The sequence below is a fragment of the Sutcliffiella horikoshii genome, from assembly GCF_002157855.1.
GTDB classification, from domain to species: Bacteria; Bacillota; Bacilli; order Bacillales; family Bacillaceae_I; genus Sutcliffiella_A; species Sutcliffiella_A horikoshii_C.
The window spans coordinates 403,699-461,369 of record NZ_CP020880.1; the positions used below are offsets into that span (position 1 = coordinate 403,699).

Here is a 57,671-nt window from a genome sequence, read left to right on the forward strand (position 1 = left end):
CTTCCCTTTTGAAATTATCCAAAATTGATGCCGGGACTGTCAGTTTTAAAAAAGACAATGTTTCAGTCAAGGGCCTTATTGAAAGGGCTGTGCAGTCTGTGTTAATTCCAATGGACATTAAGGAACAGACCTTATTAGTGGAAGGGGACAACACTGTCACGTTTACAGGAGATAATCATTGGACGGCAGAGGCGATGATAAATATTTTAAAAAATTGTGTGGAACATACTTCGGTTGGCGGCCAGGTATCCATTTCGTTTTCAGAAAACCCCCTCTACACAGAGATAAAGGTAAAGGATAATGGGCATGGCATCCCAAAGGAAGATCTCCCCTATATCTTCAGGCGTTTTTATAAAGGGAAAAATGCAGGAGAAGACAGTGTGGGAATCGGGCTTGCTATGGCGTATAGCATTATCACCAGCCAACAGGGGGATATCGAGGTCAGAAGTGAACAAGGCAAGGGGACCGAGTTTCATATAAAGTTTTATAACAAGGCTAGCACCTGATAAGTAGGGGATAGGTTCGTCCAGTGGGACATGAATCTGTCCCCTTAAGTGACTAAACTGTCACAATGGAAGTCACCTTATAGTCATCTTAGGCAGATATACTGAGGATACATTTAACATATGGAGGCGAATGCGATGAGCATTTTACAAATAGAAAATCTGTCTAAGGTTTATGGTAAGGGAGATACAGCGGTAAAGGCATTGGATGATGTATCATTTTCAGTAAAAAAAGGGGAGTTTGTTGCAATTATCGGTCCATCTGGATCCGGTAAATCAACGCTTCTTCATTTACTTGGTGGAGTGGATAGACCTTCAAGTGGTAAGGTGCTTGTTGATAACACCGATATCTATCAATTGAATGAAACGCAGCTGGCGATTTTTAGACGCAGGCAGATCGGGTTGATCTACCAGTTTTATAATCTGATCCCGATTTTGACAGTGGAAGAAAATATGACACTGCCATTATTGTTGGATGAACACAAAGTGGACCAGAAGCAATTTAGTGATATAGCGTCCACACTTGGATTGGACCATCGTCTGAATCACTTGCCAAATCAACTTTCCGGCGGACAGCAGCAGCGAGTATCTATCGGAAGGGCACTAATCAGCAATCCGGCAATTATTCTTGCGGATGAGCCAACAGGAAATCTCGACAGCAAAAATAGCGGCGAGATCATGGAGCTTTTGAAAATGTTCAATAAAACTTTCAATCAGACGCTTATCGTCATTACCCATGATGAAAGGATTGCCCTGCAGGCTGACCGTGTCATTGAAATCAATGATGGAAAAGTTGCCAAGGACGAGGTGATCCGTCCATGAACATCATCAATAAGCTGACACTAAGGCATCTGAAGAAAAATAAGAGAAGGACAATGGTGACCATCATTGGTGTCATCATCTCGGTTGCGATGGTGATGGCTGTCGCGACGCTAGGAGTCTCCTTTCTAGACCTTTTGAAAAGGCAAACTATTGCAGACAATGGAGAGTGGCATGTTCAATATAAAAATGTCACCAGTGAGCAAATAATAGCAATTGAAGAAGATGGGGATACGAAAGACCTGATTCTTTCCAGCGATATGGGTTATGCAATGTTGGAAGGTGATGAGGTGACGGATAAGCCCTATCTCTTTTTTAAAGGATACAATGAAAAGGGATTTGAACAATTTCCAATTGAGTTAAGCGGTGGACGCCTGCCTAAAGCGGCAAACGAAGTAGTTGTGTCAGATCATCTTGTGAAAGACACCGGCATTAACTATGAAATCGGCACTGAAATAACCGTTGCAATCGGGAATCGCATGATGGAAGGTGAACCCGACCCATTATTGCAGAACTATTCGGTTCAAAGGGATGAAGAGAGACTTCTTGAAAACTTAGAGGTCCATTCAACAGAAACTTTCACGGTGGTAGGAACAATGGAAAGACCATCATGGGAGGATCCGTGGGCACCCGGATATACGGTGATCAACTATATCGATCAGGAAAATCTGAATCAAAAGGTGAATGTTGATGCCGTTGTGGTGGTTAAGGATCTAAACCGTTCCATTTTCAAACAAGCGGAACAACTAGCACAACAAAACGATATAGTAGGGGTAGGTTTCAATGATGAACTGCTCCGATATTATGGTATCACTGATAACGATAATCTCCATACGACTATGTATTCATTAGCGGGAATCATTATTGCTGTCATCGTGATTGGTTCGGTATCTCTGATATATAATGCTTTTGCCATCAGCGTTTCCGAACGGGCAAGGCATTTGGGTATGCTTTCAAGTGTTGGGGCAACCAAGAAGCAAAAACGTAATTCGGTCTTCTTTGAAGGGGCAGTCGTTGGGTTGATCAGTATCCCGATCGGTGTCTTAGCCGGTCTTGTTGGGATAGCGATTACCTTTATGTTCATTAACACCTTTATTTCGGGTGCATTGGGGGCAACTGAAGAGCTTAAAGTGGTGATCACGCCGGCTTCCGTCCTGATTGCCTGCTTGATTTCGAGTGCCACCATTTTTGTTTCCACTTACATGCCTGCCCGTAAAGCATCCAAAGTCTCAGCCATTGATGCAATCCGCCAGACACAGGATATTAAGCTGACTGGTAAAGTTGTTAAGACCTCCAAACTGGTCAGAAAAATATTCGGCCTGGAAGCGGAAATCGGACTGAAAAATGTAAAAAGGAACAAGAAAAGGTATTATGCCACATTGTTCTCACTCGTTATCAGCATCGTTCTTTTTCTATCCGTTTCGTTCTTTACGCAGAATTTGAGCAAATCGGTGGAAATGTCACAGGATGGCATCGACTTTGATATTGCAGTTTCAGAAGGAAGCGGGGACATTTCCACTTTGGAATCGTTGGTACAACTAGAAGGCATAACGGAACATAGCCTTCACAAGTCCATCCAGTTAACGTCCTTAATAGATGAAGAGATGTTTCCTCCATTATTACTCGAATATATAGAGAAGGAAGGTGGGGCACTCCAAGATGGAAAATACCCATTTTACATTAATTTTTATGGCTTAAGTGAAAGCAGTTTTCAGGAGTATGCAGATAAAGTCGGCACAGACCCTGCGATTTATCAGGACCCTAATAACCCGAAGGCTATCATTATCGATACGATCTCCTATCAAGATTACGAAGCATCTAAGTTTGTTGAAACGGAATCGATCCAAACAAAGCCAGGTGATAGGATAGAGCTGCTATTTACCGACTATGATACAAACGAAACCACTACTCTTTCGGATTTGGAAATCGGCGCACTTACAGACGAACTTCTAATGGGTACCAGAACGGCAAGTCTTGGTGGGTTGGATGTCATAGTCCCCATGGAAACGTTCAATAGTATTCTAAATGAGGGGGCGGCAAGCCAAGTTCAATCCTCTTTGTATTTGAATACTAGTGATCCAACGGAGATGCAAGAAACGTTAGAGGAAGTCGTCCCTTCCTCGATGTATATTTATAACGCGGTAGAAAGCAGAGAGCGTGACCAACAAATGATCATGTTCCTGTCGGTATTCACCTATGGATTCATCGCCTTGATTTCCTTGATTTCCATTGCCAATATCTTTAATACCATTTCTACCGGTATCTCTTTGCGGAAAAGGGAATTTGCGATGCTAAAGTCTGTCGGAATGACCCCAAAAGGTTTTAACAAAATGATCAACTACGAAAGCATTTTTTATGGAGTCAATTCCCTCCTAATTGGTTTGCCAATCAGTATAGGTGTTATGTATTTATTATATCGCTCAGTAAACGCAACCTTTGAATATGGTTTTAGCTTGCCGTGGCTCGAAATCCTGTTTGTGATAGCTGCCATTTTCGTTATCGTCAGCTCGGCCATGCTATATTCTATATCAAAAATAAAGAAAGAAAATATCATTGATGGTTTGAAACAAGAGAATATATAAGGAAAGCTTATAGCTATTCATAAAATAACCGTCATTTCTATTATCACCCTCCATGAGTAAGATGGAAGTAGAATCTACCATCTTACAAAAGGAGGGTTTTTTTATGTCATTTACTATCAACAAAATCGACCATGTACAGCTTGCTATGCCGAAGGGGCAGGAGGATGAAGCACGAAGATTTTATGGTGAGATTTTAGTATTGGAAGAAGTGGAAAAGCCGGAGACACTTAGAAAAAGAGGCGGGGTTTGGTTTGCTAGAGGGGCTGTTCATCTTCATTTAGGGGTGGAGGAGCCTTTTGTTCCTGCCAAAAAGGCACATCCGGCATTTGAGGTACATCAAATAGAAGAATTTAAAAGCTACTTGAGCTCGCGGGCGGTGGAGTACACGGTGGACGACAATCTTCCTGGGGCAAATAGAATTTATGTAAGTGATCCTTTTGGAAACAGGCTTGAGTTTTTGGAGTGGGTGTGAGTTCGAAGTGAATTTTAAGGAAGGCAGTTGGGTAAAAATGTGGGGAAAAACAAGAATTATTCAATAAATCATGTTAAATCGACGACAATCCATTTATTTCCACATCGATACGTGAGATTTGTAGGTTAGTAGAAGGGTGGTGGGTCGAGGAACCTGTCCCCACAGCCCGCTACCCCCTCAACCATTTGACCACTTCAATTCTGGTACCCTTCTCCATCGCGGAGTCTATCATAAATTCATCCATCATTCTTTTTACTCCGGGTAGTCCTGCTCCGAGGCTATCGGAGGTGGAGTAGCCGTCTTCCAATGCTTTGCCGATGCTGGTTATTCCGGGTCCGTTATCGACTACTATTACACTTAATCCTGGTGCGTATTTATGTATCACTTCAATGCATACAGTTCCGGATCCGGCATATTTAATCGCGTTTCGTGCCAGTTCTGAAATGGCGGTAGTAATGCGGACTTGATCGATATAGCTAAAACCCATACTGGTGGCTATTTCTCTTCCAAGTCTTCTGGCCATGATGATATCTTTGTCGTCTTTGATGGTGAGTTGGTGTTTAATATCCATTCAATCATACCTCCTAGGGTAAAGCAGTTTGCCATAAGCGGAGAGGTAAACGATTAACGAAAAAAGCCAAAGAGAGGGCGGATGGGGTACCGCCTTCTCTTTGGCTTATGTCCAGTTCCATGCCTAGATCATTACTGCCCGTTATTTTTTTGTGGCGCCAATATAAATACGATGACGCTTTTGTCTAGGGTGAAGTCCCAGTTTACAAATATTTCTTGGATTTCTTTTTGTAACAGTTGTTGAAAAGATGGTTTCGCTTGGAATAGGAGATTTTTCTCCAGTTTCCTTTTTGCGAGAGTCAGCGCTTCTTCGAATCCAAGTTCAATAAGTTGCTCCTCTATTCGAACGAGGATGCCTTCCCTAATTATGATCAACGTACGGTCGTTTAACATATGAGAATATGTAATGTCCGGATGTTTCTCTGCCTCGGCGCTGATTTTGGCGATGATAGTCTCAATTTCTCGTCGATTAGGATAATTGTATTCAAAGAATCTCTCAGTTTTTTCCTCTACTCCGACCAAGAGGCCAGATCCGTTCTGGAAAGTCCAGTCATAATAGAACTCTTTTATCGGTAATCCTGTGACGGAATGAATCATTTCTTTTATTTTGTCGTTCAATTTACGCATCATTTTATCTCGTATCTCTTCGACCGTCATCGTATGATTGTCTTCGAGAAGCATATTTTCTATGGGAGATAGGAAGTGGCGTAAGTAGATGATGACATATGGTGATGCGATAGTTACAAAGACAGCCTCGGGTCCTTTTCCAAAGTGCTTTCTTAGTAATCTTCCAATTTCGCTCGATAACTCGGACTGCTGCAGTTTTACTTCCATTGTCTCATCCCTTTAAGAACAAGAGGTTTGCCCTATGCTCTGTGAAGATTTTAAGGGATGCACGGGTTAAAAGTTTAACCCTTTTGATATAGGGGTAAATGTTTAAGTTGGTCACACCCTCTTATATGTAGAAAATTCTACACAGAATACGAAATTCCTTCTTTATTATTTGATATTGTTTGCTATTTTTTCCCTGAGAGCGATTAGTACCATTCTTTCTCCTTTTTTTGTTATTCTATATATAGGGAAAATTGAAACTATTTGCATAGGTAATAAAGGGTTTTATTGCCAGAAAAGCGAATATAGTGTAGGTTAGGTATCATTTTGCTGTCGATTTATAGATAAATATAGATTCTAGGGGGTACGGATTTTGGAAACTTCACCATTACAAGTAAAACGAATATTAGATAATATTGGCAATGTTATGATTGGGAAAGAACATGTGGCGGAATTGAGTATTGTCGCCTTGCTTGCTGGAGGGCATGTACTGCTAGAGGATGTACCAGGAGTAGGGAAGACATTGATGGTGCGTTCCCTTGCCAAGTCTGTCGGGGCGAATTTTAAACGCATTCAGTTCACTCCTGACCTTTTGCCTTCAGATGTAACAGGTAGCTCCATTTACAATCCAAAAGAATTAAAGTTCGAATTCAGGCCTGGCCCAATTATGGGGAATATAGTCCTTGCGGATGAAATTAACCGTACATCACCGAAAACACAGGCCGCTTTATTAGAGGGAATGGAAGAGGGCAGTGTAACAGTGGATGGCAACACGCTTTCACTCGGCAGTCCGTTCTTTGTTATGGCCACTCAGAACCCGATTGAATATGAGGGAACATATCCACTGCCAGAGGCGCAGCTTGACCGCTTTTTATTCAAAATGAACATGGGTTACCCAACGCCTCAAGAAGAAGTGAATATTTTACATACAACCGAAAAAAAACAGCCGATCAATGAATTGCAATCGGTTATTACATTGGAAGAGCTTCAAGAAATGCAAAAGCAGGTAAAAGAAGTGCATGTGGATGTGACGGTAAAAGAGTACATCGTGGACTTGGTTAATCGAACGCGTACCCATCAATCCGTTTACTTGGGAGCGAGTCCGCGTGGTTCCGTGGCATTGATGAAAGCAGCACAAGCATATGCCTTTATTCATGGCCGAGATTATGTGGTGCCGGATGATATTCAATATTTGGCTCCTTACGTGTTGCCGCACAGGATTATCTTGAAATCAGAGGCGAAGTTTGAGGGAATGACAGCGGAGCAAGTAGTGAAAAAGGTGATTGACCGCACACCGATTCCGGTTCAAAGGTCGATGACAAGATAATGAAGGCATTTTTTCAGAAAGCTAAAAAAGTCTGGAAACTGGTTTCTTTTCTGCTATTGGTAGCCACCACATTTGTTTATGCCATGTTCCAAGGCGGGTTTGTCAGCTGGTTTTTATTTATCAGCTTCCTGCCTTTTGCCTTGTATGCTTTTTTAATTTTAGTATATCCACTTAAGGATTTTGACGTCTCAAGAACCATCAATCAGGAAAAATATCGAGCGGGGGACAGGTTGGTAGGAACCATCACTTTAAGGAGAACGGTGCCGGTTCCACTTGCCTTTCTTTTAGTAGAAGAGGTGCTTCCTAACGACCTGTTGTTTTGTCAGCAGACCAAACAGGCAAAACGGATCCTTTTTCCGTGGTTTAAAAGCACGATTACCATTCAATATGCGCTAGATCGTGTCCCGCGCGGGGAGCATACTTTGACAGGCATACGGTTAGTGACGGGTGATTTCCTTGGCTTGATTGAAAAAGAGAGAATCATAGAATTGGATCAACACTTTTTGGTGTATCCAAGTTTTACAGAAATGACGTATAGGCAACACGAAAATAAATTTGATCAAGGGTCCACATCCTCCAAAATGAAGATGGTTCGCGATACGTCCATGACGGTTGGGGTCAGGGAATATCAACCTGGTGACCGGTTCTCCTGGATCGATTGGAAGGCGACCGCGCGACGAAACGATATTATGACCAAGGAATTTGAACAGCAGCAATCACATGATGTTATGTTGTTTATCGATCGTTCCCAACCCACCTCATTTGAAAGTGCGGTAAGTTATAGCGCTGCCATGACCAAAGCTATTCTCAAATATGGATCACAGGTGGGCCTTGTGTCCGTTGGAGAAGATCGATCAGTCTACTCATTGCGAAGTGGGGAAGAGCAGTTTGCAGGAATTTACTATCATCTTGCAAAAATCCAACCGAATAGTAAAAGGGACTTTTCCAAAGTGATTGAAATGGAAATCGGCAAATTTCAGCCAACCGTTACCTTTCTTTTTATCACAGGAAAGATTGGGAGAGGCATGGTGGAAAGCCTAGAGAAACTCTCTTCTAGGCACCTGCATCTAGAAGTGCATCTGACAAAGGATGATGGAGTACGTTTAACGAGTGAAGAACTTGCTTATATGGATCTATTAAAGCGGAGAAATATATTGATTAAAACGGTCTACCCGAATAAAACGAAAAGTCCGATTAGAAGTGAGGTGAGTTAGATGGCAAAATCCAACCCATATCAGCGGAACGTTTATGCTTTTCTCATGCATGTGTTCGGATTTATTCTGCTTTTAGAATGGATCTTGCCACTGAGGGATGTGACGGATACCGCGAATTTGTATGTGTTTGTCGTATTCCTTCTAATTTCTTTCTCACTGTCCTTTTTGCAAATACTCCCGATCTTAAGCTTTTTCGTTCATTTCGGGTTTATGTTTTATTTTATTCATATCCTCTATATGGACGGCAGGTTTCTGAGTAAAGACTGGTTAGCGTACCTTTGGAATGATATCAAATATAATGCGAATGTCATTTGGGCACAAGACTGGGTCGCGATGACAGGGTTGTTCCGGAGTATCCTACTGTTTGTTCTTCTATGGCTTGTGAGTTATCTAGTGATCTACTGGATCTTGTACCGCAAACAAATGTTGCTATTCGTTATTTTTACGATCACTTATGTTGCGATCCTTGATACTTTTACGCCGTATCAAGGGAATGAAGCGATTATGCGGTTGATTGTGGTGGGACTTTCCATTGTTGGATTTGTCCATCTGGAACGTTTGAAAGAACGGGAAGGTGTATATAGAAGTGGAAAGCTCCTCATCGGCTGGGGTATTCCGTTGATTATCTTCATTCTTCTTTCCGCTACAGCGGGCTACTTCTCTCCTAAAGCAGCCCCTATTTGGCCAGACCCTGTGCCTTTCTTGAAGGCTATTGGTAATGGAGATGGTCCGGGAACAGGTGGCGGAGTGCGTAAGATAGGATATGGCGAAAACGATTCCCGCCTTGGTGGCCCGTTTGTTCCTGATGATAGCGTCGTGTTCCAAGCTGAACTTACGCGCACCCATTATTGGCGTGTCGAGACGAAAGATATCTATACAGGAAAAGGTTGGGACTCAACAGAAGGAGAACGCGCGGAACTTGACGGGGGACAGAATGATCAGGTCGCTTGGATGAGTGACGAAGTTCCGACAGACGCTTATTCCGCAACGTTGACAATGGAAAAAACCTATCCTCATATTAATTATCCGCTGGGATTAAATGAAATCCAAGTGGAAGAAGAGGCTGTCAGTTTTAGCCTTGATGAGAGTACGGAGAAAATTCGTACACTGGACGAAGACGGAGATCCGATAGAACTAGAAGAATACCAAATGAACTATGATTTTCCAAGGTATTATATAGAAGCATTAAAAGGAGCGCAGCCTGGAACGGGAGAGGAAAGCAACGAGGAGTTTGTGGAACGATACACCCAGTTGCCTGACTCTCTGCCAGACAGGGTGGTTGGGCTAGCGGAAGAAATCACCGGGTCGTTCAATTCCCGCTTTGATAAGGTTAACGCAGTGGAAAGGTATTTCCGAAACAACGACTTTGTCTATGAAACAACAGAAGTTGCTGTTCCGACAGGGGACGAGGATTATGTGGATCAATTCCTGTTTGAAACGATGCAGGGCTATTGCGATAACTTCTCGACTTCAATGGTTGCCCTTTTGCGTGCTGTTGACATACCGGCAAGATGGGTAAAGGGATACACGCAAGGTGAGTTTGTCGATGTGACGGATCGTTCAACACGCCTCTTTGAAGTAACAAACAATAACGCCCATTCTTGGGTGGAAGTTTATTATCCAGAAGTTGGTTGGGTGACATACGAACCAACAAGCGGTTTTTCTAATCCTTATAGCTTTGTGTATCAATCTGTAGAAGAAAATACAGGGGAAACAACGGAAGAAGACGATTCCATCGAACAACCGGAACAGCCGGAAACAGATGAAAGTAATATTCCTGAGCTGGATCCAGGAGAAGATGAAGAGTCTGCTGGAGCAACTGGTTCTAATGATGGAACGTGGAATTTTGCGGATATCTCTTGGAAGCCTGTAGCACTTTTCGTGGCGTCGTTAGTTGCTGCGGGTGCCTTGTTATTTTTCGGCCGCAATAAGTGGATTCCATACTTCTATATCCTGCGCTATAAAGGAAAAAGGGATGAAGGGACGTTCAACAAAGCATATCCAGCACTGTTGAGACAGTTGCACGCCGTCGGTCTCACCCGTAAAGATTGTCAGACGCTCCGGGAATATGCCAAGTATATCGACGATCATTTCAGTACAGGTGATATGCAGTCACTCACTGCTCGTTACGAACGTGTGCTATACCGTGGCGATTCGTCAGAGCAAGAATGGGAGAAATCGGTGGAATTATGGGAAAATTTAATTAAAAAGACATCATCTTGACCTAGTAGAAACACACTGATAGAATAAGGTCAAATTAATACAACTATAATTTATTGGCTTCATATATCCTCGATAATATGGTTCGAGAGTCTCTACCGGGTTGCCGTCAACTACCCGACTATGAAGGCAGTTCTAATACTGGTAGGGCGCATTATACCCATATAAGCCCCCACTAGCAAACTAGAATTCTGCCTTCTTATGTATATATGAGGGGAAGATTCTAGTTTTTTGTGTTTTAAAGGGTATTCCGACTTTAAATGTGATAGTTTATCCACCTGTAGATTGGAGTGCAAGGTGTGAGACTCCTGAGGGAGATAGCGGTAGGTTGAGACCCTGCAGGCGAAGCCGAGGAGGCTCAAGCACCGCCCCTAGGAAAGCGAACACCTGGAACAGAAATCTACAGGAGTCAAGAGATTAGCCTTTTTAAAGCGAAAGGCATATCTTTCCTTTTATAGGTCAAAATAAACGAAAAGATATGCTCCGAAAAATAATAAACTTATGAGGTGAATTCGGGTGGAAGGTATCCAAGAAATGGTCGTCGTCCTTGACTTCGGCAGTCAATATAACCAACTAATTACACGTCGTATCCGTGAGTTCGGTGTCTACAGCGAGCTACACCCACATACGATTACAGCAGAAGAAATCAAAAAAATGAATCCAAAGGGAATCATCCTTTCTGGCGGACCAAACAGTGTCTACGGAGAAAACTCCTTCCGTTGTGACGAAGAAATCTTTGAACTTGGCATCCCTGTTCTAGGAATTTGCTACGGCATGCAGCTGATGACGATGCACTTTGGCGGAATAGTAGAAAAAGCAAGTCACCGTGAATACGGAAAAGCACTTGCTACTGTTTCCAACCAATCTGCCGTCTATCAAGACATCCCAGAACAACAAGTCGTATGGATGAGCCATGGCGATTTAGTTGTGAAAGAGCCGGAAGACTTTGCAGTTGATTTGACAAGCCCTGCATGTCCAATCGCTGGAATCAGTAATGAAGACAAGAAAATGTACGGTGTTCAATTCCACCCAGAGGTACGTCACTCTGTGTATGGTAATGACCTGTTAAGAAACTTTGTTTATAACGTTTGTGGTTGCACAGACAGCTGGACGATCGAAAACTTCCTTGAAATCGAAATGCAAAAGATCCGTGACGTTGTCGGCGACAAGAAAGTACTTTGCGCACTAAGTGGCGGGGTAGACTCTTCGGTTGTTGCTGTGTTGATTCACAAAGCAATCGGTGACCAGTTAACATGTATTTTCGTTGATCACGGCTTGCTGCGTAAAGACGAAGCAGATGCTGTAATGAAAACATTCAGTGAAGGCTTCAACATGAATGTTATTAAAGTGGATGCAAAAGACCGTTTCCTTAACAAGCTAAAAGGTGTTTCTGACCCTGAGCAAAAACGTAAAATCATCGGTAACGAATTTATCTATGTGTTTGATGATGAAGCATCTAAATTAGAGGGCATCGACTATCTTGCACAAGGTACGCTTTACACAGATATCATCGAGAGCGGTACTGCAACTGCACAAACGATCAAATCCCACCACAATGTGGGCGGACTTCCTGAGGACATGCAGTTCCAATTGATCGAGCCATTGAATACATTGTTCAAAGACGAGGTTCGTGCATTAGGAACAGAACTAGGTATTCCGGACGAAATCGTTTGGCGCCAGCCGTTCCCAGGCCCAGGTCTTGGAATCCGTGTTCTTGGTGAAATCTCAGATGAGAAACTAGAAATTGTTCGCGAATCCGATCATATCCTTCGTGAAGAAATCAAAAAAGCTGGTCTTGACCGTGATATCTGGCAATACTTCACGGTACTTCCTGACATTCGCAGTGTAGGGGTAATGGGAGATCAACGTACGTATGATTACACCATTGGTATCCGTGCCGTGACATCCATTGATGGAATGACTTCTGACTGGGCGCGTATCCCTTGGGATGTACTAGAAGTAATCTCCACGCGTATCGTAAACGAAGTGGATCACATCAACCGCGTTGTGTATGACATTACATCTAAGCCACCGGCAACGATCGAGTGGGAATAGAATTATAGTATATAGAGCTGACTGGAATGCTTTCGGTCAGCTCTTTTTCTTGTAAAGGCGAACGTTTGTAGAAAATAATTTGTCGAATGTTCGTTTTTCCTGTTGACGCATGAGTGAGAACTTGGTAATATAAAAACAGAAATTATCATACATTTATAGTTCAAATCTCGTATAAATTTGGGAATATGGCCCAAAAGTTTCTACCAGGCTACCGTAAACGGCTTGACTACGAGGTATTAGGATTTTGTGCGTGGCATCTATCTTTTTTCAGGTGGATGAGCTCTCTTTATCCTAACCTCGTCAGTTAATTGTGAACGCCCCTGGTTTATGCCAGGGGCGTTTTCTTATTTGTACGAATTACCTTGAGGAGGATTTTTGCATGAAGAATTATTTTGAGTTTCAAAAACACGGTACAAGCTACAAAACAGAATCCATTGCAGGACTAACGACATTCCTGGCAATGGCCTATATATTGGTAGTTAATCCACTTATGCTTTCACTAGCAAGTGTCGGTGATTATCCAGACGCGCTTCGCATGGACCAAGGTGCGATCTTTACGGCAACTGCACTATCCGCAGCGATTGGTTGTTTAATCATGGGCCTCTATGCAAAATACCCAATCGCACTTGCACCGGGAATGGGTCTTAACGCATTTTTCGCTTACTCAGTAGTACTTGGCATGGGCATTCCATGGCAAACAGCTCTAGCAGGCGTATTAGTTTCTGGTATCATCTTTATCTTTTTAACACTATTCGGGATTCGTGAAAAAATCATCAATGCTATTCCAGCAGAATTGAAATATGCGGTCGGAGCAGGTATCGGTCTTTTCATCACTTTCATCGGTTTTCAAAATGCAGGTGTCATCGTTGGAGACGAAGTAGTACTTGTGGCACTGGGAGATTTAACAAACGGTAATACATTACTAGCAATCTTCGGTCTAGTCATCACAGTTATCCTTATGGTAAGAGGCATTAAAGGTGGAATCTTCTTCGGGATTGTCATTACAGCAGTAGTTGGTATGTTGTTTGGCCTTATCGATCGACCTACAGCAGTGGTAGGAGCAGTTCCGAGCATCGACTCTACATTCGGTGCGGCATTCGCTAGTTTAGGAGATATCTTCACCATTCAAATGCTAGTTGTCATCCTTACATTCTTATTCGTAGATTTCTTTGACACAGCAGGAACACTCGTTGCAGTTGCAAACCAAGCAGGATTCATGAAAGACAACAAACTTCCACGAGCAGGAAAAGCACTTTTCGCAGACTCTGCAGCAACAGTAGCCGGAGCGGTACTTGGAACTTCCACTACTACTTCCTACATTGAATCATCTTCCGGTGTAGCAGCAGGAGGTAGAACAGGATTTGCATCTGTCGTAACAGCAGGATTGTTCTTATTATCTTTAGTGTTCTTCCCGTTGCTGTCCGTAATCACTGAACCGGTAACAGCACCAGCGCTAATCATTGTCGGTGTGTTAATGGTATCGGCACTTGGAAAAATTGATTGGAACAAGTTTGAGATTGCAGTACCAGCATTCTTGACAGTTATCGCAATGCCTCTGACATACAGCATCGCAACCGGGATCGCAGTAGGATTCATTTTCTACCCGATCACCATGATTATGAAAGGTAGAGCAAAAGAGATTCACCCGATCATGTATGCGTTGTTTGTCATCTTCATCCTGTACTTTGTTTTCCTGATTGAATAGATTAATAGAAATAGAAGCATCGTCTTGAAATCCCTGCTAAAATATGGCAGGGATTTTTTCTGTTAAGAATGTTTGAGGAAATGTACAGGTGGTACCGTATATGTAAGAGGACGCTCTTATACCTTCTATATAGAAGGAAGCCCTCTTAAAATAGGAATTTAAAATTATATTAAAAAAGTAGTTGACCGTGTTTATGTTAACATGGTATATTATTATTCGTTGCTGCAAAACACGATTTGTTAAGTCGCTGTAATGCTCGCAACAAAAACTTAAAAAAACATGTTGACGAGAAACACACAACATGGTATAGTAATTAAGTCGCCACGGAGCGACGGAAAATGATCTTTGAAAACTAAACAAAACAACAGCGTCATAACGTCGGTTCTACGGAACACGACAAATGATTTTAAGTAAGACAAGCTAGCAAATTTTGAGCAAAAGCTCAGACTCTTTATTGGAGAGTTTGATCCTGGCTCAGGACGAACGCTGGCGGCGTGCCTAATACATGCAAGTCGAGCGGACCTTTCAAAAGCTTGCTTTTGAAAGGTCAGCGGCGGACGGGTGAGTAACACGTGGGCAACCTGCCTGTAAGACTGGGATAACTTCGGGAAACCGGAGCTAATACCGGATAATATAAGGAACCTCCTGGTTCTTTATTGAAAGATGGTTTCGGCTATCACTTACAGATGGGCCCGCGGCGCATTAGCTAGTTGGTGAGGTAACGGCTCACCAAGGCGACGATGCGTAGCCGACCTGAGAGGGTGATCGGCCACACTGGGACTGAGACACGGCCCAGACTCCTACGGGAGGCAGCAGTAGGGAATCTTCCACAATGGACGAAAGTCTGATGGAGCAACGCCGCGTGAGCGATGAAGGCCTTCGGGTCGTAAAGCTCTGTTGTTAGGGAAGAACAAGTGCGAGAGTAACTGCTCGCACCTTGACGGTACCTAACCAGAAAGCCACGGCTAACTACGTGCCAGCAGCCGCGGTAATACGTAGGTGGCAAGCGTTGTCCGGAATTATTGGGCGTAAAGCGCGCGCAGGTGGTCCTTTAAGTCTGATGTGAAAGCCCACGGCTCAACCGTGGAGGGTCATTGGAAACTGGGGGACTTGAGTGCAGAAGAGGAAAGTGGAATTCCAAGTGTAGCGGTGAAATGCGTAGAGATTTGGAGGAACACCAGTGGCGAAGGCGACTTTCTGGTCTGTAACTGACACTGAGGCGCGAAAGCGTGGGGAGCAAACAGGATTAGATACCCTGGTAGTCCACGCCGTAAACGATGAGTGCTAAGTGTTAGAGGGTTTCCGCCCTTTAGTGCTGCAGCTAACGCATTAAGCACTCCGCCTGGGGAGTACGGTCGCAAGACTGAAACTCAAAGGAATTGACGGGGGCCCGCACAAGCGGTGGAGCATGTGGTTTAATTCGAAGCAACGCGAAGAACCTTACCAGGTCTTGACATCCTCTGACACTCCTAGAGATAGGACGTTCCCCTTCGGGGGACAGAGTGACAGGTGGTGCATGGTTGTCGTCAGCTCGTGTCGTGAGATGTTGGGTTAAGTCCCGCAACGAGCGCAACCCTTGATCTTAGTTGCCAGCATTCAGTTGGGCACTCTAAGGTGACTGCCGGTGACAAACCGGAGGAAGGTGGGGATGACGTCAAATCATCATGCCCCTTATGACCTGGGCTACACACGTGCTACAATGGACGGTACAAAGGGCAGCAAAACCGCGAGGTCGAGCCAATCCCATAAAACCGTTCTCAGTTCGGATTGCAGGCTGCAACTCGCCTGCATGAAGCCGGAATCGCTAGTAATCGCGGATCAGCATGCCGCGGTGAATACGTTCCCGGGCCTTGTACACACCGCCCGTCACACCACGAGAGTTTGTAACACCCGAAGTCGGTGGGGTAACCTTTTGGAGCCAGCCGCCTAAGGTGGGACAGATGATTGGGGTGAAGTCGTAACAAGGTAGCCGTATCGGAAGGTGCGGCTGGATCACCTCCTTTCTAAGGAATGTACGCTTGTTGTTTTGTTTAGTTTTGAGAGAGCATTCTCTCAATGTAGATAAATCTTCGGATTTATCCTTAGACAATTCTTACGAATTGTCCCAGTTGTTCCTTGAAAACTAGATAATGTAACTAATATCAAGATATTCACAGAATATCGTTCATCTTAGTAATTTTCTTTATAGATATCATCGCTGATATCGACACATGACCATATTGGTCAACGGTTAAGTTATTAAGGGCGCACGGTGGATGCCTTGGCACTAGGAGCCGATGAAGGACGGGACTAACACCGATATGCTTCGGGGAGCTGTAAGTAAGCTTTGATCCGGAGATTTCCGAATGGGGAAACCCACTGCTCGTAATGGAGCAGTATCCTTATCTGAATACATAGGGTATGGAAGGCAGACCCGGGGAACTGAAACATCTTAGTACCCGGAGGAAGAGAAAGCAAACGCGATTTCCTGAGTAGCGGCGAGCGAAACGGAATTAGCCCAAACCAAGAGGCTTGCCTCTTGGGGTTGTAGGACACTCAACATGGAGTTACAAAGGAACGGGGTAAATGAAGCGATCTGGAAAGGTCCGTCATAGAAGGTAAAAACCCTGTAGTTGAAACTTCGTTCCCTCCTGAGTGGATCCTGAGTACGGCGGGACACGAGAAATCCCGTCGGAAGCAGGGAGGACCATCTCCCAAGGCTAAATACTCCCTAGTGACCGATAGTGAACCAGTACCGTGAGGGAAAGGTGAAAAGCACCCCGGAAGGGGAGTGAAATAGATCCTGAAACCGTGTGCCTACAAGTAGTTAGAGCCCGTTAATGGGTGATAGCGTGCCTTTTGTAGAATGAACCGGCGAGTTACGATTACGTGCAAGGTTAAGTCGATGAGACGGAGCCGTAGCGAAAGCGAGTCTGAATAGGGCGCATGAGTACGTGGTCGTAGACCCGAAACCAGGTGATCTACCCATGTCCAGGGTGAAGTTCAGGTAACACTGAATGGAGGCCCGAACCGACTCACGTTGAAAAGTGAGCGGATGAGGTGTGGGTAGGGGTGAAATGCCAATCGAACCTGGAGATAGCTGGTTCTCTCCGAAATAGCTTTAGGGCTAGCCTCATGTGTTAGAGTCTTGGAGGTAGAGCACTGATTGGACTAGGGGTCCTCATCGGATTACCGAATTCAGTCAAACTCCGAATGCCAAAGACTTATCCATGGGAGTCAGACTGCGAGTGATAAGATCCGTAGTCAAGAGGGAAACAGCCCAGACCGCCAGCTAAGGTCCCCAAGTATACGTTAAGTGGAAAAGGATGTGGAGTTGCTTAGACAACCAGGATGTTGGCTTAGAAGCAGCCACCATTTAAAGAGTGCGTAATAGCTCACTGGTCGAGTGACTCTGCGCCGAAAATGTACCGGGGCTAAACGTATCACCGAAGCTGCGGACTGTTCTTACGAACAGTGGTAGGAGAGCGTTCTAAGGGCGTTGAAGCTAGACCGTAAGGACTAGTGGAGCGCTTAGAAGTGAGAATGCCGGTATGAGTAGCGAAAGAAGGGTGAGAATCCCTTCCACCGAATGCCTAAGGTTTCCTGAGGAAGGCTCGTCCGCTCAGGGTTAGTCGGGACCTAAGCCGAGGCCGAAAGGCGTAGGCGATGGATAACAGGTTGATATTCCTGTACCACCTCCACTCCGTTTGAGCAATGGGGGGACGCAGAAGGATAGGGTAAGCGCGCTGTTGGATATGCGCGTCTAAGCAGTAAGGCTGAGAAGTAGGCAAATCCGCTTCTCATTAAGGCTGAGCTGTGATAGCGAGGGAAATATAGTACCGAAGTTCCTGATTTCACACTGCCAAGAAAAGCCTCTAGCGAGGAGTATGGTGCCCGTACCGCAAACCGACACAGGTAGGCGAGGAGAGAATCCTAAGGTGAGCGAGAGAACTCTGGTTAAGGAACTCGGCAAAATGACCCCGTAACTTCGGGAGAAGGGGTGCTCTGTTAGGGTGTTAAAGCCCGAGAGAGCCGCAGTGAATAGGCCCAGGCGACTGTTTAGCAAAAACACAGGTCTCTGCGAAGCCGTAAGGCGAAGTATAGGGGCTGACGCCTGCCCGGTGCTGGAAGGTTAAGGGGAGAGGTTAGCGCAAGCGAAGCTTTGAACCGAAGCCCCAGTAAACGGCGGCCGTAACTATAACGGTCCTAAGGTAGCGAAATTCCTTGTCGGGTAAGTTCCGACCCGCACGAAAGGCGTAACGATCTGGGCACTGTCTCAACCAGAGACTCGGTGAAATTATAGTACCTGTGAAGATGCAGGTTACCCGCGACAGGACGGAAAGACCCCGTGGAGCTTTACTGTAGCCTGATATTGAATTTTGGTACAGCTTGTACAGGATAGGTAGGAGCCTGAGAAGCCGGAGCGCTAGCTTCGGTGGAGGCGTCGGTGGGATACTACCCTGGCTGTATTGAAATTCTAACCCGCAGCCCTTATCGGGCTGGGAGACAGTGTCAGGTGGGCAGTTTGACTGGGGCGGTCGCCTCCTAAAGAGTAACGGAGGCGCCCAAAGGTTCCCTCAGAATGGTTGGAAATCATTCGCAGAGTGTAAAGGCACAAGGGAGCTTGACTGCGAGACCTACAAGTCGAGCAGGGACGAAAGTCGGGCTTAGTGATCCGGTGGTTCCGCATGGAAGGGCCATCGCTCAACGGATAAAAGCTACCCCGGGGATAACAGGCTTATCTCCCCCAAGAGTCCACATCGACGGGGAGGTTTGGCACCTCGATGTCGGCTCATCGCATCCTGGGGCTGTAGTCGGTCCCAAGGGTTGGGCTGTTCGCCCATTAAAGCGGTACGCGAGCTGGGTTCAGAACGTCGTGAGACAGTTCGGTCCCTATCCGTCGTGGGCGCAGGAAATTTGAGAGGAGCTGTCCTTAGTACGAGAGGACCGGGATGGACGCACCGCTGGTGTACCAGTTGTCTTGCCAAAGGCATAGCTGGGTAGCTACGTGCGGACGGGATAAGTGCTGAAAGCATCTAAGCATGAAGCCCCCCTCAAGATGAGATTTCCTTTTGCTTCGGCAAGTAAGATCCCTGAAAGATGATCAGGTAGATAGGTTCGAGGTGGAAGCGTGGCGACACGTGCAGCTGACGAATACTAATCGATCGAGGACTTAACCCAAATAAGTATCGAAATAAGTGAACGATATGAATATCTTGATATGAACACATTATCTAGTTTTGAAGGATCAACCTTCAACTAAATATGTCTGGTAATGATGGCGAAGAGGTCACACCCGTTCCCATACCGAACACGGAAGTTAAGCTCTTCAGCGCCGATGGTAGTTGGGGGATCTCCCCCTGTGAGAGTAGGACGTTGCCAGGCAAATTTATGGGAAACCAGTGCTTATTAGTTTAGGCGCTGGTTTTTTTGTGTTTTCTTTTTGGGGAGTAGGGGCGGAACGATGACAGAATCCTTGAGAAAGAGGAGTTTTTGTCATCGTAGAGGCGGAACGGTGCCAAAACAATGAGGAAGAAGGAAGTTTTGTCATCGTTTACCACCAATATATGTAAGATGAAGACACTTTCAAGCGGCTTTGTTAGTTGAAAGTGTCTTCATAATGGTTATGAAGACAGTTTGAAGCCGGAAATTTCACTAAAAGTGTCTTCATTAAGAGTATGAAGACACTTTGGCGGGGGAAATTCCAATGAAAAGGTCTTGATAGACTCTATAAAGACTTTTCTGAAGAGAAGTATTCATCGTAGACGTCTTTAATGCCGTTATTAAGACCTTCCAGAAGACAAATGCTCACAGATAAAGTCTTAAAACCCTTTCCTCCCCCCTAGATTTTCCCACTAATTTCCTCTATACTAAATATCCTAAACATAGAACGTTAAAGCAATAAGGGGAGGCAATCAAACATGCAACGCATAATGGTCATTGGGGTATCGGCAGGTGCAGGGAAATCCACCTTTGCTACCAGGCTCGGGAAAGCTTTAGATGTAAAAGTGTTTCATCTGGATGCGTACTTTTGGAAACCAGGCTGGGTAGAGGCAAGCATCGAGGAGTTCTCACAATCGCAGCAGGCAATAATAAAAAACCACAACTCCTGGATTGTGGAGGGAAACTATACGGCAACTTTTGATATAAGAGCTGAAAAGGCGGATACCATCATCTATCTGGAGCTTCCGTTACGGGTTTGCTTGTATCGTGTAATAAAGAGGTGGCTGACTAACCTTGGGAATAGGCGTCCTGATCTTGGCGGGGAGTGTACAGAGCGGATGGAATGGAGTTTCCTGAAGTTTATCATTACCACTTACCGTTCAAGGAAGAAAGCGATGAAACAGAGGCTAGATTTTTACCAAGAGGACAAGCTGGTAGTGAGGCTGAAGGGTCAAAGTGCCATTGAATATTTTATACAAGAGATAGAAAAAGCAAAGAGTAGCTCTGCTTCTTAAAGAAGACCAGTAGCTACTCTTTTTTTTATAGAAGTTAAAACTGTTCAAATCTCTTAAAATTAAAGGTTGCCAAAAGTACAAGCAGAAGAGAAAGGCAGAGTGTAGCAACAATAACGAACAGGCCGTTCTCTAATAGCTCTCCTTGCATGAGAATGGCAGTTGCCTGTTCTCGTAGCTTTGCTGGGCTCCATTCCATGAATTTTGTGAAGAGTCCGGTGGATACAGTCAAGAGTGCAAGGAAGGATACGCTGACTCCGGCAATGCCTCCTGAGGTGCGGAGCAGAGTTCCTGCAAAGATGGTGACAGAGATAATTAATACGACCCATAGGCTGTAGACGCCAAGGCTTGCGAGCATGATGTGCCAGTCTACTTTGTTAAATAGTAGATTTGTATAGTACCAGGTGAGCACATAGCTTAGTAGCAGGGATGTTAGGGCAATGACGAGTTGTGCGGTCCATTTGCTTAGGATGTATTGTAATGGCTGGACAGGACGGGCCATGACAAGTGTAAGGGTGCCGTTCTGGCGTTCAATCGAGATGAGACTCATCGAAGCAAGCACAAATAGTAGCGTGGCGAGTGTACCGTATTGTCCGAGTGTTCCCGCAAGTACTTCTTCTCCGGAGGGGGTTGGGATTTCGATGACGGCTCCTTCTGGCAGATTACCGGCGGATTCGATGATTTGTGGCATATAGTAGCTGGTGAGTGGTTGGGATATACCGATAATCATGATGACGATTGGTAGCCAAATCCATTTACCGTTGCGCATGCTTTCTTGCATTTCTTTTATAAAGAGGGTTGTGAAGTTTTTCATGTTCTCATCACCTTCATATATGCGTCTTCAAGCGAGTCTTGCACCTTTTCATAGTGTGATAGAGTGAGCTTGTTTTCTATCAAATTGGTTAATAAGGTTGTGCTGCGGAAGCTTGTTTCGTTTACATGGATGGTGGCAGTGTGAGTGTCGTGATAGTCGATAGACTCTATACTTGGAATGCCGTCTAATTGGCCGGTGAGTGATTCTTCTGTTTTTATTTTTACAGCAGAGGTTGTATGTTCGGATCTTAACGATTCCAGGCTGCCTTCCCATTTGATTTGTCCGTCTTTGAGCATGATGACGGTGTCGCAAACTTGTTCTGCATCATGTAGGACATGGGTGGAAAACAGGATGGTCATGCGGCTTTTTAGTTCAGTGAGTATTTTTAAGACGTCGCGTCTGCCGTCTGGGTCAAGTGCGGATACGGGTTCGTCAAGAATCAGTAGCTCTGGGTCGTGCAATAAGGCTTGCGCAAGGCCTAGGCGCTGTTTCATTCCACCGGAAAAGCCGCCGATGCGTTTATTTTTAACTTCTGTTAAGCTGACAAACTCCAGTGTCTCATCGATCTTGGCCATAAGCTGAGCCTTTGGAAGGTGGGAGAGTTTGCCTGCGAATTGTAAATATTCCTTTGGTGTCATCCAGGAAAAAAAGGAAGGATGCTGCGGTAGAAAGCCGATTTGGTGTCGATAGTCCTTCCCGTTGTTTTCGGAAAAGCTTATGGTTCCGGAAGTTGGTGTAAGAAGTCCCGCAAGCATCTGCAGAGTGGTTGTTTTCCCGGCGCCGTTTGGTCCGAGAAGTGCGACACAACTTCCTTTTTCTATGTGAAAAGAAATGCTTTTGACGGCTTGATGCTGCTTAAATATTTTGGTTAAGTTATTGCTTTCAAGTAACATTCCGGTCGCTCCCTAGTCATTTTTTCGGCCGATTACGAAATAAAGAATGGGGCCGATGGTGGTGATGAAAAGAATGATGAGTGTCCAAGCCCATTTAGGTCCGTTCGTTTGTTCTTGACGGATAAGGCTGATTAGGGCCGTGATGACTAAAATAAGTTGCAAAACGATTAGTGGTGCGGCAAGTGACCAGTTGATATTTTCCATTACAATCCTCTCCTCTTTTGTCTCTTATGATGTGGGTAGAATACGAATATCAGGTAGAACAGGGTCGGCAGTGGGAATTGTATTAACCCCCAAATTCCCCAGAACCAGGCGTAACTGCCTTTTTTCTTAGCGTCAATGAACAGGATGATACTTTGCGTCAACAGAACAGGAATAAGCCATGGCAGGATGGTGTACAGTTGGTCTAGTTTTTCTGGCGTCATGACAGGATTCGCCCTTCCTGTTTGGCTTTGCTTTTTTGCAAGATGTAAAAAATGAACGGTGCTACGACGAGTGCGGACACTTGGATGACGAAATATAAAATTGGTGCTTGAAACATGGCTGTTGTAAAGGCAGTTAAAAGGATAAGCGCCGTGATGACGAACATGCTGAGTTCCTTATGGAAGGCTTTGCGTTTTGCCGATTTTGCCAGAGTAAGCTGTTCCTGCATTTGCTGAGCTGTCGGGATAGGAGGTGACCCTATTTCGTCTAGTTGCTGCCAATCTTTGTGAAGTTTCTTTAGAAGTTCCTGTTCTTTTTTATCTTGTCTACTCTTCGTCATGGTCCCACTCCTTTCTTAGCGTTTTTATCCCGTTGTGGACTCTTGATTTCACTGTTCCTGTTCTGATGCCTAGCATGGCGCCGATTTCCTCATAGGTGTAGCCGTAATAATGTCTTAGTAAAATAGGTGTTCTTGTTTCTGGCGGCAGCTGGTTGAAGTCTGAGAACGTATCGCTCCATTCCATGCCGTTTGATGTTGAGCGGAAGGTGAGCTGTCTTGATAGGACATGCAGGAGCCGGTTGGCTTTTTTCTTCTCGCGCTCTTTTTTCCGAATGGAGTCGATGTAGAGCCTAGAGGCAATCGAGATCATCCAGGTGGAGAATTTCCCTTCCCCTTTGAAGGAGGCAAGGTTTGTGTAGCATTTCATCATTGTTTCCTGTGCGATGTCGTTGCTCGTTTCTTCGTTCAATGTAAGTTTGAGTAAGTATTTGTATAAAAAAGAATAGTGCTTCTGAAATAGCTGCGTGAAGGCATCGTCGTCGCCTGTGATTGCCTCTTGTATCAGATAAAAGTCTTCTTCCTGCTCCAAATCGATGCCTCCTTTCTTTTCTGTTTTCATGTGTTTTCGTTTGTTCAACCATAAGACGCTGCGAGTTTACAAACCGTTCATATTAATTTTAATTTTTTTTTGTTTTTTTTGGTCGGCTTAATTCACTTACTAAACTCACCTAAAAACCATATAAAAAACCCCTTCGTAGGTGAAGGGGGAGAGAATGAAAGTGGTTAACTTATATAGTATTCGACGTCGAAGTGGAAATTCCTAGAGGGGTCTGACCCCTCATCGGTTTTTATTTTACCCCTTCTCCTTATTCCCGCCGCCCCTGACGTAGATTTGGCGTTTGGTGTCGCTTATGATGTGGCGGTGGAGTTGGATGAGGAGGAGGCCGTTTTCGTAGGTGGCGTCTACTTTGTCGTCGCGAACTGGGAATGGGAGCTCGAAGGTGCGTTGGAATTCGCCTTGGGCGATTCCTTCTTCGATGAGCTCGTAGCCTTGGATGTTGAGGTTGATTTGTCCTTTTACTTCAAGCTGTTGCGGGCGCACAAATAGTTGTACTTGTTCTGGGTTCACAAGACCTGGCAGGCACATAACACATAGCAGTTCATTCTCTTTTTTATAAAGATTGGTCTGGGTCTGCATATTTTCAAAGTATGGCTCAAAACCGTTCCAAAACTCATCTCCGAAGAACTGATCCCACTGCTTGCGCCAGTCTCCCATGTTTTTGAATTGATTAAAGGGCATCATCGGCCATCACGCTTCCTTTCAAGGGGTGCATTCTCTTTGCCAATAGATTATGCAGAGATGGGCGTGGAAGTGCCTAGGAAAGTGCCTAACTCATAAGGTCCTAAGCCAATATATAATCTGTTTGTCGATTTTCTCTTAAACACAGACGAGGAAAATCATGGTATATTTTGAAATGGAGGTGTTTGAACATGTCAAAAAACAATACATGGGTTTTAAATGTAAACACAAAGGAAATTACATCGTATTAGCAAGTGACGACTAGCGTTTAAACCGTGTTGTTGCTTGCTGGAAAGTAGGTAACAATGAATACATTGGAAACAAAGCATGTGTATTACACGATGCATATGGTTATTTCGCTTGCGAGCTCCATCATGTTTACGACGTAAGCAATCTATTATATTGAAGACCTAGGATTGAATCCTTTACAGCTTATATTGATTGGGACGGCTATTGAGTTGACGGTTATTGTGTTTGAAAGTGTAACGGGAGTGGTGGCGGATACTTATAGTAGGAGACTGTCTATCATCATTGCAACCTTCATTTTGGGAGCGGCCTTTCTTTTTGAAGGAAGTATCCCTTATCTTAGCAACAGTTCAGTGGCAGTCGGAGTCCTGTCCGCTTTTGTCTTATTGCTATTTGCAGAATTTATCCGCGGCATCGGTGAGACGTTTTTGAGTGGTGCCGAACAGGCTTGGCTAACTGACGAAGTGGAGGAAGAAGAGGTTGCGAAGATATTTGTCCGCACAAATCAGCTCCGGCTTATAGCAAGCCTCGTCGGAATTATCATCAGTGTGGTACTAGCTAGTGTGGCTCTAAATCTTCCTTATTTGGCAGGAGGGGCGCTTTACATCTTGCTTGGCGTCTTTTTATGTATTTATATGAAGGAAAAGAATTTCGAGCGGGTAGAAACTGCAAAGGATAGGCCATGGAAGGCGATGGCCTCGACTTTTATTTCAGGAGTTACCTTTATTAAAAACAAACCTGTACTTATCATGCTGCTAGTAGTGACAGTCTTTATCGGTGCAACATCTGAAGGCTTTGACCGTCTTTGGGAAGCCCATTTGCTGGAGGCATTTACCTTTCCCAGCTTTGGTTCTCTTGATGTGGTTGTATGGTTCGGTGTCATTCAATTTATGGGGACGTTGATCAGCATAGGAGCAATGGAATGGTACCAACGCAGATTTGATGTGAATCAGCCAAAGGTGATCCGATACAGCTTGTTTTATTTTACGGTGGGGCAGGTTATCTTCTTGATCCTCTTCGCTGTAACTCCATCTTTCTACTTGGCGATCTTCTGTTTCTGGGTTCTTGGCATTATCGGTTCCATCACGGCACCGATGTATCAGGCGTGGTTGAACCAACAGCTTGAAAGCAAATCCCGTGCCACCGTCCTATCCATCATGGGCCAAGGTAACGCGGTCGGCCAAGGCCTTGGAGGACCGTTCGTTGGTGTCATCGCCACAAGATACTACATTCGCACCGCGCTCGTACTAGGTGCCATGCTCCTGCTGCCTGCAGTTATTTTGTATGGTAAAGTGATGAAGAGATAAAGAGGGGTCTGACCCTCACTCCGTTAAAGCACTAAAAACCCCGCCTCAAAAAGGCGGGGTTTTACTCTTACTGTTTTGTTGTTTAATCCTTCTTCTCCAAATCCACCGGTTTGGTCACGTTGGTGAATTTTTCGCTTTTGAATGATTTCATGAGCGATAAGACCATGAGAATCATGATGATGGCGAATGGGAAGGCGGCGATGATGGAAGCGGTTTGAAGTGCTTCGAGGCCACCGGTCCAAAGCAGGATTGCTGCTGCTGCCGATTGAATAAGCCCCCATACAAACTTGATGGAGTTTGGCGGGTGCATACTGCCATTGGTTGTTTGCATGCCAAGTACAAAGGTTGCTGAATCTGCTGAAGTGATGAAGAAGGTGCAGATCAGGAAGATGGCAAGCCCAGACATAATCATACCAAGCGGGTAATTTTGCAAGACAGAGAACAATGCCACTTCCATTCCAGACTCCTCGATAACGCTGTAAACAGGAATTCCTTCAAAATACTCCAAGAATATGGCAGAACCACCGAATACGGAGAACCATAATCCTCCGAAAATGGTTGGAACTAATAATACTCCCAGCAAGAATTCACGGATTGTCCGCCCTTTAGAAATGCGGGCGATGAATGTGCCCACAAATGGTGCCCAGGCAATCCACCATGCCCAGTAGAAAATCGTCCAATCTTGTACCCAAGAATTATCCGCATCAAACGGGAACAGGCGGAAGCTCATGGATGGCAGGTTTTGAAAATAGCTACCAATCGTTGTGGTAAACAGATCCATAATGAAATTAGTTGGCCCTGCAAACAGCAAGAACAGCATTAAAGAAATCGCTAGCACGACATTCAGGTTACTCAAGTATTTAATTCCCTTGTTCAACCCAGTCTGTGCAGAAAGCATAAACAATACTGTCACCACTGCGATGACGATCAGTTGTGTCGTGATATTGTTGGTAATTGCCGGTGTAACACTCGCAAGTCCACCGCTGATTTGGATCGCTCCAAGCCCAAGGGAAGTTGCAACACCAAAGATTGTCGCAAAAACCGCGATAAAGTTGATGAATGTACCAAGATGGCCATCAACCCGGTCCCCTAGAATTGGTCGTAAGATGGAGCTGATAACTCCTGGTGAACCTTTTCTAAACTGGAAATACGCTAAGGCAAGCGCAATGACAGAATAGATGGCCCAAGGATGCAGTCCCCAATGGAAAAATGAATAGCGCATTGCTACCCTGGCCGCTTCAGACGTTTGCCCTTCTCCGGTTGGTGGGGCGAAAAAATGATACATCGGCTCTGAAGCACCCCAAAATACTAATCCGATACCCATCCCGGCACTAAATAACATCGCAAACCAGGTGATGTAATTGTATTCCGGTTCGTCCGTATCTTTACCAAGTTTAATACGGCCGAATTTAGTGAATATAAGAATAATGCTAAATAACAAAAATCCTGTTGCAGTTAAAAGATAAAACCAGCCGAACTTATCAACAATAAAACCTTGCACAGCATCTGTGACAGGCTTTAGAGCGGCATTTCCCAACATGCTTGCGGGAATCACGCCCCAAATAATGAATAAGACAGCAACTATAATAGAAACAATAAATACAGGGGTTGCTTTCTTCATAATGTTTTCACTCCTTTAATGATTTCTCATCACTTCTTTCATAGGTTAAGTATTTGTTACAAAAACGGCAGCTATACTATCCTAACACTTCTGGGACTTTAGTCCAATTAATTTACCTAAAGTGTTTACAGGTTATAGCAGGTTCCATTAGAATTAGTTACTAGATTTGTCATCTAGGAGGCATGTATTTTGCTTGAAAATAGTTTTGTTATGGTAGCAATCATCATCATTATCAATATTGTTTACGTGTCATTTTTCACGATAAGAATGATTTTGACCTTAAAAGGTCAACGTTATTTGGCAGCTGGGATCAGTATGGTCGAGGTGGTCATCTATGTGGTGGGTCTTGGCCTAGTGTTAGACAATCTTAATGAGATTCAAAACTTAGCTGCATATGCGCTTGGTTATGGGATTGGTGTCATTGTTGGTATGAAAATAGAAGAAAAACTGGCACTGGGATACACCACCGTTAATGTTATTACGAAGGAGTATGACAAGGATCTGCCAAAACTTTTGCGTGAAAAAGGGTACGGGGTGACCAACTGGCAGGCAAACGGCTTAGAAGGCGACCGTATGGCCATGCAAATTTTAACGCCTAGAAAATATGAGGTAAGCTTATATCATGCCATCAAAGAGCATGACCCCAAGGCATTTATCATCGCCTACGAACCAAAAACCATCCATGGCGGGTTCTGGGTAAAAGCTGTAAAGGAAAGGAAAATTAAAGAATGGGTAAGACGCCGCGAAAACGAAAATTCGAAGTAATGGAAAATGAGACAATCAGTGATTGCCTCGACCGAATGGCGAAAGAAGGCTACATGCCCTCGCGCAGGATGGAAGAGCCGATTTTTCAGGAGACAGTAAAAAACGGACACAAAGAAGTACATCCAATTGGTAAAAAAATAGTATTTGAAGGTAAATTAATCGAAAAATAACAGTAAAATACGAACAATAATCGACAAATAAACTATATTGTTCATGATTTTCGTTGACATCGACGCAAATTGACGGTAAGATAAACGTAGATGAAAACGAATTAAAAACAACATAATGAAACCTCATATAATTTTGGGAATATGGCCCATAAGTCTCTACCCGACCGCCGTAAATTGGTCGGACTATGAGGGGAAGTTAACACTATCTATGTTTTTCATGGCGACTAAGTTTGTTTACCTATGCTAATGAAAGCCCAGATGGACTGCTTTCCCTCTAACCCAGGGACCAGTCCATACTGGGCTTTTCTGTTTTTAAATTACTGGTTTAATTGACTAAAAGTTGAAAGTTTTAACCCAGCTGATTGTAGTGGAAGGCGCGCAGACGCCCGCAGGCAAGCGAAGCGCCTGGAACGGAAATCAGCCGTTGAACAGAAAATCACTTAATCAAAAAGGGAGGCAACAAAAATGAACGCTTTAGTTGGAGTGATCATGGGAAGTACTTCCGATTGGGAAACAATGAAACACGCATGTGACATGCTTGACGAACTACATATACCATACGAAAAGAAAGTCGTATCCGCACACCGCACACCAGACCTCATGTTCACCTACGCAGAACAAGCAAGAGAACGAGGCCTAAAAGTCATCATCGCCGGAGCGGGAGGAGCAGCCCACCTGCCTGGAATGGTAGCAGCCAAAACCACGCTTCCAGTAATCGGCGTACCAGTCCAATCCAAAGCGCTAAACGGCCTAGACTCCCTGCTCTCCATCGTCCAGATGCCAGGCGGAGTACCAGTCGCAACAGTCGCCATTGGAAAAGCCGGAGCAACAAACGCAGGCCTCCTTGCAGCACAAATGATCGGCGCCTATGACAGTAACACGGCAGAACGCCTGCAAGCACGTAGAGACAATACAGAACAACAAGTGATAGAAAGTAGTGATCAGCTTGTTTAATTTTAAAAATATCACCCCACCAGCAACCATCGGAATCATCGGCGGCGGACAGCTTGGACGGATGATGGCACTTTCGGCAAAAGCGATGGGTTTCAAAATCGCTGTGCTTGACCCAACACCAGATTCACCATGCGGACAGGTGGCAGACATCGAAATCACCGCGGCATTTAACGACATGGAAGCCATCAAAAAACTTGCTTCATTATCCGATGTCGTCACCTATGAGTTTGAAAACATCGATTACGAAGCGCTAACTTGGCTTGAGGAGAACGCCTACTTGCCACAAGGCAGTGAAGTGTTAAAAGTAACCCAGCATCGCGCTACCGAAAAAATGGCAATTGAAGCAGCAGGACTTCAGGTTGCACCTTTTATGGAAGTAACGACAGAGGCAGATCTCAACGAAGCCATCCAGAAGATCGGCTATCCAAGTGTCTTGAAAACATGCCGCTTCGGTTATGACGGCAAAGGGCAGGTAGTTTTAAAGGATGATACATCGCTCGAACAGGCTGCAAAACTCCTTGAACACGGCGAATGTGTCCTAGAAAAATGGATTCCTTTCGTAAAAGAAATATCCGTTGTCGTGGCACGAAGCACAACAGGGGAAATCAAGGCTTTCCCAGTCGGTGAAAACGAACATCGAGAAAATATTTTATATAAAACAATCGCACCGGCAAGGGTCGATCAGATTCTAGAGATGAACGCAATTCAAAGTGCGATGACATTGGCAAGACACTTCAACCTTATCGGGACACTGGCGGTGGAAATGTTTGTCCTAGAAGATGGCACCTTCTTTATAAATGAACTGGCTCCAAGGCCGCACAACTCTGGACATTATACGATGGATGCATGCGAGACATCACAGTTTGAACAGCATATCAGAGCGGTGACAGGGATGCCACTTGGAAAAACGACCTTATGGAAGCCTGCGGTAATGGTTAATCTATTAGGGGAGCATGTGGATGCAGCAATTGAGCACATTCCTCATTATGAAAATGCAAAGCTTCATTTATACGGCAAGCATGAGAAAAAAGAGAAACGAAAAATGGGACATATCAACATTTTAGCTGATACAATAGAACAGGCTTTGGAGCAAGAGGCTTCCTGGCAGATATGGAACACAGTTGAACGGAGGATTTTAACATGATTGAACGTTATACAAGACCCGAGATGGGCGCAATTTGGACAGAAGAGAACCGTTTTCAGGCTTGGCTTGAAGTGGAAATTTTAGCTTGTGAAGCTTGGGCGGAACTTGGAGATATCCCGAAAGAGGACGTAAAGGTGCTTCGTGAAAAAGCATCATTCGATATCGAGCGCATCAAAGAAATCGAAGCGGAAACTCGCCATGATGTGGTTGCTTTTACAAGAGCAGTATCTGAAACATTGGGCGATGAGAAAAAGTGGGTGCATTACGGATTAACTTCCACAGATGTAGTCGACACAGCACTTTCCTACCAATTGAAGCAGGCAAACGAGATCCTACTTGCTGACATTGAACGCTTTGTCACTATTTTAAAAGAAAAAGCGCAAGACCATAAATACACGGTAATGATGGGACGTACGCACGGAGTACATGCTGAGCCGACAACATTTGGATTAAAGCTTGCTCTATGGTACGAGGAAATGAAACGTAATTTGGAGCGTTTCAAACAAGCGGCAGAAGGGATCGAGTTCGGGAAAATTTCCGGAGCGGTTGGTACTTACGCGAACATCAACCCATTTGTAGAAGAGTATGTATGTGAAAAGCTTGGCCTACAACGTGCGCCAATCTCTACACAAACGTTGCAGCGTGACCGTCATGCTCATTACTTAAGCACACTGGCGTTGATTGCAACTTCTATCGAAAAGTTTGCAGTGGAAGTTCGTGGACTACAAAAGAGTGAAACACGTGAAGTGGAAGAGTTCTTTGCAAAAGGTCAAAAGGGATCTTCCGCGATGCCGCATAAACGTAACCCGATCGGTTCGGAAAACATGACAGGCCTTGCACGTGTGATCCGCGGGTACATGATGACAGCTTACGAAAATGTACCACTATGGCATGAGCGTGATATCTCGCATTCATCTGCAGAGCGCATCATTTTACCAGACAGCACGATTGCATTGAACTATATGTTGAATCGATTTGGCAACATCATCAAAAACTTGACTGTGTTCCCGGAAAACATGAAGCGCAACATGGACCGCACATTGGGCCTTATCTACTCCCAACGCGTGCTGCTTGCGTTGATCGACACTGGCATGTCCCGTGAGGAAGCATACGACACGGTTCAACCAAAAGCGATGGAAGCTTGGGAGAAGCAAGTACACTTCCGTGAGTTAGTGGAAGGCGAAGAGAAAATCACGTCCCGCCTAACTCCGGCACAAATCGAGGACTGCTTCGACTACAACTACCACCTGCAGCATGTTGATACAATTTTTGATCGATTAGGATTGTAAAATATAAATTGGTGGAGCACCGCTGTTGCTTTCCGCAAAAGGCTTCGCTTTCCGCGGGGCGACCTTGAGCCTCCTCGGCAAGTCTGCGGGGTCTCAACATTGTCGCTACTCCCCCGCTGGAGTCTACGCCTTTTGCTCCATGCAACAGCTAGGTTGTCTCTTAATTTCAACAAATCTAATTTGCATAAAATGTTTTCCCCCTGTTCATTGGAGTGGAAGGCACGAGACTCCTCGAAAATGCTAGCGCATTTTCTTCGTGCGATGAATCGCTGTCGTAGCATTCCTTGTCCTGCGGGAGGAAGGGACAGGGGAGACCCCGCAGGCGAAAGCCGAGGAGGCTCCCGGACCGCCCGCGGAAAGCGAGTGCCTGCAACGAAAATGAACAGGGAGTTAACGCAAAACCACATCTCTCTTTTACAGGAGGCAAACCCATGACTTTGCAAAAGCAGGAACTACTATACGAAGGCAAAGCAAAACTGGTCTACTCAACAACCGACGAAAATGTCGTCTGGATCCAATACAAAAACTCCGCCACCGCCTTTAACGGCGAAAAGAAAGCCGACATCACAGGCAAAGGCAGACTGAATAACGAGATTACCAGCTTACTATTTTCCATGCTCACACAAGCCGGTATCGAAAACCACTTCATCGAGCGCAAGTCGGAAACAGAGCAGCTCGTGAAAAAGGTCGACATCATTCCACTAGAAGTGGTGGTCAGAAACATCACTGCCGGCAGCATGGCAAAACGACTTGGCATTGAGGAAGGCATCACGCTCGAGCAACCAATCGTCGAGTTCTACTATAAAGATGACTCACTTGGTGATCCGCTCATCACAGAAGATCATATTCAACTTTTGAAGCTTGCAACACCTGCTGAAGTGGATATTTTAAAGCATGTAGCGCGTAAAGTGAACGTTGTATTATCGGAATTTTTCGAAAAGAAGAACTTGAGATTAGTAGATTTCAAGCTTGAGTTTGGCAAAACGGAAGATGGCAGAATCATCTTGGCTGATGAGGTGTCACCGGATACTTGCCGCCTGTGGGATAAGGATACGAATGAGAAGTTAGATAAGGATGTCTTCCGTAGAAACCTTGGAAGCCTGACAGATGCATACGAAAAAATACTGGCACGTATTGGAGGAGAGCAGCATGTATAAAGTGAAGGTATTCGTAACGTTAAGAGAGAGCGTATTAGATCCACAAGGAACAGCGGTGAAAAATTCGCTTCATAGTCTTTCTTACAAAGAGGTCGAGGAAGTTCGTATCGGAAAATTTTTAGAGTTGACGATTGCAAAATCTGACCGTGACCTAGACGTGTTAGTCAAGGAAATGTGCGAGCGCTTATTGGCAAATACCGTGATTGAAGACTTCCGTTATGAGGTGGAGGAGGTTGTTGGATCGTGAAATTTGCAGTCATCGTGTTTCCGGGCTCCAACTGTGATGTAGACATGTACCATGCAATCAAAGACGAGCTTGGGGAAGAAGTCGATTATGTGTGGCATGATGCAACAAACTTAGAGGAGTATGACGGAATTTTACTTCCAGGAGGATTTTCGTATGGAGATTACTTGAGATCTGGTGCCATTGCACGCTTTTCCAATGTGATGCTTGAGGTGCAAAAGGCAGCTGAAGCTGGTAAGCCAATCTTGGGTGTATGCAACGGGTTTCAAATTTTGCTGGAGTCAGGTCTTCTTCCAGGGGCAATGAGAAGAAACAAGAACTTAAAGTTCATGTGCCGTCCGGTGGAATTAAAAGTGGTGAACAATGAAACGATGTTCACATCGGGGTATGAAAAAGATGAGATCATCACCATCCCCATTGCACATGGGGAAGGAAATTACTATTGTGATGAGAAAACCTTAGGGGAATTAGTAAGCAATGGGCAAATTGCTTTTTCCTATAATGGTGACAATCCAAATGGTAGTCTACATGATATTGCCGGGATTGTAAATGAAAAAGGAAATGTATTAGGTATGATGCCACACCCGGAAAGAGCGGTTTCTGAGCTGTTGGGCAGTGCAGATGGCCTTAAACTCTTTCAATCTATCGTTCGTAATTGGAGGGAATCACATGTCGTTACTTCTTGAGCCAAATCCAGAGATGATCAAAGCGGAAGGCATTTACCGTGAAATGGGACTGAGCGATGAAGAGTTCCAAATGGTAGAAAAAATTCTTGGGCGTTTGCCGAACTACACGGAAACCGGACTATTTTCGGTGATGTGGTCGGAGCATTGCAGCTACAAGAATTCCAAGCCGGTATTGCGCAAGTTCCCGACAGAAGGGCCGAAAGTATTGCAAGGTCCTGGGGAAGGTGCCGGAATCGTGGACATCGGCGACAACCAGGCAGTCGTGTTCAAAATCGAAAGTCATAATCACCCGTCTGCAATCGAGCCTTACCAAGGCGCAGCAACAGGTGTTGGCGGAATCATCCGTGATGTCTTTTCGATGGGCGCACGTCCAATTGCGTTATTGAATTCTCTGCGCTTTGGGGAACTAACATCTCCGCGCGTGAAATATTTGTTTGAAGAAGTGGTGGCAGGAATCGCAGGCTACGGAAACTGTGTGGGCATCCCGACAGTTGGCGGCGAGATCCAGTTCGACCCGGCTTACGATGGCAACCCGCTTGTGAACGCAATGTGTGTGGGTCTGATCAATCATGAAGATATTAAAAAAGGGCAGGCAAAAGGTGTTGGCAATACCGTCATGTACGTTGGGGCAAAAACGGGACGCGACGGGATTCACGGGGCAACTTTTGCATCAGAAGAACTTTCTGAAGCGTCTGAAGAAAAACGTCCGGCCGTACAAGTCGGCGATCCTTTTATGGAAAAATTATTGTTGGAAGCTTGCTTGGAAATCGTGAAATGGGATGGGTTAGTCGGCATTCAAGACATGGGAGCGGCTGGTTTGACAAGTTCGTCTGCGGAAATGGCTTCTAAAGCAGGTTCTGGAATTGAGATGAACTTGGATCTTGTGCCACAGCGTGAAACAGGCATGACTGGCTATGAAATGATGCTTTCTGAATCGCAAGAGCGCATGCTGATCGTCGTGGAAGCGGGCCGTGAGCACGAGGCGCATGAGATTGTTTCAAAATATGGCTTAGAAGCTGTTTCGATTGGAAAAGTGACGGATGACAAAAAGCTTCGCCTTGTTCACAAAGGGGAAGTGATTGCAGATGTCCCGGTCGATGCATTGGCTGAAGAAGCGCCTGTATACCACAAGCCATCTACGGAGCCTGCGTATTATCGCGAGTTCCAGGAGATGGAGGTAGCGGTACCGGATGTTGCGGACTACGAAGAGACGTTAGTTGCTTTATTGAAGCAGCCGACCATCGCAAGCAAAGAGTGGGTTTATGACCAGTATGACTACCAAGTACGTACGAATACGGTAGTAGTGCCAGGTTCCGATGCGGCAGTTGTTCGCATCCGAGGAACAGAAAAAGCGTTGGCAATGACAACGGACTGTAACTCCCGTTATTTATATTTGGATCCAGAAGTCGGCGGTATGATCGCGGTGGCGGAAGCGGCTCGCAATATCGTGTGCTCCGGTGCAAAGCCATTGGCCATCACAGACTGCTTGAATTTTGGTAATCCTGAAAAGCCGGAGATCTTCTGGCAGATCGAAAAGGCAACAGATGGCATGAGTGAAGCTTGCCGCAAGTTAGAGTCACCTGTAATCGGTGGAAATGTATCTTTATATAATGAAACAAACGGTGTGGCTGTGTACCCAACCCCTGTAGTCGGCATGGTCGGGTTGATTGATGACTTGAAGCATGTGACAACTCAGGAGTTTAAAAATGAAGGCGACCTGATTTATGTGATTGGGGAAACAGGTTCCGAGTTTGGTGGAAGTGAGCTGCAAAAGCTTACGTACGGCAAGATTTTCGGGAAGGCACCTGCGCTTGACTTAGATGTGGAAGCTAGACGTCAGGATGAGCTGTTGGCGGCAATCCGCGCGGGATTAGTTGCATCTGCACATGATGTATCTGAAGGTGGAGTAGGAGTTGCGTTGGCGGAGAGTGCGATGGGCGCTCGCGGCTTGGGAGCTTCCGTGACGCTTACAGGCGACATGACGTCTGCACTGTTCAGTGAAACACAATCTCGCTTTGTTGTCTCTGTTCGCCCAGAAAATCAAGAAGAGTTTGAGGCAGCGGTTGCGGATGCTAGTTTAGTAGGAACTGTTACAAGAACAGGAAATCTTCATATTGAATCGGCATCTCGTGAAGTGGCAGTTCACGTCTCTGTGGACGACCTTCGCGATGCTTGGAAAGGAGCTATTCCATGCTTGCTGAACTAAAGGGCTTGAATGAGGAATGTGGGGTGTTCGGGATCTGGGGACATCCCGAAGCGTCCCAGATTACCTATTACGGACTGCACAGTCTGCAGCACCGTGGCCAGGAAGGCGCAGGGATCGTTTCAACAGATGGAGAGAAGCTTGTCGCGGTAAAAGGGGAAGGCCTTGTGAACGAAGTGTTCGGTAATGGTAGATTGCAAGAACTTGGCGCTGGAAAAGCCGCGATCGGCCATGTCCGTTATGCAACGGCAGGGGGCGGCGGCTATGAGAATGTGCAGCCTTTATTGTTTCATTCTCAATCTGGCAGTCTTGCACTTGCACACAATGGAAATCTCGTAAACGCTAATGCGTTGAAGCACCAGTTGGAAACAATGGGGAGTATTTTACAGACGACCTCTGACACGGAAGTGTTGGCGCATTTGATAAAAAGAAGTGGCTACACTCTTTTGAAAGACCGTGTGAAAAATGCGTTGTCGATGTTAAAGGGTGCGTATGCCTTTTTAATCATGACAGAGACAGAAATGATGGTGGCACTTGACCCGAACGGCTTGCGTCCACTTTCGTTAGGCAAGTTGAATGATGCCTATGTGGTGGCGTCAGAGACTTGTGCATTTGATGTGGTCGGAGCGGAGTTTATTCGTGATATTGAGCCTGGGGAGCTGCTGATCATTGATAATGGGGGCTTGCATTCCGAGCGATTTACGTTGCACACGCAACGTGCGATGTGCAGCATGGAGTACATTTATTTTTCTAGACCTGACAGCAATATTGATGGTATCAATGTGCATACAGCCAGAAAAAGCCTAGGCAAGCAGCTGGCAATGGAGTCGGCAGTGGAGGCAGATGTGGTGACAGGTGTACCAGATTCCAGTATTTCTGCAGCGATTGGTTACGCGGAACTTTCGGGAATTCCTTATGAGCTTGGACTGATTAAAAATAGATATGTGGGCCGGACGTTCATCCAGCCTTCCCAAGCATTGCGCGAGCAGGGTGTAAAGATGAAGCTTTCACCGGTCCGCGGGGTTGTGGAAGGCAAGCGCGTTGTAATGGTCGATGATTCGATCGTACGCGGGACGACAAGTAGAAGAATTGTGAAAATGCTTCGCGATGCAGGTGCGACAGAGGTGCATGTGCGCATCAGTTCACCGCCGATTAAAAATCCTTGTTTTTACGGCATCGATACATCCACGCATGAGGAGTTGATTGCTTCTTCTCATTCTGTTGAAGAGATGCGGGAAATCATTGGCGCGGATTCGTTAGCGTTTTTAAGTCCTGGTGGTTTGGTCGAAGCGATTGACCGTCCGTTTGATGGGGAGACTCGCGGCCAGTGCATGGCGTGCTTTACCGGCAAGTATCCGACGGAGATTTTCCCTGACACGGTGCTGCCGCATGAGAAGTGCTAGGGTGGAAGGCTTGGTGTGGCGCTGATTTTTGGAAAAGTTACAATAACGGTTGAAAAAGTTACAATCACCACGAAAAAAGTCACAATCAACGCTGAAAAAGTTACAATAACACCAAAAATAGTTACAATCCACCGTGTGACGAGTGAGAAACCAAACATAATTACCTATTTTCGAAAAAAAGCCTACAAAAAGCGGCGGGATTCTTAAGATTCGTCGCTTTTCCATTGGAAGGGAGATACAACGCATATGGCAAATGCATACAAGCAAGCGGGTGTAGATATAGAAGCGGGCTATGAAGCAGTAACGCGTATGAAAAAGCATGTGGCTAGAACGATGAGGCCAGAGGTGATGGGGGGCCTTGGTGGATTTGGAGGCCTGTTTGATCTATCAGCGGTAAATGTGAAGAATCCGGTGCTCGTTTCCGGAACAGATGGAGTCGGCACGAAACTGATGCTTGCTTTCCAGCTCGACAAACATGACACCATTGGGGTGGATGCAGTTGCGATGTGTGTGAACGATGTTGTCGTGCAAGGCGCAGAGCCGCTTTATTTTCTGGACTATATCGCATGCGGAAAAGCGGTGCCGGAACGAATAGAGGCCATCGTAAAAGGGATCGCAGACGGCTGCGAGCAAGCGGGATGCGCATTAGTTGGCGGCGAAACGGCGGAAATGCCTGGAATGTATGACGACACGGAATATGATTTGGCTGGATTTACGGTTGGCGTGGTAGAGAAGGAACGTTTAATTAACGGTTCTAAAATAGAGCCTGGTAACTTACTGATTGGACTGAGTTCAAGTGGCATCCACAGCAATGGTTACTCGTTAGTCCGTAAAATTGTGTTTGAAAAAGGACAATTAGATCTTAACAAGCAGTACGATGGTTTTGACCGAACACTTGGTGAAGAGCTGCTCACTCCTACGAAAATTTATGTGAAGCCAATTCTTGAAGTTCTGAAAAAATACGACATCAACGGAATGGCTCATATTACGGGCGGCGGATTTATTGAGAATATCCCGCGCATGCTTCCACAAGGGCTGCAAGCAGAAGTGGATTATGGAACATGGCCGATTCCGCCGATTTTTGATCTTTTGCAAGAGGTTGGCGAGCTCGACCGGAAAGAAATGTTCAATATTTTTAACATGGGAATTGGCATGGTGCTTGCGATCAACGAAGAAATTTTACCGGAAGTGATTCGTATCCTTGAAGCAAACGGGGAGAAGGCATACTTGATTGGCCGTGTAAAAGAGGGCGAGGGCATCACGTTTGGCGGAGGAGAAATCCGATGACAACGAGAATCGCCATTTTCGCATCAGGAAGCGGCTCCAATTTTCAGGCGATCACGGAAGCATGCCGAAACGGCTTGCTCGAAGCCACACCAGCCTTGCTTGTGTGTGACAGGCCTGGTGCTTATGTGGTGGAACGTGCGACGGCAGCAGACATTCCCTATTTTGCATTTGCACCGAAAAGCTATCAAACTAAAGAGGAATTTGAAGGTCACATTCTTCAAGAGTTGGCGCGGTATGAAGTAGACTTCATTGTCCTTGCAGGATATATGCGTCTGATCGGACCGACACTGCTTAACGCTTTTAAAGGGAGAATCGTCAATATCCATCCTTCCCTCCTGCCGGCGTTTCCGGGCCTTGATGCGGTTGGTCAAGCACTCGAGTACGGTGTTAAACTAACAGGAGTGACCATTCATTTTGTTGATGAAGGCATGGACACCGGACCAATCATCGCGCAACAGGCGATTGAAATCTGCCCGGACGACACACGTGAAATGTTAGAAAAGAAAATACATGAGGTAGAACATTCCTTTTACCCACAAACCTTACAACAACTTTTTTCAGTCAAAGGAGAGGCAGCGATACGATGAGAGCATTAGTGAGTGTTTCCAATAAAGAGGGCATCGTCCCATTTGTACAACAATTAGTGGACCTAGGGGTGGAGGTTATCTCTACTGGCGGGACCAAAAAAGTTTTGCAGGATAATGGTGTGAAAGTAATCGGTATATCCGAAGTGACAGGGTTCCCTGAGATCCTTGATGGACGCGTGAAAACCTTGCACCCGATGATCCATGGTGGATTATTGGCAATGCGTGACAACGAAAGTCACCAAGCACAGCTTGCGGAGCATGGAATTACGCCGATCGACTTGGTTGTGGTCAACCTTTACCCGTTTAAAGAGACGATCTCTAAAGCGGATTCCACGTTTGAAGATGCGATTGAAAATATCGATATCGGCGGCCCGACGATGCTTCGTGCAGCAGCAAAAAACCATAAGGATGTTGCGGTATTAGTGGATCCTTCAGACTACGAAGGCGTAATCTCTGAGCTAAAAGAAAGCGGAAAAGTGGAAGTGGCAACACGCCGTCGCCTGGCAGCAAAAGTATTCCGCCATACCGCAGCCTATGACGCGATGATCTCCAACTACTTAACGGAAGCAGTGGAAGAGAAACATCCTGAGTCATTGACTGTAACATTTGAGAAAAAACAAGACTTGCGTTATGGGGAGAATCCGCACCAAAAGGCAGCATTCTACCAAGCGCCACTAGCGTCTGAATTCTCGATCGCATCAGCGGAGCAGCTTCATGGAAAAGAATTATCCTACAACAATATTAATGATGCAGATGCGGCATTGCAGATCGTAAAAGAATTCAAAGACCCTGCAGTGGTTGCAGTCAAACATATGAACCCATGCGGCGTGGGCACTGGTGCTACAACGGTGGAAGCGTACCGCCGTGCATATGAAGCGGATCCTGTATCCATTTTCGGTGGCATCATTGCTTTCAACACAGAAGTAGATAAGGAAACGGCAGAACTTTTACATGAGTTGTTTTTAGAAATTGTCATTGCGCCGTCCTTCAGTGAGGATGCGTTGGCTGTCTTGAAGCAGAAAAAGAATATCAGACTGTTATTGGTTGATATGAACGGAGCAGGTGTGATGCAGTCCCGCATGGTATCCGTTCGCGGTGGTTTATTAGTACAAGATGAGGATCAGTTCGGCTTAGAAGACGCGACGGTAACTATTCCAACAAAGCGCGAGCCGACAGAGCAAGAGTGGGCAGACCTGAAGCTTGCATGGAAAGTCGTGAAGCATGTGAAATCCAACGCCATCGTCCTTGCAAAAGAAGGGCAGACTGTCGGCGTCGGTGCAGGACAGATGAACCGTGTCGGCGCAGCGAAAATTGCCATCGAGCAGGCTGGTGAAAAAGCGGTCGGCTCCGCACTGGGATCTGACGCATTCTTCCCAATGAACGACACAGTCGAAGCAGCAGCAAAAGCCGGCGTCACCGCCATCATCCAACCAGGCGGCTCCATCAAAGACGAAGACTCCATCAAAAAAGCCGACGAATACGGCATCACCATGGTATTTACCGGGATGAGACATTTTAAGCATTAAGGGAAATTGTCATTAGGAATTTGAGACTCGCCAGTGATTACCCAGCTTTCCCCTGTTGACTGAAGTGCAATCCGGCGGGAGGTAGCGGTAGACTTGAGACCCCACAGCGCAGCGAGGAGGCTCAAGCACCGCCCCGTGGAAAGCGAACACCTGGAACGGAAGGAAACAGGGAGTTAACGAAAATATAGATCCCTCAACACGTCAGGAGGAAAAACCATGAAAGTACTCGTAATCGGAAAAGGTGGCCGCGAACACGCCATCGCCTGGAAATTCGCACAAAGCCCATCCGTAACAGAAGTCTTCATCGCACCAGGAAACATCGGCATGGAGGCAGTCGGAAAGCTTGTACCCATCCAAGAATCCGACACGGACTCCTTGATTCATTTTGCAAAAGAAAACCAAATAGATCTCACCATGGTAGGACCTGAAGTACCCTTACTAAACGGAATTGTCGACGCATTCCAAGCCGCGGGACTTCAAGTATTCGGACCAACCAAAGCAGCGGCTCTCATAGAAGGAAGCAAAGGCTTTGCCAAAGATCTTATGAAAAAATACGGCATCCCGACAGCTGGCTATGAAACGTTCACAGATTACGAGGAAGCCAGAACATATATTGAAGGCAAAGGTGCACCAATTGTCCTGAAGGCTGATGGATTGGCAGCTGGAAAAGGCGTAGTGGTAGCCATGACAGATGAAGAAGCGCTTGAAGCAGTGCGCGAAATGATGGCAGAATCCAAATTTGGAGAAGCATCCTCTAAGCTTGTGATCGAAGAATTCCTTGAAGGAGAGGAGTTCTCTTTTATGGCATTTGTGAACGGTGAGAAAGTGTATCCGATGGTCATCGCGCAAGATCATAAACGTGCGTTTGACGGGGACATGGGACCAAACACAGGTGGCATGGGAGCATACTCGCCAGTGCCGCAAATCCCAAACTCTGTTGTGGAAGAGGCGTTGGAAACGGTGTTGCTTCCAACAGCTAAAGCAATGGTGGACGAAGGACGTTCATTCGTTGGTATTTTATATGCAGGGTTGATTTTGACAAAGAAAGGTCCAAAGGTAATTGAATTCAATGCACGCTTTGGAGATCCAGAAACACAAGTGGTGTTGCCAAGACTTGAATCAGATTTGGCGGAAGTTTTGACAGGTGTTTTGCGTGGAGACGAAGAATTGGAGCTTAAGTGGTCAGAAGCGTCTGTGGTTGGTGTAGTAATGGCATCCAAAGGCTATCCGGAAGCATATGAAAATGGTGCGGTCATAGAAGGAGCTGACCAAGTTGGTGAAGGTTTGGTGTTCCATGCCGGGACAGAAGCTAAGGCTGGAAAACTCGTAACAAACGGCGGCCGCGTGCTGTTGGTCGCAGCACAAAGCGACAGCTTAGAGGAAGCGCAGAAAAAAGTGTACGAAGAGTTGCGCAAAGTAAAATGCGATAATCTATTTTATCGCAAAGACATCGCACACAAAGCTATTGCGTCCGGCGTTTCTTCTTAACAAACACATACAAAATAGCCACAATACCACCAATAATCGTCGCTAACACAAACGACATATCTGTTAAATACTCAAGCATTTTTCACACCTCCTTATACTGTTCGACGTGAGTGACGAAAACCCTTTGGGGGTCTGACCCCCAAAGGTGTTTTTTTCTTTTTAGCCCCTTTTACCCTTAAGAAGGATTATAAGAATCCGCGTCGCTGTCGGCGTTTGCTTTGGCTTCGAAGTCGTCGAAGTCGAAGTTGTAGTGGTTGTTTTCGCTGTTGTGGTCGTTACGGTATTCTTGGAAGCGTTCGAAGCCTGCTGTTAGCGGGCAGTAGCGCAGGATTCCTTCTGCGATTTTCATTCCTGCTAGAAGTGCGACAAGTTTGTAGGAGTCGCGGTGTGGACGTCGAACCATTTTGCTTGTAATCCACGCTAATGTAGCAAATCCTGCTGTGATGCGAATCATCGCATTAATGATGCTGATATTTGGTCTCACTTTCATCCTAATCCCTCCAAAGTATAATTTTCTTAAGTTAAAGCATTAAATTGCATTAATTTTCACATAATTATCAAGAACGGTAATGCAAGTATGACTCTGTTGTGGTAACATGGTAAAAAGAGGTTATATCAAAATAATATTCACTAGAAAAATCATACAAATGTGACAAAGATACAATCTCACAAAGAGTGGGTGATAAATCATGCATGAACAAGCATATAGATGGAAAAACAGAAAAATTCGAGAACAGGTTGCCGTGATTGATGGGAAACAGGCACCGACTTTAGTTTTAACAAATGCAACATACTTAAATGTGCAATTAAAAGCGTGGATGACGGCAAACATTTGGATCCATGAAGATCGAATAATCTATGTAGGGGACCAACTGCCGGCCAACACAGAGAACACGGAAATGGTCGACTGTACATCGCAATTCCTGGTTCCAGGTTACATCGAACCGCATGTGCATCCGTTTCAACTTTATAATCCCCTGTCCTTTGCGCAATATGCATCCAAATTGGGAACGACCACCTTCGTCAATGACAATTTGATGCTTACTTTGCAGATGACAAAAAAGAAAGCGTTTTCTTTTATAGAAGAAATGAACAAGTCAGCTGCGACGATGTATTGGTGGTGCCGATTTGATGCGCAGACAGAAATTAAAAATGAGGATGATATTTTCTCAACGCCCAATATAAAAAGTTGGTTGAATCATCCCCTTGTTATGCAGGGCGGAGAATTGACAAGCTGGCCGAAATTGATGGCAGGAGACGACTTGATCTTGCATTGGGTACAAGAAGCGAATGCACGCAAAAAGCCTGTAGAAGGCCATTTTCCAGGTGCTTCTGAAAAGACGCTGACTAAAATGCAGTTGCTTGGCATTCATAGTGACCATGAAGCGATGAATGGAGCAGATGTAATCAAACGGGTTTCACAAGGATATCACGCCTCTTTGCGCTATTCGTCCATCCGACCGGATCTACCGTTAATTTTAGAAGAGCTTGAGGCTTCAGGTGTTCATTATTATGACCAGACTTTTTTCAATACAGACGGCTCAACACCGAGCTTTTATGAAAGCGGTGTCATAGACCGGACCATCGCGATTGCCTTAGACAAAGGGGTGCCGGAAATAGAGGCATACCGAATGGGTTCTTATAATGCAGCCCGACATTTTTCAATGGATAAATTGCATGGAAGCATTGCTCCTGGCCGGATAGCAAACATCAACTTCCTGAAGGCAAAAGAAGAGCCGACCCCGGTTTCCGTGCTGTCAAAAGGGATGTGGGTGACAAGGGATAACGAGCCGGTCAAAGAGGCTTTCCCTGCCCAGAATTGGTCTTCGCTTGGCTTAGAGCCAATGAAACTCGGTTGGGACTTAAGCATGGATGACCTGCAATTTTCGATGGCACTTGGGATGGAAATGGTTAACGAAGTGATTATCAAGCCATATACTATCTCAGTGGATGTTTCAGGTGACAGCCTGTCCACTACCCATGATCAGTCGTATCTCATGCTGATCGACCGGAAAGGGAAATGGCGTGTGAACACGATTCTTAAAGGATTCGGGACACATGTTCAAGGGTTTGCGAGTTCCTACTCCAATACAGGGGATATCGTCCTGATCGGAAAAGACAAAAGCGCCATGATGAAAGCTTTCCAACATATGAAAGACTTAGGCGGAGGAATGGTGCTGGTGGAAGACGGAGAAGTCATTTGTGACATCCCATTACCGCTTGCAGGGGGATTGTCTGATTGTAGGATGGAGGAGTTGATGAAGCAGGAAACAGAACTGCGAAATCAGCTGTTTGAACGAGGCTACACCTTTAACGATCCGATCTATACATTGTTATTTTTATCATCCACACATCTTCCTTATATAAGAATAACACCTAGAGGAATATACGATGTAATGAATAAAACGGTACTCTTTCCGTCAATAATGCGTTAAAATATAAAAGTATGTAAAATTACTAAAGGTTGTGTTTATGTTAGGATGAGTAGTAATAAGATGTTGTTGTTGGCAAGCCTTATGCTTATGTTGGCAGGCTGTCAATCCAATAACGAAAAAAATGTTGATTCTAGTCAAGAGCAAAGTCAAGAGACCGCGGAGGTAGCGATAGAAGAGGAAGAACAGGTGGCGACAGAAGTTTCCGAACCGATGGAGCAAGAGCAAGCACCGTTCACTGGAGAAATGGTAGAGGAGAAAGTAGATGCCCGTCCGGTTGCGGTGATGGTGAATAATGATATTAAAGCAAGGCCACAGTCTGGTTTGCATCAAGCAGATGTAGTGTATGAAGTGCTGGCAGAAGGAGATATTACAAGGCTCCTTGCGATTTTTCACAGTGAAATGCCGGAAACTGTCGGCCCTGTCCGAAGTTCAAGAGCCTATTTTGTAGACCTGGCAAAAGCCTATGACGCTTTGTATGTGTTTCATGGCTGGAGTCCTGGTGCCAAAGAGAAGATTCAAGCTGGAGAAGTAGATGGAATAAACGGCTTGACCTATGACGGAACGCTTTTCAAACGAGCGAGTTTCCGAAAGGCGCCGCATAATTCCTACATCAGCTCAGAAAATATCCAAAAAGGCGCAGAACAGCTAAACTATGAAACACAAGCGGAAGTCCAACCTTTCACCTTTTTGAAAAAAGGACAGATCAACCCTTATGAAGGTACCGCTTTAGAACAAGTGAAAATCGAATACTCATCCAGACAGGCAACACATGTTGAATATAGATACGACGCTGAACGAAAAGCCTATGTCCGCTATAGCGGCGGCGTGAAGCACACGGACCTTGAAACAGAGGAAGAGATTGTGGCTCATAATGTTTTCTTAGTAGAAACGTCTCATCTTGTGGTCGATAAACAGGGAAGAAGAGAAATTGATATAACCTCAGGCGGCAACGGTGTGCTCATCCAACATGGAGAGCGTTTCGATGTCGAATGGAAATCGGTGGACGGCAAGATCCTTCCCTACAAAAATGGCGAACAGGTCCCACTTATCCCGGGTAAAACGTGGATTCAAATTATCCCAGATTTAGAAAAAGTCATTTACTAGTCTTAATTAGCAAAGGAGATATCAATCATGCAAATCAATAAACTACGTGGAAAAGAATTGGATCAACTTTTTGAATCTATTCTTTCTTTAAAAGATATGGAAGAGTGCTATCGATTTTTCGATGACCTCTGTACCATCAATGAAATCCAATCTTTGGCACAGCGCCTAGAGGTGGCAAGAATGCTGAGAGATGGTTTCACGTATCATAAAATCGAGACAGAAACTGGTGCAAGCACTGCGACGATCTCCCGTGTGAAGCGTTGCTTGAACTACGGTAACGACGCATATGAGATGGCGCTTGAGCGTATTGCAGAAGAAAAGAAAACAGAAGAAGTGTAAAGTGAAAAGGTGGCCCGCTGGAAGTGCAGTGGGCCACCTTTTTTGCATGGATGGAGCTCGGTTCTATCTGCTCGAACAATGGGAGGAAGCCCATGAAAAGTCTAATAGAAGGGCTCTATACGCCCGAACGGTGGAGAAACCCTTGAGAAAAGTCTAATAGACCGGTTTCTCTCAACTCCTCCTAACCACATAAACAAAAAAACCGCCTCTTTATTTAAGAAGCGGTCCCACCAAAAGTCTATTAACAAACCATGCATCACCGATAAAACGTCTCCTGGTTTGATTTTACTTGGTCGACTGTTTTAGTTGAAGCTGAAGGGTCAGCCGTTCTCCTTCTTCTTTTTCCGAAGTAATCCACAAGAGCACCGAACGCCAAGAGAATAGCAAAGCCGATAACAAACCATAGCCACATAGGCATGTTGGACACCTCCTTATCACATCATATTTTGAAACGATTGCGATATGCATCCATCTATCAAAAGACAACTATTTTCCTAAGCATTACTAAAGATGTTAGTTATCTAATTACCCTTTATACAAAAGGAATAACAGGTTGCATGCAAAATATAACTTTTGGTCTATCGGAAAAAGGTCGTAACTTCCAGTCGACAATCTCCGTTTCTCTTTTTCGTATTAGCCGGGATTTTGCTATAATAGGGGAATGGAAAATTAGAATGGGGGACGTTTGCAGTGTTAATGGAAATACGTGAGTGGAAGCACGTTTTTAAATTGGATCCTAATAAAGAGATATCGGACGAAGATTTAGAGCTTGTGTGCGAATCTGGCACAGATGCAATTCTAGTCGGAGGTACGGACGGGGTCACATTGGACAATGTGCTGAGTTTGATGAGCAGGGTGCGCAGATATTCCTTGCCATGTGCATTGGAGGTTTCCACCATCGAATCGGTCACACCGGGATTTGATTTTTATTTTATCCCAAGTGTGTTGAACAGCAGAAAGACAGAATGGGTCACAGACCTTCACATAGAAGCGCTAAAAGAGTACGGAGATATCATGAACTGGGAAGAGATCGTGGCAGAAGGGTACTGCATCCTTAATGCTGACTGCAAGGCTGCCAAGTTGACAGAAGCAAAAACAGACCTCGACAAAGAAGATGTTATCGCCTATGCAAGACTGGCGGAGAAGATGTTTAATCTGCCTATCTTTTACTTAGAATATAGTGGTACGTACGGGGACGTGGAAATGGTCCAGGCGGCAAAACAAACGTTAGAAAAAACGCAACTGTTCTACGGAGGCGGCATCTCCACAGCTGAACGCGCCAAAGAAATGGCAGTCCACGCCGACACCGTAATTGTCGGCAACGCCGTGTATGATAACTTAAAAGAAGCACTAAGAACAGTAGACGCTGTGAAAAATAAGTAGATTATGAAGAGCCATTTTAGTATGATAGAAAATAAGAACATATGTTTGTTGGGACGGTGAAAAAAATGCAATATTTAAGTCAAAGGCTTCTTGAGGGACTGAACCCCATGCAAAAAGAAGCAGTGAAAAAAATGGACGGACCCCTCCTCATCATGGCCGGAGCGGGAAGTGGAAAAACCAAGGTGCTCACGCATCGAATCGCCTACTTGATGGCCGAAAAACAGGTGGCGCCATGGAATATCCTTGCGATCACCTTTACAAATAAAGCTGCCCGCGAAATGAAAGAGCGTGTGGAAAAACTGCTCGGACCGGCTGCAGAAGACATCTGGATCTCCACATTCCACTCCATGTGTGTGCGAATCCTTCGCCGGGACATCGACCGCATCGGAATGAACCGCAATTTTACCATTCTTGATACGACCGATCAGCTGTCAGTCATCAAGAATATTTTAAAAGACCGCAATATCGATCCGAAAAAGTTCGAACCAAGAACCATCCTAGGTACCATCAGCTCTGCCAAAAACGAACTGATGAATCCAGAGCAATACGCAAAACAGCCACTTGGTCCTTATGAACAGCAGGTAGCGGAAATCTACACAGACTACCAAAAGAGGCTGAAAAAGAACCAGGCGCTTGATTTTGATGATCTAATTATGACGACCATCCATCTTTTTAAGCGTGTTCCAGAAGTGCTCGAGTACTATCAACGAAAGTTTCAATACATCCACGTGGATGAGTATCAGGATACAAACAGAGCGCAATATACCCTTGTTAATCTTTTAGCGGACCGCCTGAAGAACCTTTGTGTGGTAGGGGATTCTGATCAGTCCATCTATCGCTGGCGCGGAGCGGATATCGCCAATATCCTATCTTTTGAAAAGGACTATCCGAACGCGGAAGTCGTGTTGCTTGAACAGAATTACCGTTCTACAAAACGTATTCTAGAAGCGGCGAACCGAGTGATCGATAATAATATTGGCCGTAAAAAGAAGAACCTTTGGACGGAAAACGATGAAGGGCAAAAAATCATTCATTACCAAGCGGACTCCGAAAAGTCGGAAGCACAGTTTGTGGTTGGAAAAATGCGTGAACTCATGCGACAAAATCCATCACGCACGCTTGGTGACTTTGCGATTTTGTATCGTACAAACGCCCAGTCCCGTGTGATGGAGGAAATGCTCCTCATGTCCAACATCAATTACACAATCGTCGGTGGGACCAAGTTCTACGACAGAAAAGAAATCAAGGACATCCTGGCATATCTTCGTTTGATTGCCAATCCGGACGATGACATCAGCTTACAGCGTATCGTTAACGTACCAAAACGCGGTATCGGAGCAACAACCGTTGATAAGATTGCCAATTACGCGGCACAGCATGATATCTCCATCTACACGGCACTTGCTGAGGTAGACTTGATTGGCGTCAGTGGCCGTGCTACATCACAATTGAAAGAATTCCGTTCGTTAATTGAAGGGTATGTGCAAATGCAAGAGTACATCTCTGTGACGGAACTAGTGGAAGAGATTCTTGAAAAGTCAGGCTATCGTGAAATGCTGAAAGCCGACAAAACGATTGAATCCCAAAGCAGACTGGAAAACATCGATGAGTTCTTGTCTGTTACGAAGAATTTTGAAGAAAAATATGATGACAAGAGCTTGGTTGCTTTTCTTACCGACCTGGCGCTTGTTGCAGATATTGATAAATTGGACGAGGAAGATCCAGCACAGCAGGAAGGCGTTATTTTAATGACTCTCCATGCTGCAAAAGGACTCGAATTCCCTGTTGTATTTTTAATTGGAATGGAGGAAGGGGTATTCCCTCACAGCCGTTCGCTGTTTGAAGAAGCAGAGATGGAAGAGGAACGCCGCCTGGCTTACGTTGGAATCACACGTGCCGAAGAGCAGCTATTCATCACGAATGCACAGATGCGTACCCTGTTCGGCCGTACAAACATCAACCCGCCTTCCCGTTTTATAAAAGAAATACCGGAAGAATTACTAGAAAGCGAAGAAAACAAAGAAGCTGCATCCCGCCCAACGCCATTTGGTGGACGTGGGTCAAGTTTTGGAGGCGGTTCTGCGTCCCCGTTTGGAGGTAGTTCAGCTGCTGGAAGAGCACGGGCAGCAAGTCCTGCTTCCCAAACGGCACGCCGCACCACGGCACCATCCCGTGGCCTGACTGCAACGGGTGGAGAAAACTTGGATTGGATGGTAGGAGACAAAGCGGAACATAAAAAATGGGGAGTCGGCACCGTTGTCAGTGTCAAAGGAGACGGAGACAGCAAGGAGCTCGACATCGCCTTCCCAAGTCCAACAGGCATCAAACGCCTCTTGGCCAAATTTGCCCCTGTGACGAAGGTTCAATAATAGATCACACAACCGCCAAAAAAGAAAGGACGACATTGCATGGAAAGAGAACAAGCTGAAAAACGGGTTCTCGAGCTGCATGATGTGCTGAACCAATATAATTATGAATATCATGTGCTGGACAAACCGTCTGTTTCAGATGCCGAATACGACTCTCTTTTACAAGAGCTATTAACGCTGGAAAAGGAGCATCCAGAACTGCAAGCAGAAGACTCTCCAACTCAGCGTGTGGGAGGGAATATTCTTGAGATGTTCAACAAGGTCGAGCACCGTACGCCGATGCTCAGCCTTGGCAATGCCTTCAACGAAGACGACTTGCGTGACTTTGACCGCCGAGTGAAACAGGCTGTAGGCGACGATGTGACATATGTGTGCGAGCTGAAAATTGACGGTCTTGCCGTTTCATTGCGCTATGAGGATGGCCTGTTCGTTCTTGGTGCCACTCGTGGGGATGGAACAGAAGGTGAGGACGTCACCATGAACCTCAAAACAATAAAATCCATTCCTTTGCGTTTAAAAGAACCGGTAACGATGGAGGTTCGCGGCGAAGCATATATGCCGAAGAACTCCTTTGAAAAGCTAAACGCGGCAAAAATGGAGCGCGAAGAAGAGCCGTTTGCCAACCCGCGTAATGCGGCGGCAGGTTCTATTCGTCAGCTTAATCCGAAGATTGCTGCATCCCGTAACTTGTCCGTGTACGTATATAGTCTTGCGGATGCAGGAGAAGCAGGTGTGGATTCCCACAGCGAGGCGTTAGATTACCTCGATAAGCTCGGCTTTAAAACAAATACGGAAAGAAAAGTGTGCACATCCATCGAAGAAGTTTTGGAATATGTCACAGCTTGGCACACAAAACGCCCGGATCTGTCGTATGATATAGACGGTATCGTTATTAAAGTGGATAACACCGAACACCAAGAACAGCTAGGTTTTACGGCAAAAAGTCCAAGATGGGCCATTGCGTACAAATTTCCGGCAGAAGAAGTGACCACTAAGCTTCTTGATATTGAATTAAATATTGGCCGTACAGGTGTGGTGACACCAACGGCTATCCTTGAACCTGTGCGTGTAGCTGGCACGACGGTCCAACGCGCGTCCTTACATAATGAAGACCTCATCCGTGAAAAGGACATCAAGCTTGGTGATACCGTTATCGTTAAAAAGGCTGGAGATATCATTCCTGAAGTGGTGAATGTACTTGTAGAGCAGCGAACTGGTGAAGAGCGTGATTTTACAATGCCGACACACTGCCCGGAATGTGAGAGCGAACTAGTCCGTATTGAAGGGGAAGTGGCGTTGCGCTGCATCAACCCGAAATGTCCGGCACAAATTCGTGAGGGATTGATTCACTTTGTATCTCGTAACGCCATGAATATTGATGGTCTTGGTGAAAAGGTAATTGCCCAACTTTTCCGTGAGAATTTGATCGAAGACGTGGCAGATCTTTATAAATTAACAAAAGAACAGCTTCTAGAACTTGAGCGAATGGGTGAGAAGTCTGCGGATAACTTGATTTCTGCTATTGAAAAAACGAAGGAAAACTCGTTGGAGCGCCTTCTGTTTGGACTAGGAATCCGACTGGTCGGAGCGAAAGCAGCCAAAACATTGGCACAGGAATTTGATCATATGGACAAACTTGCAAGCTTATCGAAAGAAGAGCTGACGGCGATTCACGAGATCGGCGACAAGATGGCAGACTCCATTGTCACTTATTTTGAACAGCCGGAAGTGGAAGAACTACTTGCAGAGCTGAAAGAACTTGGTGTTAACATGGCCTATAAAGGGCCAAAACCTGTAAGCGCGGAAGACGTTGATTCTTATTTTGCAGGAAAAACGATCGTCCTAACAGGGAAACTGGAAGAGATGTCACGAAATGACGCGAAGGCGGCCATTGAGCAGCTTGGCGGAAAAGTGACGGGAAGCGTCAGCAAGAACACGCACCTAGTTATTGCTGGAGAAGAGGCCGGCTCGAAGCTTACGAAGGCCCAGGAGCTTGGAATAGAAGTTTGGAACGAAGCACAAATGCTTAAGGAAATACAATCATAAGAGGTGTTGGAAGTGAAAAGGTTTTTGTCGTTGCTCCTTGTTGTTTCTCTTTTTGCCACCGGATGTGTGCCAGGCTTCGAGAAGCAGGAAGAAGTGGTACAAGATCCAGCGCAGCAGGAAAACACGGAACAAGCTATTGTTCCTAGATATAAAATATCAGATGACTATTATCAAACAATCCTTCCTTACAAGCCAGGGGAAACCCGCGGCCAAATCGCCCCGCGCCTAAACAGCCGGGTCGATGTGGAAGAATTGGAAACCGGACTGATGAGAATGGCGCAGGAGGTATTCCCCTCTGACAGCTACTTGTATCAGGAAGGGCAATATATAAAGCGTGACACGATAAAAAGCTGGTTGGGACGGGTAGATCCTGAAGATGAGGAAAAGCCTGGGTTAAATCCCCCGTTGATTCGCGGAGTGGATACGGAAGATACGAATGAGAAAAGTCCCATCTATCTTGCACATATTCAAGAACAAAACTATCTTGTCCGCAAGGGTGAAGATCAGGTGGAACTAGGCGGTGTTTCCATTGGAATCGCCTTGAACTCTGTTCATTATTATAATCTGACAGATGAAGAAGGCGGCTATCCGAGGGAATATGTGATTCCAGATGACGAACTGGAAGCTGAAGGGAAAAAAATAGCGGAAGAAGTTATCAGAAGAGTCCGTGGCATGGAAGGGCTAGAGAATGTTCCGATTATCATTGGATTGTATAAACAAAGTCCAGCCAATGCCGTTGTCCCTGGAAGTTTTATCGCAAAAGCGAATGTTGCAAAAGGCGATAACTCGATTGGGAAATGGGACGCTGTAAACGAAGAATATCACCTTTTCCCAAACAGTGATACCACAGAACTATATCGTGATGACGCTGTCCGATTTGAGAATTTTAAGCTTGATATTGACGATTATTTTCCAAACCATACAGGTGTAATCGGAAAAGGTTATTACCGTGATGGTGAACTTCAACAGCTTTCGATTGAAGTGAATATGGAGTTTAACGGAAAAGCCGAGTTGATCGGTTTCACCCAGTATGTAACGGGACTGGTGGTGGAGCACTTCCCGAATTATATCAATCTACAAGTATCCATTTCTTCCATCAGCGGAGAAGAAGCGTTGATTGTAAGGGATGCCGGATCCGAAAAACCGTTTGTTCATATCTATTAATTTTGTCAGAACCTACTATTCTTTATGGGATAGTGGGTTTTTTTGTACTGGGAAGGTTTGGGGACGGCTGATTGTGATATTTTCAGAGGTTATTGTAACTTTTTTTGGAGTTATTGTAACTTTTTCAAAGGTGATTGTGACTTTTTTGGACCTTATTGTAACTTTTGCAAAAAACATATCCGTCTCACGTCTGACGCACCATTCCAGTCCCTCCATTATTTTCTTCCTATTAGAATATAAACAATATTTGAAAGACTAGTAATGATAAGGTAGAATGAGAATTGTATGCAAGCGCTTTAGAATGCAAAGGAGGGCGAATGTAATGGTATTACCTTACAAACATGAACCATTTACTGATTTCACTAATGAGGAAAACAAGCAAGCTTATCTTGAAGGCTTGAAATTGGTGGACTCTTATTTAGGACAAGATTACGACTTAATTATTGGTGGAGAGCGTGTTACGACAGAAGATAAAATCGTATCCGTGAACCCTGCAAATAAAGAAGAGGTTGTTGGTCGTGTGTCAAAGGCGGATCGTGACTTGGCTGAAAAAGCAATGCAAGTTGCAGACGAAACGTTTAAAACGTGGCGTAAAGTGAAGCCAGAAGTAAGAGCAGACATCTTGTTCCGTGCGGCAGCAATCATTCGCCGTCGTAAGCACGAATTCTCTGCACTTTTAACAAAAGAAGCAGGGAAGCCTTGGAATGAAGCAGATGCTGATACAGCGGAAGCAATTGATTTCCTTGAGTACTATGCGCGTCAAATGCTGAAATTGAAAGACGGTATGCCTTTAGAGAGCCGCGTTGGCGAATATAACCGTTATAACTATATTCCACTAGGTGTAGGTGTCATCATCTCTCCTTGGAACTTCCCATTTGCAATCATGGCTGGTACAGCAGTAGCGGCGATTGTAACGGGTAACACTGTACTATTGAAGCCTGCATCTACAACTCCGGTTGTTGCAGCTAAGTTTGTAGAAGTAATGGAAGAGGCTGGACTTCCTGCTGGTGTACTTAACTTTGTACCAGGTAGCGGCGCAGAAGTAGGGGACTACCTTGTAGACCACCCACGCACTCGTTTCATTTCTTTCACAGGATCTCGTGACGTTGGTTTACGAATCTATGAGCGTGCTTCTAAAGTGAACCCTGGCCAAATCTGGCTGAAGCGTGTAATCGCTGAAATGGGTGGAAAAGATACGATTGTGGTAGACAGCGAGGGCGACCTTGAGTTGGCAGCACAATCCATCGTAAAATCTGCATTCGGTTTCTCCGGTCAAAAATGTTCTGCGTGCTCCCGTGCGGTAATCGTGGAAGATGTGTATGACCAAGTATTGAACCGTGCAGTTGAACTGACAAAAGAATTGACAGTTGGCGACCCAACAGAAAACCACTACATGGGACCTGTTATCGACCAAGCTGCATTTGATAAAGTAATGAAATATGTTGCTATTGGAAAAGAAGAAGGACGCATCCTTGCAGGTGGAGAAGGAGACAACTCCAAAGGATTCTTCGTTCAGCCGACAATCGTTGCGGACGTAGACCCAGAAGCTCGCCTGATGAAAGAAGAGATCTTCGGACCAGTTGTAGCATTCGCAAAAGCAAAAGACTACAATCATGCGCTTGAAATTGCGAACAACACAGAGTATGGCTTGACTGGAGCGGTTATCACAAACAACCGCGAAAAAATCGAGCAGGCTCGTGAAGACTTCCACGTAGGTAACCTTTACTTCAACCGTGGATGCACAGGTGCCATCGTTGGATACCAACCATTCGGCGGATTCAACATGTCTGGAACGGACTCCAAAGCGGGCGGTCCTGACTACCTATTGCTTCACTTACAAGCAAAAACAACATCTGAAACTTTGTAATAATTTTAATAGAAGGAAGCTGATGCCTATTTGGGTGTCAGCTTCTTTTTTTGGTTAAAATGCTACTTTTTTACATATTTTCCACACGAACATTTCATACTAACAAATGTGTTCAAATATAGAATGAAAAGGAGATATAAAATGAAGAAATTCCTTAGTATTTTAACGGTGTTGCTGTTTGTATTAGGTGGAATGAGCAACTTGGCTGCAGCGAATGGAAACAACAAGCAAGATGCACAAGTCCGTATCCTGCATGCATCTCCTGACGCTCCGGCTGTGGACATCTATGTGGATGGAAATGCAGCGGTAGAGGGTGCGAAATTTAAGGATGCTACTGATTACTTAATGCTTCCTGCAGGTCCACATAAAGTGGAAGTTTTTCCTGCTGGGAAAAAAGATCAGCCAGTTATTGCTCAGCAACTTGAAGTAGAAGGTGGCAAAGCATACACGGTAGCGGCTGTTAATAAGCTTGCGAACCTTGAAATGATTGCTGTGGAAGACACTAGAAAAGCACCTAAAGGAAAAGCGTTCACACGCGTTGGTCACCTTTCTCCAGATGCTCCACAGGTGGATGTAGGAGTAATTAAAGGGGACACGGTCTTCAGTGAACTATCTTTTAAAGACATTTCCGTTTATCAGGAACTTGAGCCGGGAACATACGATTTAGAAATCAGAACACCTGATAAAAAACAAGTTCTAGACCTATCTGGAACAAAGCTTGAAAAAGATACAGTGTACAGTGTTTTTGCAGTAAATACAGCTGACAAATTAGAAGTGATTGTGTTGGTGGATAGCGAGAAGTAAAAAAAAGAGAACCCGTCCAAATGAACGGGTTCTCTTTTGTATGAATTAATCTACTTTATTTGTTTCTGTTTCCATTGTTTCTTCCATTTCCGTAAAGCCTTCACGTACTTTTTTACGTGGGAAGTTTGTAATATAACTTACAACTATTACGGCAATCGTACTTAGGATGAATCCTGGAATAATTTCATATAAGAAATCAGTCAGCGGTTCGCCGTTAATGGTGAATGGACCATAGATCCAAATTAATACTGTGATGGTACCAACTAGCATACCTGCAAGTGCACCCCAACGGTTCATGCGTTTCCAGTAAAGACTTAAGATTATCACTGGACCAAATGCAGCACCAAATCCTGCCCATGCGTTACCAACCAGGTTAAGGATTGTGTCGTTTGGTGTCAAGGAAAGCATGATTGCTACGATTGCAACAATCAATACGGAGATACGTCCGATTAGGACAAGTTCTTTATCTGACGCTTCACGGCGTAAAAATGTTTTATAAAAGTCTTCTGTCAGCGCACTTGATGTAACAAGTAGCTGAGAAGAAATGGTACTCATGATAGCTGCCAAGATTGCTGCAAGTAAAAATCCACTAATAAGTGGGTTGAACAAGAATTGAGAGAAAACAATAAAGATTGTTTCTGAATCAGCTAATTCCATTCCTGTACGGTTAACGTATGCGATCCCAACTAATCCAGTTGCCATCGCACCGATGATAGAAACGATCATCCAGCTCATTCCGATACGACGAGCAGCTTTGAAATCACGGATCGACTTAATTGCCATAAATCGAACGATGATATGAGGCTGTCCAAAGTAACCAAGTCCCCAAGCAAGTAAGGAGATAATTCCAAGTACTGTTGTCCCTTTAAACATATCTAAGTATGTTGGATCTATGGAACGTACTTCATCAAGTGTTACACCGACACCACCTAAATCAGTAAAAGCAACAACTGGCACTAATACTAAGGCAATAAGCATGATGACACCTTGAACAAAGTCCGTTAAACTAACTGCCAAGAATCCTCCAAACAATGTATAAGCTACTACGACACCAGCTGTTACGAATAAGCCGGTTTTGTAGTCTAATCCAAATGCACTGTCAAAAAGTGTACCACCGGAAACTAAACCAGAGGATGTATAGAGTGTGAAGAAAATGATGATAACTATAGCTGATACGAAGCGTAAAATTCGAGTTCCATCATAAAAACGGTTTTCAAAGAAATCTGGGATTGTTATGGAGTCATTCGCAGTTTCTGTATAAACTCTTAAACGAGGTGCAACGACCAAATAGTTTACATATGCTCCTATTGTAAGTCCGATAGCGATCCACATGCTAGATACACCGGATGCATACATGGCACCAGGTAAACCCATTAGCATCCAGCCACTCATATCAGATGCCCCGGCAGATAGTGCAGTTACTCCAGGTCCTAATTGACGTCCACCAAGCATATAGCCTGAAATATCGTCGGTAGATGTTTTATAGGCATATAAACCTATTCCTAGCATGGCGATAAAATAAAGTGCTAGGGAAATAAATACTCCTGTTTCCACAATATCAACTCCTGAATTATCTTTAATTTGTTTGTACATCAGCAATTTCGGCGCCCCAAATTGCTCTCATAACGGTTACGAGTATTT

General features: G+C 45.1%; 48 protein-coding genes, 3 rRNA genes and 3 riboswitches (1 of these 54 running past the window's edge). Of the genes, 37 read left to right on the top strand and 14 right to left on the bottom strand.

All coding sequences use genetic code 11. From position 1 onward, the window contains the following. The 4 genes from B4U37_RS02150 to B4U37_RS02165 all read left to right on the top strand — a co-directional run. Positions 1–506, top strand: partial view of a HAMP domain-containing sensor histidine kinase gene (locus tag B4U37_RS02150; protein WP_088016866.1) — the 3' portion only. Its footprint begins 499 nt before the window's first position; only the last 506 of its 1,005 coding nucleotides appear in the window; its start codon lies beyond the left edge, outside the window; it ends in the stop codon at positions 504–506. A gap of 135 nt (positions 507–641) precedes the next feature. Then, positions 642–1,325, top strand: a complete 684-nt coding sequence (locus B4U37_RS02155) for an ABC transporter ATP-binding protein (protein ID WP_010191693.1) — start codon at positions 642–644, stop codon at positions 1,323–1,325. Further along, the gene (locus B4U37_RS02160; RefSeq protein WP_088016867.1) at positions 1,322–3,904 is read left to right on the top strand and encodes an ABC transporter permease; all 2,583 of its coding nucleotides are present in this window, start codon (positions 1,322–1,324) and stop codon (positions 3,902–3,904) included. Before B4U37_RS02155 ends, B4U37_RS02160 begins: the two co-directional genes overlap by 4 nt. 103 nt (positions 3,905–4,007) lie before the next feature. Then, positions 4,008–4,376: a VOC family protein gene (locus tag B4U37_RS02165; protein WP_088016868.1), complete on the top strand. Its 369-nt coding sequence runs from the start codon at positions 4,008–4,010 to the stop codon at positions 4,374–4,376. Between the two features lie 169 nt (positions 4,377–4,545). Here the strand turns inward: B4U37_RS02165 and B4U37_RS02170 are convergent, their stop codons facing one another. Next, a complete protein-coding gene (locus B4U37_RS02170; protein WP_088016869.1) occupies positions 4,546–4,947 on the bottom strand; it encodes an anti-sigma regulatory factor in 402 nt (133 codons plus the stop codon). A gap of 131 nt (positions 4,948–5,078) precedes the next feature. After that, on the bottom strand, positions 5,079–5,780 hold the full coding sequence (locus B4U37_RS02175; RefSeq protein WP_010191689.1) for a Na-translocating system protein MpsC family protein: 702 nt from the start codon (positions 5,778–5,780) through the stop codon (positions 5,079–5,081). Positions 5,781–6,204: 424 nt separating this feature from the next. Between B4U37_RS02175 and B4U37_RS02180 the strand changes: the two genes are divergently transcribed. The 9 genes from B4U37_RS02180 to B4U37_RS02220 all read left to right on the top strand — a co-directional run bounded on the left by B4U37_RS02180 (position 6,205) and on the right by B4U37_RS02220 (position 20,735). Beyond that, positions 6,205–7,104: an AAA family ATPase gene (locus B4U37_RS02180; RefSeq protein WP_087942028.1), complete on the top strand. Its 900-nt coding sequence runs from the start codon at positions 6,205–6,207 to the stop codon at positions 7,102–7,104. Continuing rightward, positions 7,104–8,318, top strand: a complete 1,215-nt coding sequence (locus B4U37_RS02185; protein ID WP_088016870.1) for a DUF58 domain-containing protein — start codon at positions 7,104–7,106, stop codon at positions 8,316–8,318. Before B4U37_RS02180 ends, B4U37_RS02185 begins: the two co-directional genes overlap by 1 nt. Then, positions 8,319–10,541 (top strand): transglutaminase TgpA family protein, encoded by a 2,223-nt coding sequence (locus tag B4U37_RS02190; protein WP_088016871.1) that lies wholly within the window; start codon positions 8,319–8,321, stop codon positions 10,539–10,541. Positions 10,542–10,580: 39 nt separating this feature from the next. Then, a riboswitch (purine riboswitch) is annotated at positions 10,581–10,682 on the top strand. 390 nt (positions 10,683–11,072) lie between these two features. Further along, positions 11,073–12,593, top strand: coding sequence for a glutamine-hydrolyzing GMP synthase (gene guaA / locus B4U37_RS02195; RefSeq protein ID WP_088020095.1), 1,521 nt, complete (start codon positions 11,073–11,075; stop codon positions 12,591–12,593). A 147-nt stretch (positions 12,594–12,740) separates the two neighbouring features. Beyond that, positions 12,741–12,842: riboswitch (purine riboswitch) on the top strand. Between the two features lie 130 nt (positions 12,843–12,972). After that, a complete protein-coding gene (locus B4U37_RS02200) occupies positions 12,973–14,298 on the top strand; it encodes an NCS2 family permease (protein ID WP_088016872.1) in 1,326 nt (441 codons plus the stop codon). Between the two features lie 451 nt (positions 14,299–14,749). Then, positions 14,750–16,301 (top strand): 16S ribosomal RNA (locus tag B4U37_RS02205). Between the two features lie 225 nt (positions 16,302–16,526). Then, positions 16,527–19,458, top strand: a 23S ribosomal RNA gene (locus tag B4U37_RS02210). An 87-nt stretch (positions 19,459–19,545) separates the two neighbouring features. Further along, positions 19,546–19,662 (top strand): 5S ribosomal RNA (gene rrf / locus B4U37_RS02215). Together the 16S, 23S and 5S rRNA genes form the textbook arrangement of a ribosomal RNA operon. A 536-nt stretch (positions 19,663–20,198) precedes the next feature. Further along, positions 20,199–20,735, top strand: coding sequence for a P-loop NTPase family protein (locus tag B4U37_RS02220; protein WP_088016873.1), 537 nt, complete (start codon positions 20,199–20,201; stop codon positions 20,733–20,735). 34 nt (positions 20,736–20,769) lie between these two features. Here B4U37_RS02220 and B4U37_RS02225 read toward each other — a convergent pair whose 3' ends face one another. The 7 genes from B4U37_RS02225 to B4U37_RS02255 all read right to left on the bottom strand — a co-directional run bounded on the left by B4U37_RS02225 (position 20,770) and on the right by B4U37_RS02255 (position 24,445). After that, on the bottom strand, positions 20,770–21,546 hold the full coding sequence (locus B4U37_RS02225) for an ABC transporter permease (protein ID WP_088016874.1): 777 nt from the start codon (positions 21,544–21,546) through the stop codon (positions 20,770–20,772). After that, the gene (locus B4U37_RS02230; protein ID WP_088016875.1) at positions 21,543–22,439 is read right to left on the bottom strand and encodes an ABC transporter ATP-binding protein; all 897 of its coding nucleotides are present in this window, start codon (positions 22,437–22,439) and stop codon (positions 21,543–21,545) included. The genes B4U37_RS02225 and B4U37_RS02230 overlap by 4 nt, the downstream gene beginning before the upstream one ends. Before the next feature lie 12 nt (positions 22,440–22,451). Beyond that, positions 22,452–22,643 carry a PLD nuclease N-terminal domain-containing protein gene (locus B4U37_RS02235; protein WP_088016876.1) on the bottom strand — a complete coding sequence of 64 codons (192 nt, stop codon included), beginning with the start codon at positions 22,641–22,643 and terminating at the stop codon, positions 22,452–22,454. Next, a complete protein-coding gene (locus B4U37_RS22310) occupies positions 22,643–22,864 on the bottom strand; it encodes a hypothetical protein (RefSeq protein ID WP_010191788.1) in 222 nt (73 codons plus the stop codon). The genes B4U37_RS02235 and B4U37_RS22310 overlap by 1 nt, the downstream gene beginning before the upstream one ends. Beyond that, complete coding sequence (locus B4U37_RS02245; protein WP_088016877.1) at positions 22,861–23,202, bottom strand: YxlC family protein; 342 nt, start codon at positions 23,200–23,202, stop codon at positions 22,861–22,863. Before B4U37_RS02245 ends, B4U37_RS22310 begins: the two co-directional genes overlap by 4 nt. Continuing rightward, positions 23,189–23,731, bottom strand: a complete 543-nt coding sequence (gene sigY, locus B4U37_RS02250) for an RNA polymerase sigma factor SigY (RefSeq protein ID WP_088016878.1) — start codon at positions 23,729–23,731, stop codon at positions 23,189–23,191. The genes B4U37_RS02245 and sigY overlap by 14 nt, the downstream gene beginning before the upstream one ends. A 264-nt stretch (positions 23,732–23,995) precedes the next feature. Beyond that, entirely contained in the window at positions 23,996–24,445 is a 450-nt protein-coding gene (locus B4U37_RS02255) for an Hsp20/alpha crystallin family protein (protein WP_088016879.1), read from the bottom strand. A gap of 413 nt (positions 24,446–24,858) precedes the next feature. Here B4U37_RS02255 and B4U37_RS02260 point away from each other — a divergent pair, with 413 nt between their 5' ends. Then, the gene (locus tag B4U37_RS02260) at positions 24,859–25,995 is read left to right on the top strand and encodes an MFS transporter (RefSeq protein ID WP_157663683.1); all 1,137 of its coding nucleotides are present in this window, start codon (positions 24,859–24,861) and stop codon (positions 25,993–25,995) included. Positions 25,996–26,077: 82 nt separating this feature from the next. Here the strand turns inward: B4U37_RS02260 and B4U37_RS02265 are convergent, their stop codons facing one another. Further along, complete coding sequence (locus B4U37_RS02265) at positions 26,078–27,616, bottom strand: glycine betaine uptake BCCT transporter (protein ID WP_088016881.1); 1,539 nt, start codon at positions 27,614–27,616, stop codon at positions 26,078–26,080. Between the two features lie 210 nt (positions 27,617–27,826). On the opposite strand from B4U37_RS02265, the gene B4U37_RS02270 reads away from it, so the two are divergent. The 14 genes from B4U37_RS02270 (at position 27,827) to purD (ending at position 42,519) form a co-directional block, all read left to right on the top strand. Beyond that, a complete protein-coding gene (locus B4U37_RS02270; protein ID WP_187443912.1) occupies positions 27,827–28,381 on the top strand; it encodes a DUF2179 domain-containing protein in 555 nt (184 codons plus the stop codon). Next, positions 28,345–28,551 carry an NETI motif-containing protein gene (locus B4U37_RS02275; RefSeq protein WP_088016883.1) on the top strand — a complete coding sequence of 69 codons (207 nt, stop codon included), beginning with the start codon at positions 28,345–28,347 and terminating at the stop codon, positions 28,549–28,551. Before B4U37_RS02270 ends, B4U37_RS02275 begins: the two co-directional genes overlap by 37 nt. A gap of 103 nt (positions 28,552–28,654) precedes the next feature. Further along, positions 28,655–28,757, top strand: a riboswitch (purine riboswitch). Positions 28,758–29,016: 259 nt separating this feature from the next. Then, the gene (gene purE / locus B4U37_RS02280) at positions 29,017–29,505 is read left to right on the top strand and encodes a 5-(carboxyamino)imidazole ribonucleotide mutase (protein ID WP_088016884.1); all 489 of its coding nucleotides are present in this window, start codon (positions 29,017–29,019) and stop codon (positions 29,503–29,505) included. Continuing rightward, positions 29,489–30,649, top strand: coding sequence for a 5-(carboxyamino)imidazole ribonucleotide synthase (gene purK, locus B4U37_RS02285; RefSeq protein WP_088016885.1), 1,161 nt, complete (start codon positions 29,489–29,491; stop codon positions 30,647–30,649). Before purE ends, purK begins: the two co-directional genes overlap by 17 nt. Continuing rightward, positions 30,646–31,938 (top strand): adenylosuccinate lyase, encoded by a 1,293-nt coding sequence (gene purB / locus B4U37_RS02290; protein ID WP_010191810.1) that lies wholly within the window; start codon positions 30,646–30,648, stop codon positions 31,936–31,938. Before purK ends, purB begins: the two co-directional genes overlap by 4 nt. Before the next feature lie 431 nt (positions 31,939–32,369). Further along, positions 32,370–33,095, top strand: coding sequence for a phosphoribosylaminoimidazolesuccinocarboxamide synthase (gene purC, locus B4U37_RS02300; RefSeq protein WP_088016887.1), 726 nt, complete (start codon positions 32,370–32,372; stop codon positions 33,093–33,095). After that, complete coding sequence (gene purS, locus B4U37_RS02305) at positions 33,088–33,342, top strand: phosphoribosylformylglycinamidine synthase subunit PurS (protein ID WP_060664027.1); 255 nt, start codon at positions 33,088–33,090, stop codon at positions 33,340–33,342. The genes purC and purS overlap by 8 nt, the downstream gene beginning before the upstream one ends. Beyond that, positions 33,339–34,025, top strand: coding sequence for a phosphoribosylformylglycinamidine synthase subunit PurQ (purQ, locus tag B4U37_RS02310; RefSeq protein WP_010191815.1), 687 nt, complete (start codon positions 33,339–33,341; stop codon positions 34,023–34,025). The genes purS and purQ overlap by 4 nt, the downstream gene beginning before the upstream one ends. Next, positions 34,009–36,231 carry a phosphoribosylformylglycinamidine synthase subunit PurL gene (purL, locus tag B4U37_RS02315; RefSeq protein ID WP_088016888.1) on the top strand — a complete coding sequence of 741 codons (2,223 nt, stop codon included), beginning with the start codon at positions 34,009–34,011 and terminating at the stop codon, positions 36,229–36,231. Before purQ ends, purL begins: the two co-directional genes overlap by 17 nt. Continuing rightward, positions 36,216–37,631, top strand: coding sequence for an amidophosphoribosyltransferase (purF, locus tag B4U37_RS02320; RefSeq protein WP_029326287.1), 1,416 nt, complete (start codon positions 36,216–36,218; stop codon positions 37,629–37,631). The genes purL and purF overlap by 16 nt, the downstream gene beginning before the upstream one ends. A 246-nt stretch (positions 37,632–37,877) precedes the next feature. Then, complete coding sequence (purM, locus tag B4U37_RS02330; protein ID WP_088016890.1) at positions 37,878–38,918, top strand: phosphoribosylformylglycinamidine cyclo-ligase; 1,041 nt, start codon at positions 37,878–37,880, stop codon at positions 38,916–38,918. Beyond that, positions 38,915–39,505, top strand: a complete 591-nt coding sequence (gene purN, locus B4U37_RS02335; protein WP_088016891.1) for a phosphoribosylglycinamide formyltransferase — start codon at positions 38,915–38,917, stop codon at positions 39,503–39,505. Before purM ends, purN begins: the two co-directional genes overlap by 4 nt. Next, positions 39,502–41,031, top strand: coding sequence for a bifunctional phosphoribosylaminoimidazolecarboxamide formyltransferase/IMP cyclohydrolase (gene purH, locus B4U37_RS02340; RefSeq protein ID WP_088016892.1), 1,530 nt, complete (start codon positions 39,502–39,504; stop codon positions 41,029–41,031). The genes purN and purH overlap by 4 nt, the downstream gene beginning before the upstream one ends. A 216-nt stretch (positions 41,032–41,247) precedes the next feature. Next, on the top strand, positions 41,248–42,519 hold the full coding sequence (gene purD / locus B4U37_RS02345) for a phosphoribosylamine--glycine ligase (RefSeq protein ID WP_088016893.1): 1,272 nt from the start codon (positions 41,248–41,250) through the stop codon (positions 42,517–42,519). Here purD and B4U37_RS22655 read toward each other — a convergent pair. Together B4U37_RS22655 and B4U37_RS02350 are read right to left on the bottom strand one after the other, a co-directional pair. Continuing rightward, the gene (locus B4U37_RS22655) at positions 42,494–42,598 is read right to left on the bottom strand and encodes an EYxxD motif small membrane protein (protein WP_326929576.1); all 105 of its coding nucleotides are present in this window, start codon (positions 42,596–42,598) and stop codon (positions 42,494–42,496) included. The two genes, purD and B4U37_RS22655, sit on opposite strands and share 26 nt — an antisense overlap. 96 nt (positions 42,599–42,694) lie before the next feature. Further along, positions 42,695–43,009, bottom strand: coding sequence for a YgaP family membrane protein (locus tag B4U37_RS02350; RefSeq protein WP_088016894.1), 315 nt, complete (start codon positions 43,007–43,009; stop codon positions 42,695–42,697). A gap of 199 nt (positions 43,010–43,208) precedes the next feature. Between B4U37_RS02350 and B4U37_RS02355 the strand changes: the two genes are divergently transcribed. From B4U37_RS02355 to B4U37_RS02365, 3 genes are read left to right on the top strand one after another with little or no spacing between them, the layout of a single operon-like run. After that, on the top strand, positions 43,209–44,954 hold the full coding sequence (locus B4U37_RS02355) for an adenine deaminase C-terminal domain-containing protein (protein ID WP_088016895.1): 1,746 nt from the start codon (positions 43,209–43,211) through the stop codon (positions 44,952–44,954). A 45-nt stretch (positions 44,955–44,999) separates the two neighbouring features. Then, on the top strand, positions 45,000–46,058 hold the full coding sequence (locus B4U37_RS02360) for a DUF3048 domain-containing protein (RefSeq protein ID WP_245840036.1): 1,059 nt from the start codon (positions 45,000–45,002) through the stop codon (positions 46,056–46,058). Positions 46,059–46,085: 27 nt separating this feature from the next. After that, on the top strand, positions 46,086–46,397 hold the full coding sequence (locus tag B4U37_RS02365) for a YerC/YecD family TrpR-related protein (RefSeq protein WP_010191832.1): 312 nt from the start codon (positions 46,086–46,088) through the stop codon (positions 46,395–46,397). Positions 46,398–46,653: 256 nt separating this feature from the next. On the opposite strand, the gene B4U37_RS21770 is transcribed toward B4U37_RS02365, so the two are convergent. After that, entirely contained in the window at positions 46,654–46,815 is a 162-nt protein-coding gene (locus B4U37_RS21770) for a hypothetical protein (RefSeq protein ID WP_157663684.1), read from the bottom strand. 278 nt (positions 46,816–47,093) lie between these two features. On the opposite strand from B4U37_RS21770, the gene pcrB reads away from it, so the two are divergent. The 6 genes from pcrB (at position 47,094) to B4U37_RS02400 (ending at position 56,030) form a co-directional block, all read left to right on the top strand. Then, positions 47,094–47,780 (top strand): heptaprenylglyceryl phosphate synthase, encoded by a 687-nt coding sequence (gene pcrB / locus B4U37_RS02370; protein ID WP_088020096.1) that lies wholly within the window; start codon positions 47,094–47,096, stop codon positions 47,778–47,780. A 65-nt stretch (positions 47,781–47,845) separates the two neighbouring features. Further along, positions 47,846–50,149 (top strand): DNA helicase PcrA, encoded by a 2,304-nt coding sequence (gene pcrA / locus B4U37_RS02375; RefSeq protein ID WP_088020097.1) that lies wholly within the window; start codon positions 47,846–47,848, stop codon positions 50,147–50,149. A 39-nt stretch (positions 50,150–50,188) separates the two neighbouring features. Beyond that, the gene (gene ligA, locus B4U37_RS02380) at positions 50,189–52,195 is read left to right on the top strand and encodes an NAD-dependent DNA ligase LigA (RefSeq protein ID WP_088016897.1); all 2,007 of its coding nucleotides are present in this window, start codon (positions 50,189–50,191) and stop codon (positions 52,193–52,195) included. Between the two features lie 12 nt (positions 52,196–52,207). Further along, entirely contained in the window at positions 52,208–53,359 is a 1,152-nt protein-coding gene (locus tag B4U37_RS02385; RefSeq protein ID WP_088016898.1) for a CamS family sex pheromone protein, read from the top strand. A 322-nt stretch (positions 53,360–53,681) separates the two neighbouring features. Beyond that, positions 53,682–55,226 carry an L-glutamate gamma-semialdehyde dehydrogenase gene (gene pruA / locus B4U37_RS02395; RefSeq protein WP_088016900.1) on the top strand — a complete coding sequence of 515 codons (1,545 nt, stop codon included), beginning with the start codon at positions 53,682–53,684 and terminating at the stop codon, positions 55,224–55,226. Positions 55,227–55,367: 141 nt separating this feature from the next. Continuing rightward, a complete protein-coding gene (locus B4U37_RS02400) occupies positions 55,368–56,030 on the top strand; it encodes a DUF4397 domain-containing protein (RefSeq protein ID WP_088016901.1) in 663 nt (220 codons plus the stop codon). Between the two features lie 45 nt (positions 56,031–56,075). Here the strand turns inward: B4U37_RS02400 and putP are convergent, their stop codons facing one another. Then, on the bottom strand, positions 56,076–57,584 hold the full coding sequence (gene putP, locus B4U37_RS02405; RefSeq protein WP_088020098.1) for a sodium/proline symporter PutP: 1,509 nt from the start codon (positions 57,582–57,584) through the stop codon (positions 56,076–56,078). Between the last annotated feature and the right edge of the window lie 87 nt (positions 57,585–57,671).

Bases quoted from the DNA above. Each gene is read 5' to 3' on its own strand.
- pruA (WP_088016900.1), top strand. From the start codon at position 53,682: ATGGTATTACCTTACAAACATGAACCATTTACTGATTTCACTAATGAG.
- purH (WP_088016892.1), top strand. From the start codon at position 39,502: ATGAGAGCATTAGTGAGTGTTTCCAATAAAGAGGGCATCGTCCCATTT.
- B4U37_RS02265 (WP_088016881.1), bottom strand. From the start codon at position 27,616: ATGAAGAAAGCAACCCCTGTATTTATTGTTTCTATTATAGTTGCTGTC.
- purN (WP_088016891.1), top strand. From the start codon at position 38,915: ATGACAACGAGAATCGCCATTTTCGCATCAGGAAGCGGCTCCAATTTT.
- B4U37_RS02355 (WP_088016895.1), top strand. From the start codon at position 43,209: ATGCATGAACAAGCATATAGATGGAAAAACAGAAAAATTCGAGAACAG.
- B4U37_RS22310 (WP_010191788.1), bottom strand. From the start codon at position 22,864: ATGACGCCAGAAAAACTAGACCAACTGTACACCATCCTGCCATGGCTT.
- purS (WP_060664027.1), top strand. From the start codon at position 33,088: ATGTATAAAGTGAAGGTATTCGTAACGTTAAGAGAGAGCGTATTAGAT.
- purE (WP_088016884.1), top strand. From the start codon at position 29,017: ATGAACGCTTTAGTTGGAGTGATCATGGGAAGTACTTCCGATTGGGAA.
- B4U37_RS02180 (WP_087942028.1), top strand. From the start codon at position 6,205: ATGATTGGGAAAGAACATGTGGCGGAATTGAGTATTGTCGCCTTGCTT.
- B4U37_RS02175 (WP_010191689.1), bottom strand. From the start codon at position 5,780: ATGGAAGTAAAACTGCAGCAGTCCGAGTTATCGAGCGAAATTGGAAGA.
- purF (WP_029326287.1), top strand. From the start codon at position 36,216: ATGCTTGCTGAACTAAAGGGCTTGAATGAGGAATGTGGGGTGTTCGGG.
- B4U37_RS02190 (WP_088016871.1), top strand. From the start codon at position 8,319: ATGGCAAAATCCAACCCATATCAGCGGAACGTTTATGCTTTTCTCATG.
- B4U37_RS02220 (WP_088016873.1), top strand. From the start codon at position 20,199: ATGCAACGCATAATGGTCATTGGGGTATCGGCAGGTGCAGGGAAATCC.
- B4U37_RS02350 (WP_088016894.1), bottom strand. From the start codon at position 43,009: ATGAAAGTGAGACCAAATATCAGCATCATTAATGCGATGATTCGCATC.
- B4U37_RS02155 (WP_010191693.1), top strand. From the start codon at position 642: ATGAGCATTTTACAAATAGAAAATCTGTCTAAGGTTTATGGTAAGGGA.
- B4U37_RS02235 (WP_088016876.1), bottom strand. From the start codon at position 22,643: ATGGAAAATATCAACTGGTCACTTGCCGCACCACTAATCGTTTTGCAA.
- ligA (WP_088016897.1), top strand. From the start codon at position 50,189: ATGGAAAGAGAACAAGCTGAAAAACGGGTTCTCGAGCTGCATGATGTG.
- purM (WP_088016890.1), top strand. From the start codon at position 37,878: ATGGCAAATGCATACAAGCAAGCGGGTGTAGATATAGAAGCGGGCTAT.
- B4U37_RS02160 (WP_088016867.1), top strand. From the start codon at position 1,322: ATGAACATCATCAATAAGCTGACACTAAGGCATCTGAAGAAAAATAAG.
- B4U37_RS02225 (WP_088016874.1), bottom strand. From the start codon at position 21,546: ATGAAAAACTTCACAACCCTCTTTATAAAAGAAATGCAAGAAAGCATG.
- B4U37_RS02255 (WP_088016879.1), bottom strand. From the start codon at position 24,445: ATGATGCCCTTTAATCAATTCAAAAACATGGGAGACTGGCGCAAGCAG.
- guaA (WP_088020095.1), top strand. From the start codon at position 11,073: ATGGTCGTCGTCCTTGACTTCGGCAGTCAATATAACCAACTAATTACA.
- B4U37_RS02170 (WP_088016869.1), bottom strand. From the start codon at position 4,947: ATGGATATTAAACACCAACTCACCATCAAAGACGACAAAGATATCATC.
- B4U37_RS22655 (WP_326929576.1), bottom strand. From the start codon at position 42,598: ATGCTTGAGTATTTAACAGATATGTCGTTTGTGTTAGCGACGATTATT.
- B4U37_RS02365 (WP_010191832.1), top strand. From the start codon at position 46,086: ATGCAAATCAATAAACTACGTGGAAAAGAATTGGATCAACTTTTTGAA.
- B4U37_RS02245 (WP_088016877.1), bottom strand. From the start codon at position 23,202: ATGACGAAGAGTAGACAAGATAAAAAAGAACAGGAACTTCTAAAGAAA.
- B4U37_RS02275 (WP_088016883.1), top strand. From the start codon at position 28,345: ATGGGTAAGACGCCGCGAAAACGAAAATTCGAAGTAATGGAAAATGAG.
- pcrA (WP_088020097.1), top strand. From the start codon at position 47,846: ATGCAATATTTAAGTCAAAGGCTTCTTGAGGGACTGAACCCCATGCAA.
- purL (WP_088016888.1), top strand. From the start codon at position 34,009: ATGTCGTTACTTCTTGAGCCAAATCCAGAGATGATCAAAGCGGAAGGC.
- B4U37_RS02360 (WP_245840036.1), top strand. From the start codon at position 45,000: ATGAGTAGTAATAAGATGTTGTTGTTGGCAAGCCTTATGCTTATGTTG.
- B4U37_RS21770 (WP_157663684.1), bottom strand. From the start codon at position 46,815: ATGCCTATGTGGCTATGGTTTGTTATCGGCTTTGCTATTCTCTTGGCG.
- B4U37_RS02400 (WP_088016901.1), top strand. From the start codon at position 55,368: ATGAAGAAATTCCTTAGTATTTTAACGGTGTTGCTGTTTGTATTAGGT.
- purC (WP_088016887.1), top strand. From the start codon at position 32,370: ATGACTTTGCAAAAGCAGGAACTACTATACGAAGGCAAAGCAAAACTG.
- pcrB (WP_088020096.1), top strand. From the start codon at position 47,094: ATGGAAATACGTGAGTGGAAGCACGTTTTTAAATTGGATCCTAATAAA.
- B4U37_RS02165 (WP_088016868.1), top strand. From the start codon at position 4,008: ATGTCATTTACTATCAACAAAATCGACCATGTACAGCTTGCTATGCCG.
- purB (WP_010191810.1), top strand. From the start codon at position 30,646: ATGATTGAACGTTATACAAGACCCGAGATGGGCGCAATTTGGACAGAA.
- purD (WP_088016893.1), top strand. From the start codon at position 41,248: ATGAAAGTACTCGTAATCGGAAAAGGTGGCCGCGAACACGCCATCGCC.
- B4U37_RS02270 (WP_187443912.1), top strand. From the start codon at position 27,827: ATGGTAGCAATCATCATCATTATCAATATTGTTTACGTGTCATTTTTC.
- B4U37_RS02185 (WP_088016870.1), top strand. From the start codon at position 7,104: ATGAAGGCATTTTTTCAGAAAGCTAAAAAAGTCTGGAAACTGGTTTCT.
- B4U37_RS02200 (WP_088016872.1), top strand. From the start codon at position 12,973: ATGAAGAATTATTTTGAGTTTCAAAAACACGGTACAAGCTACAAAACA.
- B4U37_RS02230 (WP_088016875.1), bottom strand. From the start codon at position 22,439: ATGTTACTTGAAAGCAATAACTTAACCAAAATATTTAAGCAGCATCAA.